We start from the raw sequence: 57,671 nt of genomic DNA, 5'->3' as shown, positions 1-57,671 counted from the left end.
GGCACGCTTCTACAACGAGGCCGCCGACGAACTCGCCGGAGTCACCCCGCGCTCCTGGTATGCGCGTGCGGGGGTCGGAGCGCGATTCCTGATCGTTCTCGAGGATATCGTTGGCGCCGGCGGTCGGCCGTACGCATTGGCCGACAGGTGCGACATCGGCCACGCGCAGGGACTGATCGACGTCTTTGCGACTTTGCATGCCCGATTTTGGGAGAGCCCGCGGTTGGTAGGGGATCTGTCGTGGGTTCGAACGTGGAGCACCCGGCCGGGATACGGCGTGTTGAAGATGTTCTACTCGCGAGGCCGCCGCGGGGCACTTCGCCGGGAGCGTCCCGAGGTAACGCCTGCCGTGCGGGCTGTCGCGGCGGCTCTCGACACGCATGCCGATGCCTATTACCGGGAGTTCGAGTCGGGGCCGTTGACCCTCTTGCACGGCGACTCGCATCTGGGCAACACCTTCGCTTGGGCTGACGGACGGTCCGGACTTCTTGACTGGCAAGTGGTTTGGCGGGGGCCGGGACTGCGGGAGGTGTCCTACTGGATGACCACCGGGCTGGAGCCGGAGATGCGTCGCGCTGCGGAGCGCGATCTCATCGAGCGATACCTGCAGGGTCTGCGTGCTTACGGAGTGAAGGACGTACCGGCCTTCGACACCGCGTTCGACTTGTACCGCCTTTTCGCCGCCGAAGCCTGGGATGCGACAGCGATGACGATCAATTGGCCGGGTCTGCAGGCACAGCAGAATTCCGTCGCTGCCTTCCGGCGGGCCTGCACGGCCGTCGAGGATCTCGACACCGCCGCGCTGATAAACCGGCTGTACCGTTAGCAGCCCGGCTCGATGCCGGACGTTGACTCTATGACAGTGAACTGTCATCTTTGGTTAGGACGTGCCGAAGGAGCTACCAAGTGACGGATCTGAAGTCCTCTAGCCGGACAGAGCCATCGGCCGTCGAGCCCCCGCAGATCAAGACGATTCGGCCAGTGCTGTTCTGGTCGAGTGTCGGCGCCGTGTGCGTCGTCGTTGCCGCCTACGTCTACGCGTCATGGATCATCGCGGGGAACGCATTACCGGTGGGTCCGGGTCCTGATCCGATCCCGGGCGGCACCCAGGTCGCGATCGCGGTCTTCCAGATTGTCTGCCCGCTACTCGCTCTGGTCGCCATCGGCTACGTCGTCCGCAAAAGCCTGCGCGAACGTCAACTCTGCGTCGAAGCCGCCATCGTGATCGGATCGGCGATCGCATGGTGGCACGACCCCCTGATCAACTGGTTTCAGCCGGTGCTGTTCTACAACGCCGGCCTGGTCAACTTCGGTAACTGGACGCAAAACATCCCCGGCTGGCTCAGCCCGGACGGTCGATTGATGGCCGAGCCGGTGCTGATGATCGGAATGATCTACATCTGGATGCCGCTGGCTATGGGCTCGATCGCCCGATGGACCATGGGGCGAGCGCGGCACCGGTGGCCGATGCTGGGGCCCGTCCGCACGTTCTGCACCGGTTGGCTTGCGGTGTACGTCATCGAGTTTCCGCTCGAGATCTTTGCGGTGCGCCACGGCCTGCTCGGCTATCCGGCGTCGATTCCCGGCGTCACGCTCTGGGCGGGTCAGACGATGCAGATACCGCTCTACGGACCCCTCCTGTGGTCGCTGGTGCTCAGCTCCAGCGGAGCGCTGATGTTCTTTCGCAACCGCGCCGGCCAGGTCCGGGTGGAGGCGGGTGTGGAGACGCTGCGGTGGGCCGGACCACGGGTCAGAGGACTGCTGAGGGCGCTCGCGGTGACCGGGTTTCTGCACGCGGTGGCAATAGGTGTGTACGACGTGCCGGTGAACCTCGCCGGCTTCTACGCCGGGCCTACCCAGACCTACCCCAGCTATCTGCGCACGCAGTTTTGCGGACCAGGCACACCTCGACACTGTCCCGACGGCACCCGTTTCGGCGATCGCTAGGTCGCGCTACTTCAGCACCGCGGGCAGAGCGGCGAACTCCTGGCGGATCAGGTCCTCGAGCGAGCGGCCCGGTGTCGACAACCACTGGTTGAGGGCCCGCTCGACCAGCAGCATGCCGACGGCCGCCAAGAGCCGGCATTCGGTGTCGGGTGCCGGCAATCGGCGTCGCTCGGCGATCACCTTGGCGACGGTCTCGGCGTTGGCCTCATGGTTTTTCCGCTCGCGGCCTAGCAGCACGAGCGACGACGCGACAGCGTCGTGGTACTGACCGATCCTTTTACGGATGCGCTTGAGGCCGGGCGCCAGCAACGCGAAGGAATTCGCCAACGCCTCGAAATCTGACACCTTGTCCGGTTGAGCGAGGTAGACACCGCTCACGGCGTCGATGAAGTCGTACTCGCCGAAGAAAAGCACCGACTCCTTGGTCGGGAAGTAGCGGAAGAAGGTTCTCGGCGAAACGCCCACGCTCTCGGCGATCTGGTCCGTGGTGGTCTCGTCGTAACCGTTGGTGCTGAACAGGTTCAGGGCCGAATTCAGCAGAGCATTGCGGATCCGGTCCGCATGCGCGTCCCGCGGTGATCGATCGCCCCGGGCCATCCGCCATCCCCTTTCAAGTCTGGGTGTCTCGACAGTACAACGACTCTGGGTGCCGGCACATCGTTGACACTCGTTGTGATACCAACGATACTTCCAATATATGACAGTGCACTGTCATAGTGAAATTTGAGCGCTAACCGGCGCGGGCAGAGAGGACCTGGTCTCAATGACCGAGCTCGGCATCACCGGAACGCTGAACATCAACGATCTGCCCTTCACGGAGGACCGCACGCGCGCGTGGCGGGAACTGCGGGAGGCCGGCGAGGCGGTGAGTTCTGGCGAAGAGGTCGTGCTCACCAGCGCCGAGGCCGTCGAGTTCGCGGCCAAGCGACCTGAGATCTTCTCATCGGCAAAAGCTTTCGACCGCCTGGGAAGCCCGGTCCCGCTGGTACCGATCGCGATAGATCCGCCGGATCACACCCGGTTCCGCCGAATGCTTGATCCGTTCTTCAGCCCCAAGAAGATGGCTGAGCGTGAGTCCGAATTACGCAGGCAGGCCGGGGAGTTGATTGACGCCATCGTCGCGCGCGGCGAGTGCGATGTGGTGCCCGATCTCGCCACACCGTTTCCTTCCCAGGTGTTTTTGACGCTGTTCGGGCTACCCATGGCGGACCGCGACCGGCTGGTGCAGTGGAAGGATGCGATTCTGCAATTCACCGATCCGAGTAGCACCGAGGCGACCCCGGAGGTGATGGCTCACGCGCTGGAACTGTTCACCTATCTAACCGAGCACATCGCCGAGCGGCGCGCCGATTCGACCGGCGACGACATGCTCACCCAGCTGATACAAGACACCGACGAGGGTGGCATGTCCGACAACGAGATCCTCGGCCTCTGTTTCATGTTCGTGCTGGCCGGGCTCGACACCGTCACCTCTGCGGTGGGGTTTTCTCTGGCCAGGCTCGCGGCCGACACCAAGATGCGCCGCCGTATCGCGAACGACTTCGGGCTCATTCCCGCGTTCATCGAGGATATGTTGCGCGTCGACGGACCTGTTCCTTTCGCACCACGTGTCACCACCGAGGAGGTCGAGGTGGCGGGCAGGGTCGTGCCGAAGGACACCACGGTCATGCTCAGTTATGGCAGCGCCGATCGTGATCCGCGGCGGTATCAGGAAGCCGATGAGGTTCATCTCGACAGCAAGGTTGTGCACTTCGCGTTCGGACGTGGACCGCACCGGTGTCTGGGTTCGCATCTGGCGCGTCTCGAACTCCGACTCATCCTCGAGGAATGGCACTCCCGCATACCCGAATACACTCTGGCTCAAGGCAAGCCGCCACAGATGCCGTGGCCGACTGGGACGATGTCGCTGCAATCGGTTCCGCTGAACATCAAGCCGTCATCGCGGGGTCAGTAAATCTGACGGTCGTGGCGCGAAGCCTCATCCGACCTTCGGGATGATTTCCTCAGCCACCCACTGCATGTGGTCGAGGTAGGCATTCAACCCGTCCAACGCGGGCGGGTTGACCCAGGTGTCCGTCACGCCACGCTCGGCCAGCATGTTGCAGTTGTCGATGACCTGCTGGGCGCTCTGGCCAAAATGGGCATTGGGGTCGTCGACGACGGCGTGCTCCTGACCGATCGACAGCACCGCAAGGCTGTAGAACAGGGAGAACGGCCGGTCGTCGAACCCGGGCTGCGAGCGTAGGTAGTCCATCTTGGCGGGCAGTTCGTCGGGCTTGGTCAGCCATGGCGCCCAGCCGTTGCCGAACCGAGCCGCGCGGCGCAGCACCGCGTCGGCGTCCCCACCCATCCACACTGTCGGGTGGGGTTTGGAGATTGGTTTGGGCCCGAATGCGATGTCGTCGAACTTGACGAAGTCGCCGTCGAAGCTTGGCGAATCGCTGTGCCACAACTCGAACATCGCCTCAAGACACTCGTCCGCTATACGGCCACGCTGGGAGAAGGGAACGCCGATCGCGTCATACTCCTCCTTGAGCCAACCGACACCGACAGTGGTCTGGGCCCGACCGCCACTGAGCCAATCGAACGTTGCGATCTGTTTCGCGGCGATGATCGGGTTGTGCAACGGCAAAATCGTGACCATCGACCCAATGGTGATCGTCGAAGTTGCGCCCGCGACGAAGGCCTGGGCAGTGGTGGCGTCAAAGTAGTGGTCCCCGGACAACTCCACATGACCCGTCGGGGTGAGGAAGTGTTCGGGCAGGAACACCATCGAATAGCCCAGCTGCTCGGCGCGTTGGGCAGCTCGCGCGATATCAGCGCCGGTGAGCTGGTGTTCCCACGGCTGCGTGATCGCTGCGACATGCATGCAGTTGGGTAGGTACACGGCGAATCTCATCTGGCACCTTCCGATTTCATGCCCGTTGGCGGAGCGTTGACTGAATGATCCGACGCCAGGCCGAGCGACTCGCTCATTATGACAGTCTACTGTCGCCCGTCAAGCACGGGGCTGCCGCGTCCGTAGATTCAAATCTGCTGACACAGCAGCTAGTCTGATGCGATACTCGTATGCGGATACGACAGCCTACTGTCAAGATATGCGAGCAGGAGAACCATGCATACCGGCCCCGCGGTGCCCTTAACCGATCCGATCCGGGGCAGGAGCGAACCTGATCGCCTCTGGACTCTGACGAACGTTGGCGAAGCGACGCCCGATATCCTCTCCCCGCTGTGCTGGTCACTGTGGGGGACCGGTGTCGAATTCGCTTCCCGCGGCGGCCTCTACGACTTCGGCGTGCTGGGGTCATCGGCACTTCGGGTACCCGACGACCCGAATCAGTGGAGCACCGCCTGCTTCTTTGGCAGACAAGCGATGAACGTCGATCGCGCCCGCGAACTCGCCGGATTGCTGCCCGGAATGACCGGTGACGACTTCGAACGCGACTTGTTGGGCGCAGTGCGGCCCGATGCGGCTCCGACCCGTAGCGACCCCCGCCGGTTGCCGGCAGTCGTCGTCAAGGCGCCGTTGGTGCAGGTGCGAGAGCGGTCTGCTCCGGTCCGTTTGCACCAACGCCAGATGAACTGGTGGCGGGCAACCGTGCTAAATGGACGATGGCCCGATCCGCGGACTCTGCTGACTGATTCGTCGCACCGGTTCAGTGCGGCGATGCGGGTACATGTCCGCACCCGGCTGATCCTCAATGTGTGTCGCGCACAGGTCGAATCGATCGCCGTCAAGGCGGGTCGTGGTGATCTGGTGCCCGCACTGTTGGCCGGGTACGGCGGCGTGATCGAAACCGAATTGGCCGATGACGTGTGGTCGTTGGGGCACCGACGGATTACGGTGGACGAGTTTCTTTCTCGGCACGGGTTCCATGGCCCCAATGAGGGCAATGTGATCGGGCATTCATGGCGGGAGGACCCAGAAGCGGTCCTGCGTGCTGCCGCCGCCCACAGCGGCAGGCCCGAGGCCGACCGCCCGGCGGTGCGCGCAGAACGTGCAGCATCGACGCGCCGGCACGCCGAGACCGATTTGCTCTCAACGCTTCCCCCGGCGAGACGCCTATTGGTGCGCCGGCTGCTGGCATTGACTGGGGCACAGGTGCGAGCCGTGGAACTGACCAAGGCCTCATTCCTGACCGCCGTTGATGGATGCCGCGCGGCCGCCGGCGGGTTCGGTGCTGAGTTGGTCGATGCCGGGACGCTGGATCGGATTGACGACGCCTGTTACCTGACTGTGGATGAACTGCTGGCTCCGCTTCCTGCGAACGTGCGCGATTTGGTGGAGTTTCGTCGAAGCCGGCGCGAGGAGTACCGGCGCCTTGAGGTGCCGTCGGTTTTCACCGGGATGCCCGAGGCTATCGAGATGTCGTGCGAACCGCCTCCAGCGGATGCCGTCGTTCACGGAACACCCGCAGGCCCAGGGGTCTTCGAAGGCACCGTAAGGGTGGTGGTCGATGCGGAATCTCACGACACCCTCGACGACGGCGAGGTACTGGTTTGCAAGTTCGTCGACCCTGGCTGGACCGCCTTGGTCTCGCTTGCGGGTGCCCTGGTAACCGACATGGGCAGTCCCGCCAGTCACGGGGCGATCGTCGCGCGCGAGCTCGGTATCACGTGCGTGGTCGGAACGGGGAACGGCACCAGGGCATTACGCAGCGGCGACGTCGTGAGGGTGGACGGGACCACCGGTGAGATCGTGGTGCTGGTCCGGTCTCGGGCCATGGTGGAGAAGTGAGCGTCGAGCCGGGCGCGCTCTCCTCGGGTCTGCCCGTGGCCAAGGAGCAAGTCGTGACCACTTGCCCGCCGGTGTCTTGCTGGACCGAAAATCTGCTGTTCACGCCCTACGACCCTGTGCACGACGTCGGCATGTGGCTGCATCTGGGCACCGTCGCCGACATGTGGGAGATGTGGGAGGACCGTGTCCTCATCGCGCTGCCCGCGGACCAGGGAGTCTTGTCCATGTGGGCGTATCACCGCACTGTGCCCGAGCGTCGGCCCGCAGGAGCCAGCCTGGCCTTCCGCTGTGAAGAGCCGTTCGTCAAGTGGCGCATCACTTTTGACGGATTCTGTCTGCGGTCTACCTATGACGCGATGCGCAGCGCTCCGTTGTCCGACGGGCCTAAGACCCACGTCCGGCTAGATCTGGAGGTGCACGGTGTGACCCCGGTGTGGGACGCCGAGGCCAGTCCGCTGACCGAGTCGGGCGCGGGAATGGCCGAACAGAGCTGGGCCAGAGAACACTACGAGCAGCTCACCCGTGTCGTCGGCGAGGTCACCGTAGGATCGGAGACGTTCCTGTTCGATGGTGGCGGCTGGCGCGATCATTCGCGTGGACCACGCGGTGCCGACACCCTCACCGACTGGGGCGGCCACGTCATCGCCGGGGGAGCCATGCCCAGCGGCCGCGCATTCGGTTTCTGCAGGTACTGGGCCCGAGATGGGCGTACCACGCTGCAGGGTGCTTACGCGGTAACCCACGGCTCACTGCGACACGTGGAACTGGAGGAGATCCCGCCACCGGCGATGTTGCAGCGCGACGGTGAGCAATTTAACTGCAAGCTCGACGGTCAACCGATCACGGGCACCATCTGCTCGTCGCTGTGGCTGTCGATGGCCGAGGGCCTGCCCTACGGGCTGGTGGATCCGGCGCGGGCCTACACCGTCAGCTGGGCCGAGCTGACGTGGGGCGGGGAGACCGGCTACGCCTACCTCGAGAGGTCGAGTCGCACCGCACCGCCGCGTCGTTGACTATGACAGTCGACTGTCATAATGTGGCAAAGGACCCTGGACGTCGAGAAAGGCGTGTGGCGTGGCTTCGAACCTGTTTATAGCTCTTACCAACCCGATCGAAGGCGAAGATGACGCCTTCAACAAGTGGTACGACGCCCAGCATGTGCCCGAGGTTCTCGATGTTCCCGGAGTCGTTGCGGCGCAACGCTACGACATCACCGAACTGAAGGTGCCCAACGATGAGGACCTGCCAGCTCAGTTACCGCCGCCGACGCACCGTTACATGGTGATCTACGAGTTGGACGACGACCCCGAGATCGTCATGGCGCAGTTCCTCAAGCGCGTGATGGCCGGCACGCTGTCATTGGGGGAGTGGCTCGATCTGACCACTGTTTCCCTCACCGGATGGGCGCCGCGCGGCGAACGTGTACTGGCGGAGCGCTAGTGGGCGAGTTGCTCGCGGGCATCCACGCCCAGCGTGCGTGTCGGCGTTTCGATCCGGACGGCAAGGTACCTGACTCCGATGTCGAGCAGATGCTGGCGGCCGCGGTACATGCGCCGAGCGCGGAGAACACCCAGCCTTGGACGTTCATCGTGGTCCGCGACGAGAGCAACCGTGCGCTGCTAGCGGCTTGGTGGACGGAGACGTGGAACGCGGGCGGCGGCGACTACGTCAGGTATAGCGTTGAGGACAAGGTATTGGTCGCCGACCTTGAATTCGGTTTCAGCAAGGGCGGCTTCGCCGCGGCGCCGGTCGTGGTGGTGGTGTGCGCCGATACCGATCGCGTGCCCGAGGTCTACGCACCGTCATCGATCTACCCGGCCGTGCAGAACATGCTGCTCGCCGCTGCCGACCTCGGCTATGGCTCGTGTCTGACTACCGGCCTGACCACCTTCGGTGTCGATCGCGTCCGCGAACTGCTGCAACTGCCCCAGAACCTGATCCCAATGGCGGCGGTCTACGTAGGCCCGCCCGCACGCAAGCTCTCGCCACCGCGCCGCCGCCCGGCGACATCGGTGACCCACCGCGAGCAGTTTGGCAACTCATGGTGAACATAACGGAGAACTGCCAATGCCCTTAGCGATAACCGAGGAGCATCGCGCGCTCGCCGACGTGGCGGGCGCGATGGTGGCCGGGCGCGCCGGCACCGTGAGTGCACGCCGGATCCTGCTCGACCGTGACAAAGGCGGTCGGTGGTGGTCTACCGACGGACTCTGGAAAGAGATGGTCTCCACCGGGTGGCTTGGCCTGCACATCGACGAACGGTTCGACGGTCAGGGTTACGGACTGCCTGAATTGACGATTGTGCTCGAGCAGCTCGGTCGCGCCGCGCTGGGAGGACCGTTTCTGCCCACCGTCGCAGTGTCCGCGGTGATCGCCGAAGTAGGGACCGACGGGCAGCGAGAGCGGTGGTTACCGCGGCTGGTGTCTGGTGACGTGATCGCGGGCATTGGCACCAAAGGCGATGTTGTTGTTCACGATTCGCAGGTCTCGGCCACCGGGGCGCCGGCACTGGCCGAGGCGGGCGCAGACCTGTTCCTGCTGCCCGCGGGTGACGACCTCGTTCTGGTGCAGGCCGGTGACGGCGTCAGTACACGATGCGTCGACTCGGTGGACCGGCTACTTGCACCGGTTGTCGTGGTCAGCCTGAGCTCCGTGCAGGTCGCCGACGTCTTCCCGGCCGCCGCCGGGGCAGCGGTGCGCATTCTTCGGCTGCTGGCCGCGGCCGAAGCCGTTGGCGGGCTGGGTGCGTGTACCGAGATGGCGACGGCCTACGCCGCCGGCCGCGAACAATTCGGCAGGCCTATTGGCTCTTTTCAGGCGGTCAAACACCACTGCGCGAACATGCTGGTGGATACCGAGCTGGCCGTCGCGGCTACCTGGGACGCCGCCCGCGCCGTTGGCGCGGAGGCTGAGCTGGCCGCGACGATGGCAGCCGGGCATGCGCTGACCGCCTATCAGCGGGTGGCGTTGCAGAACGTGCAGGTGCACGGCGGCATCGGCTACACCTGGGAGCACGACGCCCACCTCTACATCAGGCGGGCCACCGTGTTGCAGGCCTTCGTTGGTGACCAGGATGCTTTGCGGGACAAGGTTATCGCGCTGCAAGGCAGCGGAATGCGTCGGCGGCACTCGGTGGACCTACCCCAGGGCGCCGAGCAGTATCGCCAGGCCGCACTGGATTTCCGCTCTGAACTCGAGGCGTCCGACGCCGACGATCGCCAAAGGCTCTGGGCGCGCAGCGGTTACCTGCAACCGCATTGGCCCATCCCGTACGGGCGTGGTGCAGACAGCGTCGAGCAGTTGATCATCGAGGACGCCTTGGGCGGTTTGGACAAGCCGAGCCTCGGACTGGGTGAATGGGTGGTGCCGACGCTGCTCCAGCACGGCAGCAGCGAACAGATCGAGCGATTGATCTGGCCGAGCCTCGAGGGCGAGTTGCGGTGGTGCCAGCTGTTTAGCGAACCTGGCGCCGGCTCCGATGCGGCGGCGGTAGCCACGAAGGCCAGGCGCGTCGACGACGGCTGGGTGGTCAGCGGTCAGAAGGTATGGACCAGCGACGCGGTGAACTGCCAGCGCGGACTGGCCACTGTGCGCACCGATCCGAACGTGCGCAAGCACAAAGGCATTACGGCGATGATCATTGACCTCGCCGACCCGGCGGTGCGGATTCGCCCACTCACCGAGATCACCGGCGAGACGCTGTTCAACGAGGTGTTTTTCGACGACGTCTTCGTGCCCGATCGTGATGTGGTCGGCGCCGTCAACGACGGCTGGAGCGTGGCGATGGCGGCCTTCGGCAACGAGCGGGTGTCCATCGGCGGAGGCTCGGTCACCATGACCGCCGACACTTTGATCGATCTGCTGGCACGGCACCGGCCCGACGACAGTAGTGTCGCGCGCGAGGTCGGTGCACTGCTGATCGAGTCGTATACCTTGGCCACCCTGAATCTGCGGCAGGCGGCGCGGGCAGTCTTCGACGCCGGACCCGGAATCGAAGGCAACATCGCCAAGCTGTTCGGGGCCGAGCACGCCCAGCGCGTGGCCGAGTTGGGACTGCGTCTCGCGGGCCGCGCCATCTTGGTCGGCGAGGAACAACAGGTTGTGCACGATTATCTGTTCAGCCGGTGCCTGACGATCGCAGGCGGCACGTCGGAGATCGTCAGAAACCTGATCGCCGAGCGCATTCTGGGCCTGCCGCGCGATCCGGCGCCCAAGTAGATTGGAGAGCCAGATGACCTGTGCCGTCGTCGGGATCGGCCGTACCGAGTATTCCCGCAACTCCGGCCGCACGACCCGCGCCATGGCCGTGGCCGCCTGCCGCGACGCCATCGCCGATGCCGGACTAAAGCCGACCGATATCGACGGTATCTGCACTTTCATGGCCAATGACTCTGAGCAGCCGATCTTTGTCGGGTGGGCGTTGGGTATCGACGAACTAGCTTGGGCCAATGCCATGTACGGTGGCGGCAACCTGGTGGCCGACCAAATCGCCACCGCCGCTGCGGTGATTGAGGCCGGCATGTGCAAGGCCGTGCTGGTCTACCGGTCGCTCAACGGTCGCTCGGGTTACCGGTTCGGTCACGTCGAGGGGCCGATGCAGGTGCAGCACCACGACCAGTTCGACACGGCCTCCGGATTCATGGTGCCGCCGCAGTGGTTCGCGATGTGGGCCCGGCGTCACCAACATGAATTCGGTTCAACGAGCGAGGATTTAGGCCACATCGCAATCACCCAACGCAACCACGCGGGACCCAACGAGCACGCGCTGCGTCGCGAACCCCTCACTATGGATGACTATCTGGCCGCGCGCTGGATCAACGAGCCGTTCCGGGTACTGGATTGCACATCGGAGGTCGACGGCGCGGTAGCTGTGCTGATCGCCGGCGAAGACATCGCCCGCGACGCGAAGCAACCCCCGATGTGGCTCGTCGGGTCGTCGAACTCGCAGGGAGGCTCCGGCTGGACCGAATGGGACGACCCCACCGAGATGTACTCGCGCACAGCGGGACCGAAGATCTGGGAGAAGACAGGCCTGAGTCCCTTCGACATGGACGTGGCGTGCATGTACGACTGCTTCACCTACACCGTGATGGCCACCATGGAGGGATTCGGCTTCTGCGAAAAAGGCGAAGTGGGTAAATTCTTTTCGACCGGACGCGCCACCTACGGTGGTGACGTAGTGGTCAACCCGCACGGTGGGCTGTTGTCCGAAGGCTATATCCACGGCCTCAACCACCACTACGAGGCAGCGCTTCAATTGCGGCACGCAGCTGGCGTGCGGCAGGTCGACGACGCCCAACTGGCATTAGTGACCGCGGGCGGCGGGCCTTTCGGCGGTGCGAACATCTACAGCAGGGAGCATCCGTGACGAATCCTGCACTGGCGGCACCGGTTCCAGTGCCTGACCCCGATACGGCGCCTTACTGGGAGGGTCTGAAGGCCGGCAAGTTGATGCTGTGTCGCTGCGACGACACCGGCAAGTGGATCCACCCGCCGTTGGAACGGAGCCGCTACACCGGTGGCCCCGTACACTTCGAGGAAGTCAGCGGCGACGGCACGATCTTCAGCTACATTGTGGTGCGCCAGGCGCTCGTTCCCGGACGCGTGCCCCCTTACGTCGTCGGGCTCGTCGAACTCGTGGAGCAGCCGGGTCTGCGGATCAATGCGGTCATCGATGCGGATCCAGCCGATGTCCGAATCGGGCAACCGGTGCAGATGCGCATCGTCGACCTCGGTGACAGCGGTTATCGCATACCTGAATTCGTCATCAAGTAGAGGTAGGCGACCACTATGACAACTGGTCAAAAGCCCGCCGGCACGGTTAACAACCGGGGTTTGGCAGAAGGTACGCACCGGGCGGAACACATGGCGATGCATGTCGTTCCGCTGCATCGGTGTAGTTCGGAGCTAGGGGCCGAGGTAGGCGGCAAGGCGATAGGCCTTGGGGCGCTGACCAAACAAGGTCTGTCGGTTCCCCCAGGGTTTGTAATCACCGTGAGCGCCTACCGCGAGGCCGTTGCCGCCGCTGGAGTGGCGCCACGCATCGCCGAACTACTGACGACAACGGGTACCGACCGGGACCGGTCGGCGGCAATCACCGCGTTATTCGATCAAGTCGCCCTCCCGGAGCGCCTCGCTGTCCAGGTTGTGGAGGCTTACGCCCAGATCGGTGGCGGACCAGTGGCGGTACGGTCAAGCGCGATCGCCGAGGACACGGCCGAGGCGTCGTTTGCCGGTCAGCAAGATACCTATCTGTGGATCGAGGGTGAGCCCGCGCTGCTTGATGCCGTTGTCCGTTGTTGGGCAAGTCTGTATACAACGCGGGCGATCGGGTATCGCCGGCGGTTCAACGTGGCTTCCGATGATGTCGCGATGGCGGTGGTTGTTCAGCAAATGGTGCCGGCCGTGGCGGCGGGGGTGACGATGACGTTGGAGCCGGTGACGGGAGACCGTGACCAGATCTATATCGCGTCAGCCCTCGGCCTGGGTGAAGGCGTGGTCAACGGCGATGTGGAAACCGACAGCGCCTGGGTCGATAAGGCCGCCTTATGCGTGCGCAGGCGGGAGATTGCGCGCCAGACTCGCGCCCATCGGTACGAGTCCGGGGCGGTCAGGATTGTCGATCTCGCCCCCGGCGAGGGCGACGCACCCAGCCTCGATGACGACACGCTGCTACGGGTTGCGCGCCTCGCCCTACAAATTGAGCAGAACGCCGGGTACGCCGTGGACGTCGAGTGGGCCGTGGATGCCTCCGGTGAGGTTCATCTGCTGCAGGCCAGACCGGAGACGGTCTGGAATAACCAATAGCCCCAGCCCGAAGGATGGCGCGAGCCGAACGTCCTGCACCACTACGCCGGTGAGCGCTCGGCCGGCCCACCGATGTTGTGCGCCAACCCTACTCGTGCCTCATCGACCTGGTTCGCGGCGTCCGACCGACTTCTCGGAAACGGTGCCGTTCCTCAGCTCAGCAACTTACCGGTGTCGAGGTCCGAATAGGCCTCGGCGAAGCGGCCAAGCACAGCACGCACGATCTCGACGGAATACATCTGATCGGGCGTAATGGCCCACATGCAAAACCCCCACGCCGGACTCTGCCGATAGGCGGTCCACATCTGCTCGCGATCCGGCACGGATGAGACACCGGCATCGAGCAGTCGCCCGTGGTAGTTGTCGAGCAGTTCACGCTCGTGCTCGCGACGCGAAGCAGGCGGCAGCGCGCCGATCAATGCGTATCCGACGTCGTGGGACCACGAGCCCCGCCGCACCAACTGCCAGTCCAGTAGCCCCACTCGGCCGTCGGGGAGAACATATGTGTTGCGCGGGTGCGGGTCCCCGTGCAACAGCGTGATCGGATCGTGAGCCACGCGATCCTGCAGGGTCCAGAACGCTGCCTCCATACTGTCCATGTCGGCGCCGGTTGCGTTGAGAAGCTCCCGCTTATAGGGAATGTCGATGAACGCACGGATAATCGCGAATCCATTGGTGCGCAGGAATTCTGCGAACCCTCCGGTGACGGGATGCTGCAGCCACGCCAGGTCGCCGCGCCCATCGAGCCTCGGATTCGCCCAGAACGGGGCGTGCACACGGCTCAACGTCGCCAGCAGCTCGTCGACCTGCTCGACGGGCAGACCGGCCTCCGCGTCGGGCACCCGTGCTCCGCGCATCGTGATGTCTTCGCCGATCACCAGGAACTGGGACGGTCCGTCGAGATGTTCAGCGAAGTAGGTCGTCATGGTCTCGACGTCGAGGTCGTCACGAAGATTGCGATAGAACTTCGTCTCGTCATCCAACATAACCGTCCCGCCGCCGCCCTCCGATAGCGACTCGTCGACCGCGGCGGGAAGATCGTGCACCGTGCCAAGTTGTGTCTTGACGAAAAGCTTTGAAGGTAAGCCGGTGTCGTCATCGGCGTAGTCCACGTCGAGGTGGATGTGTGAGGTGGTCCCTTGCCAGGTGGTCCGGACCCGCACGTCGGTGACCGTCACCGCGGGCCGGTGGCGACGCAGCAGCGAGGTCAGAACGGCTGGTGTCAGGTCCGCGGGCGAGCGCAGCGTGACGGGCAAGGCTTGGCTGGTCATCTCACGTCCTCATCGACGGTTTGACAGTTGACTGTCACATTAGCAGCATCTGGCCCAGGGACGTGATCAGTTTTTGACCGGCCGAAACAACGGCAACCACACCCGGCTTTCTTCCTCGCCCGACAACGCGGTCCAGTCTTCGAAAAAAACTTCGACGGCCATCCCGACGCTGATCTCGTCCGGGGCAACGTCGACCACGTTCGAAATCAGCCGTGTATCGGGCTCCTCGGCAAGCTCGACCATCGCCACGATGTATGGCGGATCGAAACCCGGAATCCAGCTCTGGCGGTTGACGGTATACGCCGCGACGGCTGCCCGTCCGGAGACGGGCTCCGGTGCAACGTCTGTGCTTCGGCAACGCCAGCAGGCCGGCCCCGGCGGGTGAAAGAAGTGGCCGCAACCATGGCAGCGGGTGATCAGCAACTCGCCGTTGCGCCCTCCGGCCCAGAACGCATGCGACTCGGCGGTTGGGCTGGGCGCCAATCGCAACTGGGGGCGCTCGTAGGCGCCGTCAGTTGAACCGATCTCGACTGTCATGATCCGACCAACGATCGACCAATGACCAGCCGCTGAATCTGGTTGGTGCCTTCGAAGATCTGGGTGATTTTGGCTTCGCGCATGTAGCGCTCGACACGGTAATCCCTGGTGTAGCCATAGCCGCCGAAAACCTGCACGGCGTCGGTGGTGACCTTCATTGCGGCGTCGGTGGCAATGAGCTTTGCCACCGAGGCGTTGCGCGAGTAGGGCAGTCCGGCGTCACGGCGGCGCGCCGCGTCCAGGTACGTGGCGCGCGCAGAGTCGACCGCGGCTGCCATGTCGGCCAGCAGGAACGCCAGGCCTTGATGATCGACGATCTTGCGGCCGAAAGTCGTCCGTTGTTGGGAGTAGGAAACCGCCTCGTCGAGTGCGGCCTGCGCCAGCCCGACGGCCACCGCGGCGATGCCCAGGCGCCCGGAATCCAGTGCGCTGAACGCAATCTGGAGGCCCTCGCCCTCGGCGCCGATCCGCCGTTTGGCAGACACGAACGCATTGTCGTAGTGCGCTGTGGTGGTTGGGATGGCATGCAAGCCCATCTTCTCCTCGGGTTTGCCGAACGTAAGTCCGTCGGTGTCCTTTTCGACCAGGAAGCATGAAATGCCTTGTCCACCTTCACCCGTGCGGGCGAAGAGGCTGTAGAAGTCTGCTATGCCGCCATGGGTGATCCACGCCTTGGCGCCGTTGACGCGGTAACCGCCATCGACTGCGGCGGCCTTACAGGTCAGTGCGGCGGCGTCGGAACCGGCCTGCGGCTCGGACAAGCTGTAGGCACCGATCGTGTGACCACCCAGCATGATCGGCAGCCACCGCTGTCGTTGCTCGTCGGTGCCGTACGCGATCAACGGATGGCAGGCGAGCACGTGGACGCTGACAGCCACGGCGACTGCCGCCCACCGGGCGGCCAATTCCTCGAGAACCTGCAGGTATACCTCGTAGGGCTGGCCGCCACCGCCCCATTCCTGCGGGTGCGGCAGTGTCAGCAGCCCAGTCTCACCCAGAGTCGCGAAGACTCCCTCGGGATAGGCCTCGCTCTTCTCATGCTCGTCGACGATTGGATCAAGCACCTTGTCGGCGACCTCGGCGGCCAGTCGAACGAGTTCGCGTGCTTCTGGCGTCGGCAGCAGTCGTTCGATAGTCATGAATGGCTGTCCTGCCACTCGCAGCCCGTGAGCTCAGCCGAGATATCCCACAACCGTCGCGCGCTGTCCGCGTCGCGCGCCTTATCTCTGAGTTTGGTGGGCTTCGGTGTGCCCCACTGGTGCATCAGGCCGCGCGGCGCAATGTAGGTGCCGTTGGGCAATGTCGTGGTGATCGCCTGAATGGTCGAGCGGGCCCCGTCAGCTGGGCTCTGTGCGATGCGCGGCGAGAGCACTCGGCCCGCCCACTGCAATACTCCCGAGCCGTTACGCGTGATCCCGGTGTCGGTCATGCCGGGATCGGAGGCATAGGCGGTCTTGCCGCGGGCGACCAATTCCCGCACAAACAGCAGGTTCGCCAGCTTGGATTCCCCGTATGCCGACCATGGGTTGTAACGGCGATGGTGATAGTTGAGGTCATCGAAGTGCATGCGAGCGGTGGTGTAGTTGGTGCTGGCCACCGCCACGACCCGGTCGCGGATCCGGTCGCCGAGAAGGCACGTCAACGCGAAGTGGCCAAGATGATTAGTGCCCATGTGAGCCTCGAAGCCGTCCGCGGTTCGTGTCAACGGCAAGCCCAACACACCAGCGTTGTTCACCAACACGTCGACATAGTCGACGGTGTCGGCGAACTTACGCACGCTGGTGAGGTCGGCCAGGTCTAACTCGCGCACTTGGACGTCGCCGGGCATCGACGAAGCGGCCTCATACGCCTTCGTTGGGGTGCGGCAGGCGATCACCACTTCGTGGCCGGCGGCGGCCATCGCATGGGCGGTCGCCTTCCCGACGCCACTATTCCCGCCGGTGACAATGATCCGCACGCAGCCGGCCCTCCTTTGCGACGTTTCACGTAAACAGTAAACTATTTATCGTTTTGATCAAATGGCTAGGAGAGACGCGATGGCTTTCCGCCCGACGAGTCCGGTTCACCCACTCGGATGAAGTGGCTGGAGCGAATCTGCGCTGTCCACGAGCGCAGTGAACGTGCAGCGGTCATCGGCGAAGCGGGCTGTGTCACTGGGCGTGAACTGATCGGCATGAGCGTCACAGCTGCGGACCTGCTCGTCGATCTCGACGTTCAGCCAGGTCAGCCCATCCCTGGGTTGCTCACCACCAACGCCGATGCGCTGGCATTGCTGTTCGGCGGTGCCGCCGCCAATCGACCACTCGCTCCGCTCGGACCTAGGCAGACCGCTGCGGAGTTGGCCGAAACGGTGCGCCGGAGCCGCTCGCCCGTCCTTCTCGCCGACGCGGCGTTCGTCGAGACGGCTCGGCAGGTCGCCGACGCGGTTGGGATACGGGTGGTGTCAATATCTTCCCTGCCAGTGTCGAGGCGTCCGTTGCATCCGGAACCAGCTCCCACGGCAATCTACCTGCACACCGCGGGAACAACCGGGGTTCCCAAAATGGTCCCGCTCACCGAGCGAGTGCTCGGCGCCCGCGCCGAGCACGCTACGCCGCTTGATCGGAATCGGCCCCGACGATCGCTATGCCACCGGCTCACCGTTGCATCACATCGGGGGACTGGGCAACGTCCTGGTAGCGCTCACGGCCGGGGCAGCGGTTATCCCCACCAACAGGTTCTCCTTCGACTGGTGGCGCAACCTCAAGCAACTCCAGGCCACCCACTGCCTGCTCGTGCCGACGATGATCGAGATGTTGCTCAGCGAGCGGCTGCTCGACGCAGTTCCGCTTAAGACATTGATCTATGGTGCTTCGCCGATCACCGTCGAGACGTTGCGACGGGTCCTTGACGTGCTGCCAGACGTCGCCATGGTAAGTCTCTACGGCCAAACCGAGGGCAGCCCGATCACCAGCCTGAGCCCAGACGATCATCGATTGGCCGCGGTCAAAAATCCCGAGATCCTGTACAGCGTCGGTCGGCCGGTGAGCGGGCTCCGTCTGCGAATCGACGAGCCGGACCGAGCAGGAATTGGCGAAGTGTTCGCCGCCGCGGCGCACCTTTCCGCCCAGGCCGCCGATGGATGGTTGCACACCGGTGATCTGGGTGCGATGGATGCCGACGGTTATCTCCGTCTTTGCGGTCGTCGACACGACATGGTGGTTCGCGGTGGGGAAAACATCTATCCGCTCGAAGTCGAGAATGTGCTCAGCGCTCACCCCGCGGTTGCCGCGGTCGGCGTTGTGGGCGTGCCAGACCCGCGACTCGGAGAAACCTTGGCCGCGTTCATAGTTCCGACAGACTTGGCTCATCCCCCACGGCCCCAGGAGCTAGGGTCCTTCGCCCGGGTCAAGCTCGCCGGCTTCAAGATTCCGCAGTATTGGTATTCGGTCGCCGAGCTGCCGCTCAGTAGTGCCGGCAAGGTCGTTCGCGCCACACTTCGGGCGGCACATCTTGCGCGTCAGGACGATGCATCAACGTGAGTTATCTGTACACGCTGGACCAGGAGGAGGGGGCGTCGCATTCCCGAGGATTTGGCGAAGACGCAACCGTCGGAGCTCTACCCGTTGGCATTTCGCCGAAGGCAATCCCGACCAGCCCAGCTAGTAGCTGGTCTGGCTCGACTTCTATCGTGAGATCCCTGGACCTTATCCGTTATATAGTTTAACGTCTTGATCTATGCCCATAGCCGTGCGAAACTGGTCGGCTCAACAGGTGGACCGAGGGGCACATCTCATGGGCCTGATTGTGGCGACGCTGGCCATTTGGTTCGAGCCGCCAGCCATGAAGAGTCGGAAATCGCTGGTCGCTTTGATCGTCGGCGCAGTTTCCGTCGGCGGGTTTCTGTTAACGCCACCGCCGCGGGTACATGCCGCTCCCGCACCCGAGGTCGAGTACGTCTACGACGTGGTGGTGCGGCGGCATTACGGATTTCCTGACAACGACGCGCTCAGCTACGGCCACGGAATTTGCGATAAGGTCGGCCGGGGGGAGGGCTACGGGCAAGTCATGGGTGACGTCAAGAGTGATGTCACCCCCAACGACGAGTTCGCGGCTAATTATCTGGTCTCGTACGCGGTCAACTTGCTTTGTCCTGAGCTGATATGGCAGCTGCGGAACTCGGCGGCTGGCTACCAACCGCCGGACGGCGCAGCCGCGGCCGGTACCTATTACTGAGTCCGTCTTCTCGTACTGAGTCAGAGGGTTGGCTGTCCCGGCGCTCGACGTGACGTCGGGTGGTCGACACCTTGATTGTAAGGTCCTTCATGACTATTCGATCGCCGCCGTCCTCGGGTACTAATTCCGGTGACCGATCAACACCTTCCGCATCAAGCGCGACGCACCCGCATCCGAACCAGTGACGTCGCCGCAACGATCCGCTAGGTACGGAATTCGCTTCAAAGGTGTTTCCGCCATATCCCTCCAAGGATCGGCGTAATTTCGCCGCGCGCACGCGAAACAATATCCTGTGTTAGCAGCCAGTTAAACTGCTGCGCACCATCGGCTTTCGGTTACTACAGGCCGGGACGCGATCGAGGTGACGACAATCAGAGTTGTCGGGTGAGGTCTCGGACAGAAGTAGTGCGATTTGAGCGCTTCAAAAGGTCAACGTACAGCGTCAAATTCGCTTTGCCGCACGAAGACTGGTGGCACACTCTAAAAATGCAAGAACGACGGAAGCGAGGGCCAGGACGCCCGCTCGCCGTGAATGCCGATGAGACGCGGCTGCGGATCATGGAAGCTGCTTTTACAGTCTTCAGCGAACGCGGTTACGACGGCGCAACGTTCCAGGCCATCGCTGAACGCGCTGACTTGACCAGACCGGCCATCAATCACTACTTCTCGAGCAAGCGGGTGCTTTATCGCGAGGTGCTGAGGGCCGCCAACAAATCTATCCTCGAGGCCGTTATTAGTCGGGCAGAATGCGAGAACACGTTTGTGGCACGCCTGACCGCGTTAATCGACGGGGCGGGCAGAGCGAATTCCACGAATGCCGCCGGATCGGCATTCCTAATCACAGCCATACTTGAATCGCAACGTCATCCGGAATGGAAGAGCGTTGACAACGATTCCGTACGGATCACTCGGGAATTTCTTATGCGCGGTGTCAATGACGCGATCGAGCGCCACGAGGTCGCCGCGGATATCGATGCGCCGGCCTTGGTCGAGACGCTGATGGTCGTGCTTTGTGGGGTGGGCCTATATGCGGGTTATGTCCGTAGCCACCAGGTGACGTCGACCGTCATCGACATGGTCCAGCAACTTCTGGAAGGCGGGCTCTGGCGAACCAGCTGAGAAGATTACTGTCGTGCAGCCACCCACGCTTCCGCGCCAAGCAATGCGTGATGGACCAGTGCCACAGATCGCCGCGCTGACTTCGCTTAAGCCAACGGGGCATGTCCGTTGCTTGCGGTGGTCCTTCGATCGCACACATACATAGAAGGCAGCAAACACCGGCAGTGCCGGCGTAGTTGCGCCAAGACCGCCATGCGTGATTATTGCGCATGGCTCCGTCAACGAGCATGTGCTCAGCGGGCGGGTGACTTCAATCGGGCGTTCTGATTCAAGCGCCTGAACCGCGCGAATGGTGTGTTCGTATCCGTGCTGCAGCATCGAACCGGAGTATGTGGGTCTGCTGCCGCAGGGGGGCTGCAGGGACCACTCGGGGACCACACGTGGTGCGCGATGTTGAACGACCTGCGCATGCGTGAACGTCGCGTGCGGCGCATCGACGGCGAAAACCGAATGTGACCTGGGCAAACGCACTGCCGTAACTTCCTGGGGGTCAAGTGGTCGCAGGTTCAAATCCTGTCAGCCCGACCAGAGTTATTGCAGGTAGAAGCGGATTTTGCCGCTCAAGCCAGCGAATGCGGTTGATCCCTGATTGATCCGAGTGTCGGCCGGTCGGTTGCTAACCACAACCGAAATGGAGACACGAATGACCGACCTACCTACCCCCAACGAGCTGCTGAGCCACCTGCAGACATGCCGCGATCTGACCCGCCTGGCGCGCGAGCATGGGGCACTACCGGCCACCCGGGGGCTCACAGGCGCCCGCCTAGCCCGATGCCAAGAGTTGATTACCAAGCTGGCCGACGCCCAAGCCCACGCAGAGCGCCTAGCGTTCGTGGTTGAGGGCGATCTCCGGGCCGCCGAGGTGGACACCGCCGTTGCCCGCCACCCCGCAGGCGGTGCCCGATGACTCGCCGCGGCTGGGTGCTGTTCGCGGTCCTTTCAGGGCTGGCGGTGGGCTGGGTGGTGTTGCACGCCGATCCGGCCGCATTCAATTCCACTGTTGTCGGCTGGCCGCGTGTCCTGTTCGGCCGACTGGGCGAGTGGGTGGCCCGATGATCCTCGCAGCCATCGTCTTCGGAGTCTGGCTGGTCGTCTCGCTGGCGTCGGGGTCATTGGCCAGCCCAGCCGGGCGGCGCAGGATGCTCCGAGACGGCAGCATCCTGCTCGGCGTGCTGGCGGCGGTTGTCATCGTGATGACGCTCGCTACCGGGGCCGCCCACGCAGACCCGAGCCCACCGCCGGGGCCTGGCTTTGCTCAATGCGGGGATCAGCTCGTGCCGCTCGATCCACGGGTGTCGGTGCGCGAGCCGTGGGGCACGCTCATGTACGAGCAGTTCTTGCAAGCTATGTGCCCGCCGCCTACGGGCTGAGTCATTTGACTCACCAGAGAGAAACACCCGGCCGTGATGACCGGGTGTTTCTCTTTACGCAGGGACCAGCGCGTCCGTGCGTACGAAGCGGTCAATCGCGTCGTCGGAATCATCCACCACGACGCTGATGGTCATATAATCACCGCGAACACGGATCACCGTGCCCTCGATCACACGGGGGCCAAACTGGACACGTACGCGGTCTCCGGGGCGTGGCTGTCGTCTTTGCTTCACAGTCCTCTCCCTTCCCCCTACCACGGGTTCATTCCCGTTAAGTCCAACAAGTATGCACCTACCACCCTATCCATGCCGTCAGAAGCGCCGTTGAGGGAGCTGCGCCATCGGCGAAAGGTCGCCAGCGTGAGCCCGTGGTCACGGTCGGACGTGGCCAGCTTCTCCGTATCGCTATGCGCGATCCCGTTCCTGGCATCATTTAGGGCCTTCAGTGTTCTCTCCCACTTCGGACTCTTCACCGGGTAACGCGCCTTCAGTTCGTCGCCAATGTGGATGCCAAGGGTCGCAAAATCTGTAACCAGAGCGCTGAAGTCCGCATTCCCCTTGTCCAGGCGGCGATCCCTATTCGGCGGCCTGTTCGGCGAGATGGTTCGTTCCCTCACAAGTGCATCGAGCACCACCGGAACGACTTTGGCGTTACCTGGGACCGTCTGAAGGCTGTTAGCGATGTGGATTGCCGCGTCCTCATGCAGATCACGACAGAACCCTTGGAACTCTGCCGCCAGCGCCACAAAGAGCGCGCGATTCAAGTGCTTCGTGTCATATTTCCGTCCACTTTTGCGGCCCGTGATTCTGCCGTGGATGGAGTCCAGGCTGTCCAGCGCTTCGGCGCGCTCAACCCGCCACCTCTCCAAAGCGTCGGACACGACAAAATAGTAAAGGCTCGGCCTGCGATGAGGGGCGTTTTCGCCTTTAAGCGATTCGTTACGGCCTTCCGGCATGACGCATCATCTGCAAACGCTGGCGTGAATTCGCTTCGCTCATAAGCTCATTGACGTCCTTGACCGTTACGCTGTCGATGCGGACGCTGTAGTCAGGCGAATACGCACTCTGGCTCGGATCAGGGACCATCGTTTGGCTCCGCTTGGCCAGCGCACCGATGTTGTCCCACTGGGCCGCGTTGAGGATGGGTTCGGGCTGGTTGGATTTGTTGATCGCGAGGCCGCCGGGCATCAGCCATCCACCGTCATCGAAGACGTTGGGCATGTCCAGTGGTAAGAAGTCCAGCGGCCCAGGTGGATTCGAAGGCTTGGGTGCGGGAGCCGGTGCGGGCTGCTGCGGCGTCCCTGCAGTTGGCGGCATTGCCGCCTTCGGCATGGGACCAGCGTTAATGTCCGGTGTTTGTGGCGCAGTCTGATTCGGGCCAGACAAGCCAGGTACGCCAGTCGCGGCGGGCGTGAAGTCCCCAGTCCCCGGCTGAGCGATAGGCGTGGGAGCCCCGACCGGTTGCTGCCCAGGCATCTGTCCCGGCTGCACAGGCCCCGATGGATTCATGCCGGGCTGGTTGGCTGCCGCAGGGTTATCTTGCTGCTGCTGCGCTTTCTCGCCTGTGGTCACCGCGGCGGCCTGGCCGGGTAACTGCGGCATGAATTGCGTTGGGTCGGTTTGGAAGAACCGTGGCACGCCGAACGGCATGAGTATTTCGGTGGCAGCATCCCCGAGGATGCCGGCCATTTGAAAACCGTATTGCACACCGCGTTTGGCGGCCTGAGTACCAATGCCGATCAGGAACGACGACGCCGGGCCAGCTGCCTGGCCACCAGCCCCGAAAGACCCCGCCGTAGCCGCCGCTGAGACAGCCGTGGCCGCAGCGGAAGCGGCCTGGTCGATCAGTCCGTTGATGGCCTGGGCGCCCATCTGCAGCGCGCCCGAGTAAAAGCTTGAGCCCGCCACACCGCCGCCACCAGCACCGGCGGGGATGTATCCCTGCGTGCGAAGGTCTTTCCCGCCAGGACCGCCCATCGCGCCCAGTGCAGCTGGATCATCCACGGCCTGCTGGTCCTGGCCGCCGAGCAGCGCCGACAAGTCCATGCCCCCAGGTGGCGCCTGGGTACCCTTCAGCTGATCTTGGGTCAAAATCAGCTCAGGCTTGCCAGTCTCGTTGTGCGCGATAGTGATGCCGGGCGGAAGCAAACCACCATCGTCATACCAGCCGTGGCTGTCCCAGAAGGCTTTTGCGTTCGACGGCGTGCCGTACCTGTCCTTTATGTAGGCCATGCCCGCGTTGGCCTGCTGAGCCGGATCGGCGCTGTAGCCGCCCAGGGCGCCATACTTGTCGCCCTGGTGGCCAAGGAACTGAAATAGTCCATAGGCGCCGCTCTTGGGGTTGGTAGCGCCGGGGTTCCAGCTGCTCTCGCGACTCACAATCGAATCCAGCGCACTGAATTCCGATGCTGGGAAGCCGGCGGCCGTCATTGCATTGAACACCGCACCCTTGGGGCCAGTCAGCCCGCTTGGGGCAACTGGCTTCGCACCACTCTGCGGAGCCAGCGCGGCGAACGGGTCCGACGAGCCCTGAACGGCCGTATACCCTGGCTCCACGGCCGGCGCCGAACCAGGCAGCGGGATCGCGGACACGCCAGGCTTGCCTTGAACGGGTGACTGGAAGCCTTTTGTGGGGTCGGGGCCGTTCGTTACCGGCCCCAACGCCTCATTGATGATCCCGGTCGCCGGAACGAACGTGTTGAACCAATCATTGGCGTTGAAACCCTTTTTGCCTTGAATTTGGTCGAGCACACCACTGGCGCCTTCCGACCACCCCGGCATGGCCTGCAGCATCGCGAACGTGGCCGCCAGCGGTCCAGCTGCCGCCGAGATCACGGACAGGCCCCCCGCGATCTTGCCCGAATTGCCAGCCAAGGTGAGCAGACCCTCGGTCGTGCCCTCGATGCTGCCCTTGATGTCGGAGAACATAACCTGCAGCGGCTCGGCCTTCGTGGCGAGGTCCTGTACCGTTCTACCGGCGTCCGTTTGGCCCATCTTGGTCAAAGCGTCAGCGGCACTGGATAGCCCGCCAGCGATGTCCTTGTCCTTGAACGCATAAAAGGCGTCGCCAATGGCATGCGTGACGTCCAAGACCGGCTCGGCCTTGTCCCGAATGTCACGCAGCCAATCCCCGACAGCGGTGTCGCTGATCGCCTTGCCGATGGCTTTGCCACCCTCACCAGCAGCATGGACAAGCGCATCGTTTAGCGCCTTCCCGCCGTCCTGACCGGCCTTGCGGGCGCCGTCAAGGATGTCGTCCGTGATGGATTTGCTCGCCCGCTTGCCGCCGTCCGAAATCTCTTTCTCGACACTCTTACCGGCGTTCTTGGCTCCCCGCGTAACGGATTTCTCAAGGTCGTCGCCGGTCTGCTTGGCTTTGCCCCTGGCGTTGTCGAGTTCCTTGCCCAGGTCCTTGGTGGATTTGGTCGCCCGCTCGGCGCCCTTCGACAGATTCTTGTCGATGGTGTCGGCGGTCTTTTTGGACTGTTTTTCAACGTCGGCAAGTTCGTCATTGACGTTCTTCTTGACATTCGATTTTACAGTTAGCTCGATGTACCCGGACGCTAGCTTTGTGGCCACGATTCAATCTCCCTGTCTTTCAAAGCGTTTCGCAGCCGCGCGTTAGTTGAAAGTTGTTGTTGCTATTCATTTTTCACGTTCGCGTTTTTCGTTGGTATATAGATGCCACGGTCCCGGCTGGCCCGTGGCGGATTGCCTCAAAAAACCGGCCCCCAAATGCGCTGCGCAACAACACATCTCGTCTACAGCTCAACGAGCAATTTGATTGCGCTGCAACACTATTCATTTCGACAGCTCCGTAGTGTCGAAGAATGCGAGCGCAGGTGGTGGCTCGGCAAGCTCATTGGCTGGCACATAGTCGGGCACGTGCTTTCGAATCGCTGTCAGCCAGTCGGGTGACCTTGCTGCCATGTCCTGAGCTATAGCTTTGCGCTGCATCGGCTTTGGTGTGATGCGTCCACCGAGCACCGCATTACAGTAGGCACAAGCTCCGCGACAGTTGGTGCGAACCAAGGCCAGGTCGGGGCGCTCTAGGACGCTGATGATGTGATCGGCGGACGTGCTCTTACCCGTACATCCTGGCAATCCGATCTGGCAGAGTGGCTCCTCGCGGATCACCTGCTTGCGGAGCCGCTGCCATGCTGCGCTGTTCCGTGGATCGCCGCGAATGCCCATAACTATTGACCTCGCGCTAGGTCTGCCGGCGTGGTCGTGGTCTCGGACAGCTGTTCGGCCACATCGACTAGTTGGCGCGCGAATTCGAGAATTTCCCGCCTGCTTGCAAGGAACTTCAGTGGGCCAAACGCGATAATCGCGCGTTCTTTTTCGACCTTCCACGTGGTGGGCGCGACTTCCGAGTTAACAGTTCTCATTTAATCCCCGACCTGGTTGGGTTCGGCGCCGGGGGTGGCGCTCCGAGCCTGAACCGGGTTCCTAAAGTCCGGTCCGGGCTGTGTGCGCCAGACGCGTGCACCGTGTAGCACATAGGAGGTAGGCGCTACCCGAATAGCAGTGAGCCCGCGTCGCCCCGACGCCGAAGTCTTCACCGCGGGCTGTAGTTCCAGCGCCATTCGGCGCAGGGCTCGCACTGGCACCCGACCCTATGGCCGGTTATCGAGCGCATCAGGGCTTCAGGACGACCTGCGCGGGCCAAGGCGACGTTTAACGAATTGATGGCTGCGTCGGCTTCGATGGACACTTCGAGTGCGGACTTGCGCCGCTGTGACGCGTACACGTGTCAACGCCGACGCCGACGGGATGATGGGGACGGACCAATCTTTCGGAGCTGCATTTGGCCACTCATGAAGTCACTAGTGCGCTCGTCGGCCTCGGTCATGCTCTCGTCAAGCTCCGCGGGCGATTCCGGCTGCACCACAATCGCTATCGCCTTCTGGGCCATACTCAGGGCGTCAACACCCAGGCTTGCGCACCGCTGGCGATCTTTGGCGGCTCTGACACGCTCACGATAGGGGTTTCGCGGGTTCCCATCAAGACGTTGCCGTTCAGCTTCACGGACGGCCGCGATCCGTTCATCGCGTTCCGTCACGAGCTGGCGGACTACTGTTGCTGGGGCGCAACGTATTCCAGCCTCATCGCGAATGACGTTGCCGTTGAGTCGCCTCCGAAGGTCCTTGACTCCGCAGTCAAGCTCGGACGCAACCACGGCGAGCGGAATTAGCTTTGGTCTGGTACTTTCCGACAAGTTCGCTTCTGAATCTTCGCCTGAAATGGCGGCCGAACTGTCGTCTGCGCAGGTGCGCGAGAGAAAAGACATATTGGTGCTCCGTATTTATTCACGCCCGCCAGTGGCGGGTGATGTTGTGAGTCCAGGCGGTCAGCCCTCATTTGAGTAAACCATGCCAGTCAAACGTAGATTCCCTGTGTTCCCCGATGTTATTACGCTAGGTGAGTCATGATGACTCAGCCCCTCTAAGCGTTCCAGAAGGCAAGGCGGTGGGATTATGTCGACGCGGCCCTTTTCGTGGCTGTGCGTTGATCCTGGGCCTGCTTTTGATGGGCCTGCCAATGTCGGTAAAGCTGCTCGGCGCGTTCCTCAAGAGTGAGAACAACCGGCACGGGACGCGGCCGTGACTTCGCGCGGGTGATTTGACCACCGACGACAACTCCGGCGGGCCATTTCTGATCGGCGGCCCACTCTCGGCAGCGAGCCAGGGCTGAGCAGCTCGCGCACACAGCCAATGCCGCGGCCGGATCACTCTCAGCGGCATCGAAGATAGCGTGCTGGCCAACGCATGCCGCGCCTGGGAAATGTGGTGTTGAAAGTGCGCCAACCAGGTCGCTGATGTTCATCGGGTGATCGCGTGCCATGGATCAGCGGTCGTCATATCAATCCTCAGCATCGTTGTCGTCATCGAAGTGGTTGAGGTCATAATCAGTAAAGCCATAGTGGCAATCGATTTCCTTATATCCGGTTTTGGCTAAACCCCAATAACCGTTGCTTTCCTGTTCAATACGGCGGATTTCCGCAAGGTTGCCTTCCAGGGAATGTTTGCATTTCACTTGGTATTCCTCGTAGTCATCATTGTCAGTATTTTCCAAAAGAACGACTGGTAGTTCGTCGGGATCGATGAATATCCCATCGTCATCACACAACTGGCACGACGTACGCGCGGAGGGCGTGCCGTCAGGCGCGCTCGTAGCGGGGTAGTCGTTTCTAGGGTCTTTCGAGAACCTTTCAGGTTCTTTCAAGAACCTTTCTAAGAACTTATGGGTTTGGTCATTTTCGCTGGTCAGCTGGTCGGGCATGACAAGGGGTATTGCCGGATCTGACAACCCCCCCTTGTCAACGTTGACAAGGGGTATTGCCGGATTTGACAACCCCCCTCCCCGGATCTGACAAGGGGGGCTTGTCATCTGTTCACATTGCGACCCCCCGCGAGACCCCCCGCTGGCCCGCTCTGTTTCGTCGGCTGGCGCCTTGGATCGCGATTCTTCTTCCCATTCCACCTTGGATTTGTATGCCCGCTCGGCATCGAGCCAACTTCGTATTGCTTCATCTTCCGCCCAAAGCCATTTACGGCATTGGCGCTGATACTCGGATTCGGATGCTAGCCACATTTCTAGCCGTCGATCAGGCATGATCAGCGTGTAAATGTTGGCGCCACCGGTTTTATAGTCGATGCCCCAATAATTGTTGCCAGCGAGTTCGACAAATGCCCGGTTTACAGTGCTTAGCGATAGTCCACAGAGGTTGGCGATAGCTTTACGGGTGGCTTTGAAGTAGCCCTTGCGCCCGGCCAGTTTCAACGCAGTTCCAATACCGACAGTCTTTGCGGTAGCGGATATCTCAGTGTCGCCCAAGAGTGCGTAGAGCCACGCGAACTTCTGTTGATTGCCTTCGACGGCCGTCGATGCAATTTCTTCGTCGGTCATCGCACACCACAGCCCGGAAAACACCCGTGAATCGTGTGCATACGGGCGCACCCTGGACAGCGGTACGCGGGGTTTGTGGCGGGTGTCTTTGGCTGCGTAGCACGGGGTTTGTCGGATTTGTTTGTGGTAGACTTCATGGTATTCACCGGTCCCCCGGGGGTGTGCAGCCAACGTCACCCCTGGGGGTCTTTCTCTTCCAGTGCAGCCGGAACCAATTACGTTGCGGGAACGCTAATTAAGCGAGAGTTCGTATGTCTCCACCGCCACCACCGCCACATCGAGATCGGGGGCGCCGTCGAGTGCGGCGGTCAGTCGGTCCATGATTGCAGCCGAAATGCCGGCGTTGGGCAGCGGCCGGATTTGGTCCCTTGGGTAGCGGCGGCGGTGCTCGGCTAGAAGCTCGATTTGCCTGTGCGTCAGAACGTTCCGAAACGCAGTGATCACGGTCTCACCAGTGTCACCGTGACGGACCAGGTAGGCGTTGATCAGATCAGGTGAGTCGGATGACTCACTCACGGCTTACCGTCCGGAACAACGACATTCGCGCTCAGCATGGCGTTAATGTCATCTAGGTCGATACGAACGCTGCCGCCGATCTTGTAGGCGCGCAACTTGCCGCCTGAGATAAGCCGTCGCACAGTGCGTTTCGAGATACTCAACTCGCGCATCGTGTCATCGATGGTGACCTTCTGGCCCATTGCCCCTAACTCCCTTCGCGAATGGGTCCGCTGTAGGGAGTGTGACCGTTAATGCCGTTGCACGCCAACACGTGTCGTCGGGTGTGTACCGGCAGCAATTACGGTCAAATGGAGAGGGTCATGCGCACGCTGGCATACGACGGCATACGGGGTCGCACAGGAGGTAGCGCCTGAGCGCAGGCTAACGACTGTTAATTACGTCACAGCACCTTTGGCCAGCTCAGACAGCGCGGCGGCAACCTCGGCATCCCGGCCGGACACGAGGCCCTGATAGATCAAGCTTGCCCGCACGGTCGAATGCCCCAGGCGGGCCATGGATTCGGACAGGTTGGCGACCCGTGCGGTTTGCGTACCGGCGAAGTGCCGCAGATCGTGAATGGTGGGTCGGGGTTTCTTCACCCCATCGCGGCCGACCGTCGCAAGTGCGGGCCAGAAGTGCTTGGCGAACACAGAGTCATTCAGGTGACATCCACCGCGTAGGGCGGGGAAGACCAGGGCATCGGGTTTCTCGCCCACATAGGTTTCTAAGTGTTGTTCGATGTCCGCTCGTATGTGGGGTGGCACCACGACAGCACGGGACCGGCCGGACTTCGGCGTGTCGACGCGGCAGCCGGAGCCTTTCGGGCTTCCCGGCTCACGAGTGCCGCGATGCGTGACAGCACGGGCAACCACGATAATCTCGCATGCCTCGTCAATGTCGGCCCGCCGCAGTTCGGTGACTTCACCCCACCTGAGTCCGCACCAGGCCGCGATCAGCACGAGGCAGCGGAACTGCGGCGGCTTAATGGCGTCGGCAACAGTGGCCAGCTCGGGTACCGACAGAATGGCGGGCTCCCGCTTGCGGGGCGGGTTCATGGCCCTTTCGATCTGGCATGGGTTCGTGGTGATCAGGCCGTCCTTGACGGCGGTCGCGCAGACTGAGTGCAGCAGGCCGTAGGCGTGACTGTTGCGCCGCTTGTGCTCGGTCCCCAGTGAGGCATACCAGGCACGCACCACATCGGGGGTGAGGTTCTTGAGTGCCACTTTGCCGAGCGCGGTTTTATCGAAGTGCCGCGCTTTGGTCCGCTCATACTCAATCTGCGTGCTGCGCTTAATGTTTCGGTTCTTGATCCAGGTCTCGGTATATTCGCTAACCGTGATCGCTGTTGCCTTGCGTTGTGCGGCACGCCATTTCGGTGGTGTCCATAGATCCTGGTCGATAAGGCGCCGTTCGGTGGCTAGCCAGTGTTCGGCATCCATCTTGGTCGCGAACGTAGGGGAGTAATGGCGCTCTAGTTCAGGCGGCCAGACGTACGATGCGCCGTAGCGGCCGGAGCTGGTTTGCCGGACCCACCCCCAGCCTCGCCGGCCTGCCTTGCCTGCCATCTGGTTTGCTCTCCGGTTGATCTGCGATTGATCTGTAAGCCGATTCTGGCATTTGCTGGCACATATTGTCCAGCGCTGATACTCTCGATACTTGCTGGTAGATGGTGTTTTTGCAGCTAGCAGCGTACAACAGCAAACGACCGGCTGGCAAATTCAAATCCTGTCAGCCCGACCAAGCCTACGAATGGCGGCGGCGAACGCCTCGCCCGCGGCGGCCGCTCACCGTGATGAGAGCATGGGCCCGATGACAACCCACACCTGCATGGGCTGCGGGCTCAAAACCCGCTACTCCTACGGGCGCCACTGCGTGGGTTGCGGCCGACAGACCCGCCGCTCGTATTACGGCGAGTGGGCGGATCGGTATCAGCAGGCCGCGATCGCTTTTGCAGCGCCCGCGAGGATCGTCAGCATGGGCGAGAAGCATCCGACGGCCGCGTTGACGTTGGGGGTGCCCGGCTCGCTCATCGCCATGGCCGCTGTCGCCGCGTACCCGATGGTGTTCGTGCCGTTGCTGTTCCTGCTCGCCGTGGCTTTGGTGGCGTCCATCCGCTACGAGGAAGCCCGCAACCCCTCCAAGTAGGTTCTGCCCCGTCAGTCCTCACGGTCCGGCTCGGTGAGTTCCGGCGCGTTCTCGCGAGTCGCCATGCCGCCTTCGTGGCCGTGATCCGCGGGGCCGGGACGGCCGCCCTTCGGCTCGTCGTCATCCTTTTCCGAGTGCTTGCCCATCGCAATCTCCTTCGTCGACCGAAGGACTACCCGCAACGGCGCATTTGAAGACCTACCGCGCCTTCCGGAGGTCGGCGAGCGATTGCTTGAGCCCGCCGTCCATCCGGATCTGCACGGCGGCAACCGCCACCATGATCGCGGCGGTCACCAGGTGCACGACCGCGTCGGTGACGTTGTTGGGAAACGTGAACACGAACGCGACCCGATGCGAGAAGAACGCCCAAATGCCCGGCAGCGCACCGGCGATCGCGGCGAGCAGCAGATACAACACCGACCACGACTTGCGCATCGCGAAGACCAGGCCTGGAGCGAACAACGCAAGGCCGGCGACGGCATGCCACCCGTTGTAGTCCATTCCGAACAGCTGGACGGTCGGCGCGGTGGGCCCGATCGCGAAACTGGGATTCATGATGAAGCCGATCACCGCCTGAATGACGTGGAAAACACAAATGATCAGCAGCCCGACCTGGGCGAAACTCCACCTCACATGGCACCCCCTTGTGCGCGGCAAGATGCCCGAATACTACGCGTTGTAGTAGCACCCTGGCAATGGGGCCGCACCAAGCGGCTGAAGGTCAGTTCCGCCCGGGAATCTTCATCACGGTCCGTACGATGGGCAACAGCGACTTCTGCCAGAGGGTCGACGGAATGCCAAGCGGCGGATCAAGATTGAACACGCGTGCGGTCGCGATCGTCTGCGATTCGGTGTACTTCAACAGGCCCTCGGGACCGTGGCGGCGCCCGACGCCGGACTGGCCCATCCCGCCCATCGGTGCGCCGAGGCTGCCCCACGCGAACGCATAACCCTCGTTGACGTTCACCGTCCCCGACCGCAGCCGGGCGGCGATCTGCTGGCCCTCGGCGGAGGAACCCGCGAACACGCTGGCGTTGAGCCCGTACTCGGTGGCGTTGGCCTTCTCGACCGCCTCGTCGACGTCGGCCACCGGATAGATCGAGACGACCGGGCCGAACGTCTCGTTGGCCGCGCACTCCATCTCCGGCGTCACGTCGGTCAGCACCGTGGGCTCGTAGAACAGCGGCCCGAGGTCGGGGCGAGCCTTGCCGCCGGCGATCACCTTGGCGCCCTTGGCTTTCGCGTCGTCCACATGGTCGGTTACGGTGTCCAGCTGGCCGGCGGAGATCAGGCTTCCCATGTCGATCGAGAAGTCATACGCGGAGCCCAGCTTCATGTTGCGCACCGCGGCGCCGAACTTGCCGATGAAATCGTCGGCGATGTCTTTCTCGACGTAGATCCGCTCGATGGAGATGCACAGCTGGCCCGCGTTCGAAAAGCATGCGCGGGTGGCCGCCTTGGCCGCCTTGTCGAGGTTGGCGCCGCGCGTGACGATCATCGCGTTCTTGCCGCCGAGCTCGGCGGAGAAACCGATCAGCCGCCGGCCGGCGTGCTCCGCGAGCTGCCTGCCGGTGGCGGTCGAGCCGGTGAACATCAGGTAGTCGCAGTTGTCGATGATCGCGGTGCCGACCACCGAGCCCGGCCCGGGCACCACCGCGTAGAGCGCTCGCGGCAGGCCGGCGCGATACAAAAGCTCGGCGCACGCGAGCGCGCAATACGGGGTCTGGCTGTCCGGCTTGAGCACCACCGCGTTGCCGGCCAGCAGCGCGGGCACCGAGTCCGACGCCGTCAGGGTCATCGGATAGTTCCACGGCGAAATCACCCCGACCACGCCCTTGGGCTGGTAACCCACCGTGGTCTTGCCGATGCCCGGGAGCAGCGACTGCACCGTGCGCGGCTTCAGCAGGTCCGCGGAGACCCGCGCATAGTAATTCGCGTTGGCGACCAGGTCGACGATCTCCTCCTGTGCGGCCCATCGGGCCTTGCCCGCCTCGGCCTGCAGGAGATCCATCAGGAACTCGCGGTTCTCGACGACCAGGTCGCGATACCGGCTGATGACATCGACGCGCTCGCTGACCGGACGGTTCGCCCAGTCGGCCTGCGCCGCGCGCGCCTCGGCGAAGGCGGCTTCGACGTCTTCGGCCGTGCCGACGGGGATGGTGGTCAGCGGCTTGCCGGTGAAGACCTCGTCGATCGTCTTGGTCTGGCGTGCGGTGGCGTCCTTGATCGCGGCCAACTGGCGCAAGCGGTCGAAGACCTCGGCTGACGGTGCGGGCATATCGTGACCTCTCAAAAAGCGCAGGCGTCCAAAACACCAGACTATTGGCTCTGCGATGCCGGGGGCCTCCGGTGCCCGTGGGCTTGTTTTGAGCGGCTATCACCGAGTGGATAGACGCTGATGAGTCCGAAGGGTCTGAGAAGTCATGTAGCCTCAGGTGTCGACCAACCCACGAGCCGATCAGGCAGGTGCTCTCACACAGATGATACGGCCGTCCACCGGACCGGTAGGTCCCGGACGCGTCGCCGTGCCGCCCCAACCCGCGGGCCGGTTTTCTAGATCGAGAAGTTCGCCGCTTATCTGACCTCGCGTCGATCCTCGCCACTCGCGCGTAACCACCCACAAGATCGGACGTGACCCCTTTTGCCGCGGTTCGTAAACCCGCCCTGTCCGCATGTCTCCGCTCAGCCCGAATCTCACTGATTCCATGGCGATTACCGAAGTACCTGAATACGCCCACCTCAGCGATGAAGACGTCGAGAACCTCGCGGCCGCACTGGACACGATCCGTTGCGACGTCGAAGGTTCGCGCGGCACCAAGGACCGTGACTACATCCGTCGGGCCATCGCCTTTCAGCGATGCCTGGAGGTCGCGGCCAGACTGACTCTCATCGGCAGCAGATCGAAGGCCGGATGGGCTCTCGGAACCGCAGCGCTGGCTGCGGCCAAGTGCATCGAGAACATGGAACTCAGCCACAACATCAGCCACGGTCAGTGGGATTGGATGAACGATCCGGAAATCCATTCCAGTACCTGGGAATGGGACATGGTCGGTCCCTCGAAGCACTGGCAGTCCTCTCACAACCACCTGCACCACGTGTACACCAACGTCGTGGGCATGGACGACGACCTCGGATTCGGAGTCCTGCGGGTCACGCGCGATCAGGAGTGGGAGCCGAGCGCCCTGGCGCAACCGTTGCGCGCGGTGTTGCTGGCGCTGGCATTCGAATGGGGCGTCGCGCTGCATGGCCTGTACGCGGTGCGGGATCGCGAGACAACAGAGGCCGGTAGATCTGCCCACAAACGGGTGATGATCCGCAAGATGGCTCGCCAGGCAGCTAAGGATTACATCTTCTTTCCTGCGCTGGGCCGACGGCGATGGCGCCGCACGCTCGCCGCGAACGTGGTGGCCAACGGATTACGCAACGTGTGGGCGTACGCGGTCATCGTCTGCGGTCACTTCGCGGACGGAGCGGAAAAGTTCACCCCGTCGGTCTTGGAGAACGAGACGAAACCCGAATGGTATCTCCGGCAGATGCTCGGGACCGCCAACTTCCGAGCCGGTCCGGCGTTGGCGTTCATGAGCGGAAACCTCTGCTATCAAATCGAACACCACCTGTTTCCCGATCTACCGAGCAATCGTTACCCCGAGATCGCTCAACGGGTTCGCGCGCTGTGCGTCAGATACGACTTGCCCTACACCACCGGTCCGCTGCTCCGGCAGTACCTGCTCACCGTCCGCACGATCTGCAAATTGGCGCTGCCCGACCGATTTTTGTCCGCGACCGCCGACGACGCGCCAGAGACAGCGTCCGAGATTAGATTTCGGGACGCCGCGGGCCGGCCGCACGTAGCAATCGCGGACACTGACGTGAGGCGACGCGGGTTGGCGACGGCGATGCTCACCCGCAGTAGACGAGGCCAGCCGGGGGGCCGCACCGCCTAGCGCGCAGTGCGGACGCAATAAGGGGGCTTTTGAATTGGCGCCCCGCGTATCTCGACGGGCGCACGAGTCCAGCGGCCGAGACAACGGCATCACCGGCCCTTGGGCCGTGTGGAATGCGTTCAGTCCCAGGGGTTTTCGTGCTCCACCGCTAGAGGGCGGTCACTCCCACCGCTTGGGGGCCTTTGGGCCCCTGGGTGATTTCGAACTGGACGCGCTGATTCTCCTCGAGGCTGCGGAAGCCGCTTTCCTGGATCTCAGAATGGTGGACGAATACATCCTTTTCGCCGCCGTCGGGGGCGATGAATCCGAAGCCCTTGTCGCTGTTGAACCATTTCACGGTTCCCTGTGTCATACGAATTTCGCTTTCTTTCGGAGCGGATGAAATTAGCTACATCCGGGTCAACCGTAACACAATCCAGCGAAAAAGTAGCGGGGGTTAATTAGCGCACGCACGCTGGGGACCTGCGGCATCCGATCACGGATAAACGGGCGCTATCGAGGAAGATCGTCGCCTCAGCGCTTCTTGGTGACTAGCAGGGCTTCCGCCTGCGAGATCTCGGCGGCCTTGCCGCGCTTCGCCGCTCGTTTTTCTTTCAGGGATTTACCCGATTTCTTACCCATGGTTTGCCGGGGGGACTTATCAGACATCGCGGCCTTTTTGATTTGGGGACCTGGCAGGTCCCGATTTAGCGAGCATACACCCCTCCTGCGCACCCCGGTCCCGCTATCAAAGCGGCCACCAACTAAACCGACCTAAAATTCCAAGTCAAAATAATTCGGGCCGCCTGCAACGCGCATGGTCGGCGAAAATGCACCGTGAAGTCAGGTTAAACAGGGTCAGTCGAATCCGGCGCTGATGCGTGATGTGGCCGACATGGTCTACTCGCGGGCGTCCACTTTTTGCCCGCTGATCATGAGGTTCGCGACCGTCAAGGCGTTGTTCGGGCCGGCCGCGGTCATCATGACGGTGTGCGCATCGTTTTCGTCGGTGTGCGGTGAAACCACCAGGAGGGTGATTCTCTGGCGATTGAGCCCGAGCACCTCGACGGTGTGAACCGGCTGGCGGCGGTATCCGTCGAGCCGTACCGTCTGCGGGCCGAACGCCAATTTTGCTGGCGCCGTTGCCCATTCGGTGAGGTTGTAGATGACACGACCCACGGGACCAAGCCGAACCGATAGCACTGCCAGCAGATCTGGCAGCTCCGCCGTCAGGTCGTCACTATGCGGCCACCACGCTCCATCGACATACCCGCTGCGGGGCGACTTCGGTTTCAGGCGCAGGCGCGGTGTGTGTAGCGGCGGGGCATGCCGGCCCCCGGCAGTGGTGTGGTCGTCATGCGGCGCCATATTGACGCTCCCGTCTTGGCCGCGAAGTGGGCCAAATCATTCGAATCGACGATGACATGGCTTTGATTCGTCACGTTCGAGGTATCGCCGATGGTCTTACCCTACTCCGGTCGTGTCCGAACGCGAGCGCGAATCATGATTGCCACCGGCTTGCGACGCGGCTCTTGGCGTCGCCGTGGCGCAAACACGCCGTGGCGCAGCGGATTTCATCGAAAATGCGATGACACGGTGTTCGGGTTTGCGGCTGACCTCAGCGGATCGAAACCAGTTGGTCGATCGAGTCCCGGGGCAATTCGCCGTTCACCAGGGCGCTGACCACCAGCCGATCCAGCGTGATCGCGCCTTTGTGATTATCGAGGAAGGCCGTGTCGGCAGCGTCGCGACCGGTGGCGATGCGCACCAGCGTCTGTCGCGGCGCCAGCAGCGTCGCGTCGACCACCCGCCATTGCCCCTCGACGAAAGCTTCGGCGACCGCGTGGAAGTCCATCGGATTTACCCCGGGCGCGTAGACGGATACCAAGCGGGCCGGCACGCTGACCGCTCGCAGAAGTGCCACGACCAGATGCGCGTAGTCACGGCACACACCTTCGCCGGCGAGCAGGGTGTCCACCGCCCCGTCAATCGGATCGCTCGAGCCGGGTACGTAATTGAGTCTGGTGCCCACCCAGGAACTGACGTGCTCCAGCAGCGCCGTCGGATCGCGGTCATTGCCGAATTCTGTGGCGGCGAAACCATAGAACTTGTCGGCCTCGGCGTAACGGCTCGGCCGCAGGTACATCGACTGGTCGTATTCGGTCACCGGAGCCGGATCAGTGTGCCCCACGATCGTCGCGGCGTAGTCCACGCGCAGCGTGCCGACCTCCGCGTCGAACTTGTGGATGCGGTTGCCGTGCAGTCCGCTGACCTCCAAGGGCCGGATTTGCTCTCCGTTCAAGACGAAGCGCAGCGACTCGAAGACCTCAGCACGCGGGTGCGGCGCAACGGCAATCTGGAACTCCAGCGTCGTGGCCGCAGTGATTTCGACTTCAATCTCGGCGCCCACTTCTCGTCTCATAGCGAGATAGTGCGCCGGAGGGGCCCGGATCGCCAGCCGCGCGCCGGCGATCGTCGGTGGTTGAGCATTTTTACAAACGGGTAGTGGCATAAACAATGCGCAACCAGGGGCAGTTCGACGCGATCGCCCGAGAGATGGTCCAAGGGGTCTCGGGCGTCTGTTGCGTGCTGCTCGACCGCGACCTGCGGATCCGGGCGGCAAGCCGGGCCTACGAGCGCGTCGCGCTCCGGGAACACGGCGAGTTGTCCGGGCAATACCTGTTCGACGCATTCCCCGACAATCCCAAGGACCCGCAGGCGACGGGGACGTCGAACCTCGCGTCGTCCCTCGAGATCGCGATGCGCGCCGGCCACACCCATAAGATGCGGCTGCAGCGCTACGACATCCCCGATCCCGCCGCCCCCGACGAATTCCTGCCCAAGGTGTGGAGGCCGACCAACTCCCCGCTGCTCGACCATGGCGAGCTGGTGGGGGTGGTGCATTGCGTGAAGGAAGTCTCCGAGAGCAGCCAGCTCCTTGCCGAGGTGGCCCGCGAGGTCGAGCGCGGTGACTCCTGGGATCCGGCCGAGCTGCTGCACACGCTCGAGGCCGTTAGCGCCGTGGAAGCCAGTCTTTACGCTCAGCGCCAGGAGTCGCTGGCCCTCGAGAACAAGCAACTGATGCGCGCCATCGAGACCCGAGACGTGATCGGGCAGGCCAAGGGCGTGCTGATGGAACGATTCAATATCGACGCCGGTGGGGCGTTCGGCCTGTTGACCCGCCTCTCGCAGCAGACGAACACCCGGGTCGAGCAGATCGCCCGCACGCTGGTCGAGACGAAGCGCCCTCCGCGCTCGGCCTGAGCCGCCGGCACGGGGCGGACCGCGATCGGGGCTCAGACGATGTGCAGACCCTGGGCCAGCTGCGACACCCCAACCACCGTGAACAGGATGACCAAAATCTGCCGGTGGTAGGTCCGCACCCAGTCGTGCAGCACCCGGAGCAGGGATTGCGTCTTGGCCGGCGTGACCACATACCCGACGAGGATCACCTCGACGACGGCGTACATCAGGACGGTGAACGCGACGGCGGCTCCGAACTGTGCGGTGAGCGACGCACCCGAGGCCATGATGATCGCGACGATGAAGAGGACGCCGTCGACCGGCACCGAGATCAGCCCGATCACCCACGCGACCCACGACGACCCGCCCTCCCATGCGTCGTGGATGCGGCCGAGCAGGCGCCGGACGGGGGAGCCGTCGTCGCTCGAGACATCTTGGACCCGGGTCAGCAGCCGCGGCATGGCGATGGGCGCCGCGGAGGCTGACGACGGTGCCGGCGATCGGGCGTCGGGCGAGGGTTGCGCCACCCGCTGGCGCGTCACGAAGCGCACCGTCATCGCCGCCGCGATCGACAGCCCGATCACGCCGAGGCCGATTTGAACCTTTCCGAGGGTCGCGCCCGTAGAAGGGGAAGACGAACCGTGCGCGATGTGCCCGAACATGGGGGTGAAGTTCAGCAGCATCAGGGGGAGCAAGAGCTCGGGTACGCATACCGTCAGCCCGCCGATCCAGTAGGCGAGCAGACTCGGTCCCGGCCGTGGCCGCGAGATCATCAGCAGGGCGAGCCCGAGACGAACCGGGTTGAGCGCAGCCAGAATTCCCAAGCCCAGCACTGACCCCCACATGGCCGCAGCTCTACCCGCACCTGTCGGCGCTTAAACGCCGACGGGTCGCGACCGGATGGCGCCGCGGCGGAGCGCGGCCCGCCCGAAGCTATGAGCCCGCTGTGCGCCGAATCTTGATCTTGGTCAACGGATTCGGGCGAAGCCGACGAGCGGTGTGCAAGCGCGCCCGTGAGATCAATCACAAGGCCCCGGGGTTGCCGGTTGTCCGGTCCCGCCGGCCAAAACGGCCGGTTGAATCGTGCGCCAGACGTAGCCAGCCGTAGGCGCGCAGCTTCACGCCCGAAAGCAAACGCACACTTGGTCGAACGCCGCCGTGGCAATCCGATTCGCCACAGCTACGGCGAAGCTCGATGTGTCGACCTTGCTGGCGGGGCGCTAATCGCGGTTTAGCAAGCGTCCGTACGTTTTTGCACTGTGCGGCAAACGGACGGTGTCGCCGGGTATCAATTGGCTACTGAGAATCGTCGCGCCGCGAATAGGCTGTTAAGGCCATGATTCGGCCCGCAGCTGCGGCGGGTTTATCGGTTACGCCGCGGCCACGGCGCCGCGCGCCGAGCCGCCGGACGGGGCCAGAGGCAAATATTTTTCGTTCACGTAAGCGACGCCAGGAATGCCGGGCCGGCAAATTCATTATTTCCCTAGGTCGCTTGTGAAAAAGGACGGTATGGCACCCGTGTCGTGGCGATGTCAACGGTGCCGAGCGTCAAAGTTGTTTGCTGGGCAGCGAGACACGAGTGCAACAACGGCCGCTGTTAATGTCTTACGTGAGAACGTAATTCAAATGTTTCGAAACGAGCGGCCGGGGTACACCGCGGAGCGTGAATGGCAACATTGACGTTCGTGTGGCCTACCCGGGTAGGGGGTCTGCCATGGCCGTCATGGCTCAGTTGCCACCGCGTCCAAACTCACGGGCGCCGTTTTCGACCGCATCTGATCGAGCCTGACGGCTCAATCCTTAAGTGCCGCACGGTACTTCGTGTGGTGCGCAGCGCTTGGAGTTTCGTTTCGGTGTTAGGGGGTCCATCAATGCAGCTCAATCCGTTCGACGACGACGGCGGCAGTTTTTTCGTCCTGGTCAATAACGAAGAACAACACAGTCTTTGGCCAACTTTTACTACCGTTCCCGCCGGTTGGAGAGTAGTTTTTGGGCAAGCCGACCGCGCCGCATGCCTGCACTACATCGAAGAACACTGGCCCGATATCCGGGCGAAAAGCCTCCGCGACACGCCGACCCGCGCCGGTTTGTGATGTTTACACCGATGTCATATGAAGGACTTCGGTAGAGCTTGGGGGGTTCAGTGGAGCGTGGTGGTGACCGGGCACTCCCGGTAACACGAGGCCAGCTCGATATCTGGTTAGCACAACAGGCCGGCCATTTCGACGCGGCGTGGCAGCTGGGCGTGCTGGTCCGTATCGACGGGGCGATCGACCCCCGTCTGTTGCACCAAGCTATGCGACACGTGGTCAACGAGGCCGAGAGCCTGCGGGCCTCGTTCTTCGAGGCCGACGGCCAGGTCTTCCAGAAGGCCGTCGACTACGACGACGTCGACTTGGTCTTCTACGACCTGACGGAATCGCCGGATCCGGAGCGGGAAGTCCGCGAGACTGCGGCATCGATCCAGCGAACGCCGATGCCGCTCACCGGCCCGATGATCAAATTCGCTTTGTTCCGTACGGGTCCCGACGAGTACTACTGGTTCACCGTCTGCCATCACATCGCCATCGACGGCATGGGCATCGCGCTGACCGGACGACGTATCGCCGCCGTCTACTCCGCGCTGGCCGCCGGCAAGCCAGTTCCCCCCGCCTTCTTCGGCTCCCTGCATGACCTCGTCAGCGGCGAGCTGGAATACGAGGGGTCCGCCAAATTCCGTGAAGATCAAGAGTATTGGGTTGCGCACCGCCCCGCGGGGAGCGGGGCGGACTATCCGGCACCGGCGCTGAATGACGGGCGAGACCCGTATTCACCTTCTCCGCCAGTGCAACTGGATCAGTCCGTGGTCGGCAGGGTCAAAGAGTTGTCCAAGACGTTGGGCATCCGTCGGTCATCGGTACTCACCGCGGCCTGCGCGCTTCTGGTGCGGGGTTGGTGCGCCGACGGTTCCGACGAAGTCGTGCTCGACTTTCCGGTCAGCCGGCGCGTCGACCCGGAGTCGAAGACGCACCCCGGCATGCTCGCCGGCGTGGTGCCCCTGGTGCTGAAGGCCGCGCCGGACACCTCGTTCGCCGACTTTTGCCGGCATGTTGACCAGCGGTCTCGAGAGGCGTTGCGCCATCAGCAATTCCCGACGCGGACGCTGGACGGCGAAGGCGGCTTCAACGGCCCGCGGCAGGCGCCCAACCGGGTGGTCGTCAACTTCGTCCCCGCCCGCCTCACCCTCAGCCTCAACGGCATCCCGGCGACCGCGACCTACACCAGCTTCGGGCCGGTTGGCCACTTCGGACTCTTCTTCCTCGGATTCGGCGACCAGCAATTCCTGAGCACTGTCGGTACCGGGCAACCGTTTTCGAATTTCGACGTCGCGGACCTGGCCGAACGGCTGCAGCGTGTGCTGGCGACCATGGTCGCCGATCCGAGCCGGCGCCTGGCGTCGCTGGATGTGCTGCGGTCCGCGGAGCGCACACGCCTGGAAGAACTTGGTAATAAGGAGGTTTTGAACCTGCCGGCGAGCGCGCCCATGTCGGTGCCGGAACTGTTCGCCACCCAGGTGGCGCGCACGCCCGAGGCCGTGGCGCTGGTGTGTGAGGGCCGGTCGGTGACCTACCGGGAACTCGATGAGGCGTCCAACCGGCTGGCGCATCTATTGACCGGACTGGGCGCAGGCCCGGGACAGACTGTGGCGCTGATGTTTTCGCGGTCGCCTGAAGCCGTCGCGTCGATCCTGGCGGTCCTCAAGACCGGTGCGGCCTACCTGCCGATCGATCCGTCCTCGCCCGAGTCGCGGATCGGGTTCATGCTCGACGACGCCAAACCCGTTGCCGCGCTGAGCACCGTCGATCTGGCCGACCGCCTCGACGGCCACGCCGTGCCGGTCATCGATGTCAACGATTCGCGCATCGACGCCCAGCGCGCCGACGCCTTGCCGGCGCCCGGTCCGGACCACGTCGCCTACCTGATCTACACCTCGGGCACCACCGGTGTCCCCAAAGGCGTCGCGGTCACGCATCGCAACGTGACGCAGCTGTTGGGATCGCTGGACGCCGGCCTGCCGCCGTCGGGCGTGTGGTCGCAGTGCCACTCGTACGCGTTCGACGTCTCGGTGTGGGAGATCTTCGGCGCGCTGCTGCGCGGCGGGCGGCTGGTCGTGGTCCCCGAGGACGTCACGCGCTCACCCGACGAACTGCACGACGTGCTGGCCGGCGAGGACGTCAGCGTGTTGACCCAGACCCCGTCGGCCGTGGCGATGCTCTCGCCCGAGCGGCTTTCGGCGGCGTCGCTGGTGGTGGTGGGCGAGGCCTGCCCGGCCGAGGTGGTGGACCGCTGGGCGCCGGGCCGGGTGATGGTCAACGCCTACGGCCCGACCGAGACGACCATGTGCGTGGCGATCAGCGCGCCACTGACGAAGGGATCCGGGATCCCGCCGATCGGTTCCCCGGTGCCGGGTGCGGCGTTGTTCGTGCTCGACGGCTGGCTGCGCCCGGTGCCGCCGGGCGTCGTGGGGGAGTTGTATGTCGCCGGCGACGGGGTGACCAGCGGCTACGTCGGCCGGACCGGGCTGACCGCGTCACGATTCGTGGCCTGCCCGTTCGGTGGGGCGGGCGCGCGCATGTACCGCACCGGGGACCTGGCGTCCTGGGGCGATGACGGTCAACTGCAGTACCTCGGCCGCGCCGACGAACAGGTCAAAATCCGCGGCTACCGCATCGAACTCGGCGAAATCCAGGCCGCGCTGGCCGCGCTCGACGGCGTCGACCAGGCCGTGGTGATCGCCCGCGAGGACCGCCCCGGCGACAAACGCCTGGTCGGTTACGTCACCGGCATCGCCGACCCCGTCGAGGCGCGCGCCGCACTGGCCGAGCGGCTGCCGGGCTACATGGTGCCGGCCGCGGTGGTCGTCCTCGAGGCGCTCCCGCTGACGCCCAACGGCAAACTCGACACCCGCGCTCTGCCGACGCCCGAATACACGACGGGCGAGTACCGCGCCCCGGGCAACGCGGTCGAGGAGATCCTGGCCGGCATCTACGCCGAGGTGCTCGGCGTGCAGCGCGTCGGCGTCGACGAGTCCTTCTTCGAACTGGGCGGCGACAGCATCTTGTCGCTGCAAGTCGTGGCGCGGGCCCGCGCGGCGGGCCTGACCTGCCGGCCCCGAGACGTGTTCGTCGAGCAGACCGTCGCCCGGCTCGCCCGGGTGGCGGGGGTGAGCGACGGAGCGGCGCAGGCGGTCGACGAGGGCGTCGGGCCGGTGCCGCCCACCCCGATCATGCGGTGGCTAGAGGGCGCGGAGCAGGCCGGCCCGGTCGACCAGTTCAACCAGACCGTGATGGTGCAGGCCCCCGCGGGGGTGACCGCGGCCGACGTCTCAATGGTGTTGCAGGCCTTGGTTGATCGGCACGCCATGCTTCGGCTGCGGGTCGAGCGCGACGGCACCGGCGGCTGGTCGTTCCACATTCCCGAACCCGGGTCGGTGTGGGCGCAGGACTGCCTGCAGGCGGTGGACGCGCTGACCGACGACGCGCTGCTTGACGCCCGTTCGCGGTTGAACCCGTTCACCGGGGCGATGCTGAGCGCGTTGTGGGTCGAATCCACCGGCCGGCTGGCGGTGATCATCCACCACCTGGCCGTCGACGCGGTGTCGTGGTGGATCCTGTTGGAAGACCTCAACATTGCGTGGGCGCTGCACAGCGCCGGACAGCCGGTGGAGCTGCCGCCGGCGGGGACCTCGTTTGCCCGCTGGGCGACAATGCTGAACGAGCACGCGCGCCACCCCGACGTCGTCGGCCAGCTGAACGCCTGGAAGCGGGTGACGGAGGCGCCCGCCGCGCTGCCCGCGGCGCGCCCCAACGTGGACACCTACGCCAGCGCCGGGCGCTTGTCGGTCGAGCTGGACGCCGAGACGACCGCGATGCTGCTCGGCGAGGTGCCGACCGCGTTCCACGCCGGGATCCAGGACATTCTGTTGATCGCCTTCGGGCTGGCATGGGCGGAATTCCTGGGTGACACCGGCGCCCCGATCGGCATCGACGTCGAGGCTCACGGACGCCACGAGGAACTCGGCGCCGACATCGATCTGTCCCGCACCGTCGGATGGTTCACCACCAAGTACCCGGTGTCCCTGGCGGTGGCCGGGTTGCGCTGGGCGCAGGTGGTTTCCGGCGACACGGCGCTGGGGCCCATCATCAAAGACGCCAAGGAGCAGCTGCGCGCGCTGCCCGACCCACTGACCTACGGGCTGCTGCGCTACCTCAACTCCGACGTCGACCTCGCCGGGCCCGACCCCTCCATCGCCTTCAATTACCTGGGACGCCAAGGCGCAGCGCCCGATTCGGCGGGGGAGGGCTGGAGCATCAGCCAGGATGGGCTGTCGTTGATCGGCGCCGCCGCGGCGGTGCCCATGCCGCTGATGCACACCGTCGAACTCAATGCCGGCACCATCGACACCGGCGCCGGGCCGCACCTGCACGCCGAATGGACTTGGGCGCCATCGGTTCTCGACGCCACGCAGATCACCCGGTTGAGCCGGCTGTGGTTCGAGGCGCTGTCCGGGGTCTGCGCACACGTCCGCAACGGCGGCGGGGGGCTGACCCCGTCGGACATCGCCCCGGCCCGTTTGAGCCAACAGCAGATCGACGAGCTGGCGCGCCGGCACCACATCGCCGACATCTTGCCGCTGACGCCGCTGCAGCAGGGGCTGCTGTTCCACTCCAGCACCGCGCAGGGCGGCGACGACATGTACGCGGTTCAACTGGATTTCACGCTGACCGGGCCGCTCGACCCCGACCGGCTGCGCGACGCGGTGCACACCGTCGTCAAGCGGCACCCCCACCTGGCGGCCCTGTTCTGCGAACAGTTCGACGAGCCGGTGCAGATCATCCCCGCCGATCCCGTGGTCGAGTGGCGGTACCTCGAGCTCGACGACGGCGGCGCCGGGGAGGCCGACGCCGACGCGCGAATCGAGCGCCTGTGCGCGGCCGAACGCGCCGCGGTGTGCGACCTCGCCGGGCAGGCGGCGTTCCGGGCCGCGTTGATCCGCACCGCGGACCGGCGATTCCGGTTCGTGCTGACCAATCACCACATCCTGCTCGACGGCTGGTCGCTCCCCATCCTGCTGCGCGAGATCTTCGCCAGCTACTACGGGCAGCGCCTGCCCGCCGCCGGCTCCTACCGGGCCTTCCTCACCTGGCTGGCCGATCGCGACCTCGACGCCTCCCGCGAGGCCTGGGCAGAGCTGTTGTCCGGCTTGCAAACTCCCACCCTGGTCGCGCCCGAAGACCGATTGGGGCAGGGGCGCCGCGGCTTTGAGAAGTCTCGCGTGTCCGCGCAGACCACCCGGGCCCTCGGCGAGCTGGCGCGCTCGCACCACACCACGCTGAGCACCGTGCTGCAGGCCGCGTGGGCGTTGGTGCTGACCTCGCTCACGGGTCAGCACGACGTCGTCTTCGGCACCCCGCGGTCGCGGGTCGGCCAGCTCGAGGTCGACGACGCGGAGTCGATGGTCGGGCTGCTGATCAACACGGTGCCGGTGCGCGCCAACATCACCGCGACGACCACCACCGCCGATCTGCTGGCGCAGCTGCAGAACAGTCACAACGACGCGCTCGAGCACCAGCACCTGGCGCTCAGCGAGATCCACCGCGTCACCGGCCACGACCAGCTTTTCGACACGCTGTTCGTCTACGAGAACTACCCGATCGACAGCGGCATGACCCTGGGCGACGACGGCCTGGCCATCGCCGCGTTCACCAACCGCGAGTACAACCACTATCCGCTGACGGTGGAGGCCCTGCCCGGCCGCGAACTCGGCCTGCACATCGAATTCGACGCCGACGTGTTCGACGCCGCTGACATCGCGTCACTCGTCGAGCGCCTGCAGCGGGTGTTGGTGGCGATGACCGCCGACCCCGCCCGGCGGCTGTCATCGATGGACCTGCTGGACCGCGACGAGCGCGACCTGGTGCTGTCGAGGATGTCCGGGGCCGGCGTTGGGGCGCCGGTGGGCGTGGCGCCGGAGCTGCTCGCCGCGGCGGTGGCGGCGGGCCCGGACGCGCCCGCCGTGATCGACGGCGCGCGGGCGTTGTCGTATCGCGAACTCGACGAGTGGTCAACGCGGTTGGCGCGCAAGCTGATCGACGCAGGGGTCGGCCCGGAGCGCGCCGTCGGTGTGGCGATCGGCCGGTGCGCGGAGCTGGTGGTGGCGTGGTGGGCGGTCGTCAAGGCCGGTGGCATCTATGCCCCGGTGGATCTGGACCATCCGGTCGAGCGCATCGCCTCGGTGCTCGACGCCGTCGACGCGGTGTGCGTGTTGACGTGCGGCACCGACGACGTCGCGGGCGCCGGGACGCGCCCGATCGTGCGTCTCGACGGTCTCGACCTGTCAGCGTGCTCGGCGCAGGAGATCACCGACGCCGACCGGCTCTCGCCGCTGCGGGCGGGCGACACCGCCTACCTGATCTTCACGTCGGGATCGACCGGCGTCCCCAAGGGCGTCGCGGTGGGCCACAGCGGCATGCTGGGCTGGGCCGCCGCTCAGCGCGAGCTGTTCGGTCTGGGCTCGGACGCGCGGGTGCTGATGGTCGCCTCGCCGACCTTCGACGCCTCGGTCGGAGAACTGTTGCTGGCGGCGGGATCTGGCGCCGCCCTGGTGGTGGCGCCGCCGCAGGTGTATGCCGGTGAGGCGCTGACCGCCTTGCTGCACGACCAGCGGGTCAGCGCGGCCATCCTGACGCCCACCGTGATCTCGACGCTGGACCGCGCCCGGCTGGATCGCCTGGACACGCTGGTCGCCGTCGGGGAGGCCTGCCTGCCCGAGCTGGTGGACGCCTGGGCGCCGGGCCGCCAGATGTTCAACGGTTACGGCCCGAGCGAGACCACCATCTGGGTCACCTGCGCGCGGCTGTCGGCGGGCGAACCCGTTCGCATCGGCGCCCCCATCTCCGGCGTGTGCGCGCGCGTGCTCGACGCGTGGCTCAACCCCGTCCCGGTAGGCGTGGTGGGCGAGCTGTACCTGAGCGGGCCGGCCCTGGGGCACGGCTATCTGGGCCGGGTGGAGTTGACCGCAGAACGGTTCGTCGCCAACCCCTTTGGCGCGCCCGGAACAAGGATGTATCGCACCGGCGACCTGGTGCGCTGGATGTCCGACGGGACGCTGGATTACCTGGGCCGCGCCGACAACCAGATCAAACTGCGCGGACAGCGCATCGAACTGGGCGAAATCGAAAACACCCTGCTGGCCTGCCCGCAGGTGACCCAGGCCGCCGTCACCGTCGCGGACACCGCGACCGGCTCGCACCTGGTCGCCTACGTGACGCTCGATCACAACGCCACCACCGACCGGGATCTGCAGCAGGACGCCGAAGATGTCCAGGAGTGGCAGCACCTCTACGACGACCTGTACGGCGCCGACCTCGCGGCCAACTTCGGCGAGGATTTCCGCGGCTGGAACAGCAGCTACACCGGCGAACCGATCCCGCTCGAAGAGATGGTCGAATGGCGTTCCGCCACAGTCGATCGCATCAAGTCCCTGCGGCCCCGGCGGGTGCTGGAGATCGGCGCGGGCTCGGGGTTGCTGCTCTCACAGATCGCCCCGCACTGCGACCAGTATGTCGCCACCGACTTCTCGGCCGTCGCGATCGACAACCTGGCGCGCGCGATGGAGCGGCTGCAGCTGCCGTGGCGCGACCGCGTGGAACTGCTGACCCAACCCGCCCACGTCACCGACGGGCTGCCGCAGGGTCACTTCGACACCATCATTCTCAACTCGGTCGTCCAGTACTTCCCCAACGCGGGATATCTGGCCCAGGTCATCGACAAGGCCATGGAGCTGTTGGCGCCCGGCGGAGCGGTCTTCATCGGGGACATCCGCAACCACACCCTGCAGGGCGCGTTCCAGACCGCGATCGCGCTGGCCCGCGGCGACGCCGCCGACGCGGCCGAGATCCGTCAGCGCGTCCGCCACGCCATGCTCGGCGAGACCGAATTGCTTTTGGCGCCGGAGTTTTTCACCTCCTGGGCGCGCTCGCGCCCGGAAGCCGTCGGGATCGACATCCGCGTCAAACGTGGAATGGCCGACAACGAACTCAACCGGCACCGCTACGACGTCGCCATCCACAAGGCTCCCGCGGCCGTGCGCTCGGTGGCCGACGAGCCCACGCTGACGTGGGCGCAGTGCGACGGGCTGCGCGGCCTGCGCGAGACCCTGACGTCGCGGCGTCCCCCAGCCGTCCGCATCACCGACATCCCGCGCGCCGGACTGATCACCGACGTCGCTGTCGAGGCCGCGCTGGCGCAGGGATTGCCCCTGGCCGACGCGCTGGCCCAGGCCGACCCCGATCCGGACGTCACCGTCGCCGAAGAGTTGCACCGCCTCGGTGAGCGCGCCGGATATGGCGTCGCCGTCAGCTGGGGCGCCCAACCCGGTACTCTCAGTGCGGTTTTCATCGCCTCCGCCGACCAGGCCGTCCCGGCGCTGACCGATCTCTACCTGGCGCCCGACGGGGCCCGGCGGCGCACCATCCACGCCAACGACCCCCGGACCAACACCAAGGTCGGCGAGGTGCGCGAGCGGTTGAGCGCCTGGCTGCCGGAATACATGGTGCCGACACACATTGTGGCGCTGGAAGAATTCCCGATGACGACCTCGGGCAAGCTCGACCGCAAGGCCCTGCCCGCCCCGGACTACCAGGACGCCGATCGGTACCGCGCCCCGGCCACCGCCGTCGAGGAGATCCTGGTCGGCATCTACGCCCAGGTGCTCGGCCTGGAACGTGTGGGTGTCGACGACTCGTTCTTCGACCTGGGTGGGGATTCGCTGTCGGCGATGCGCCTGATCGCCGCGGTCAACACCAGTTTCAATTCCGACCTCGGGGTGCGGGCCGTGTTCGAGGCACCCACCGTCGCCGAGTTGGCCCTTCTCACCAGTGGGGACGCCGACCGTCCCGACCCGCTGGTCGCGGGGGAACGCCCGGCGGTGATCCCGCTGTCCTTCGCGCAGACCCGGCTGTGGTTCATCGACCAGTTCCAGGGCGCCTCGCCGATGTACAACATCACCGTGGCGCTGCGGCTGCGCGGGCACCTCGACGCCGACGCGCTGGCCGCGGCACTGGCCGACGTCGTGGGCCGCCACGAAACCCTGCGCACGGTGTTCGCCTCGGCCGACGGAATCCCGCAGCAGGTGGTGGTTCCCGCCGAACGCATCGGGTTCGCCTGCGACGTCATCGACGCGCGTGGGTGGCCGCAGGACCGGCTGCGGGAGAGCATGGAGACGGCCGCCCGGTACACCTTCGACCTGTCGCACGAAAGCCCCCTGCACACCGAGCTTTTCACCGTCAGCGACGACGAACACATGCTGGTGGTCGCGGTGCACCACATCGCCGCCGACGGGTGGTCGATCACCCCGTTCGCGCGCGACCTCGGAATCGCCTACGCGAGCCGCTGTGCGGGGCAGGCCCCCGACTGGACGCCCCTGGCGGTGCAATACGTCGACTACACGCTGTGGCAGCGCGCACATCTCGGGGACGTGGACGACCGCGACAGCCGCATCGCCGCCCAACTGGATTACTGGGCGGACGCGCTGGCCGGGCTGCCCGAACGCCTGCAGCTGCCCACCGATCGGCCCTACCCGCAGGTCGCCGACCACCGCGGCGCCCGGCTGGCGGTGGACTGGCCGGCCGAGCTACAGCAACAGGTCCGCCGGGTCGCGCGCGAGCACAACGCCACCAGCTTCATGGTGATCCAGGCCGCCTTCGCCGCGCTGCTCGCCAAGATCAGCGCCAGTACCGATGTGGCCGTGGGTTTCCCGATCGCCGGGCGTCCCGAACCCGCCCTCGACGACCTGATCGGCTTCTTCGTCAACACCCTGGTGCTGCGGGTCGACCTCGGAGAACTGGGCGGGGACCCGACCTTCGCCGAGCTGCTGGGCCAGGTGCGCCGGCGCAGCCTGGCCGCGTTCGAACACCAGGACGTGCCATTCGAACTGCTGGTGGAGCGGCTCAACCCCACCCGCAGCATGGCCCATCACCCGCTCGTTCAGGTGCTGCTGGGCTGGGAGAACTTCCCGGGGGAGGTCACCGCCCCCGCCGCCGGGCTGGCGCTGGGAGACCTGCGGGTCACCCCAATGCCGTTGCACACCAACACCGCTCGCATGGACCTGACGTTCTCACTGGCCGAACGCTTCACCGAGTCCGGCCAGCGCGCCGGGATCGCCGTGACTGCCGAATACCGCACCGACGTCTACAACGCGGACACCGTCGAGGCGATGATCGACCGGCTGCAGCGGCTGCTGGCCGCGGTGACCGCCGACCCCCAGCGGCGCGTGTCGTCGGTGGATCTGCTCGACACCGCCGAGCACGCCCGGCTGGCGCAGTGGGGCAACCAAGCGGTGCTGTCCGAGCGGATGGAGCCGGTGACCGTTGCGGGCTTGTTCGCCGCGCAGGCGGCGCGCACCCCGGACGCGGTGGCGCTGACGTTCGAAGACCGGTCCATGACCTACCGCGAGCTCGACGAGGCCGCCAACCGGCTGGCACACCTGCTGGTCGACCGCGGCGCCGGCCCGGGTGCGTTTGTGGCGCTGCTGTTTTCGCGGTCGGCCGAGGCGATCGTGGCGATCCTGGCGGTGCTCAAGTCCGGCGCGGCGTATCTGCCGATCGATCCCGCCCTGCCGGCGGCCCGGGTGGAGTTCATGGTCACCGACGCCGCCCCGATGGCCGCGGTCACCACCGCCGACCTTGCCGACAGGTTCGACGGCTTCGACCTGATCGTCGTCGACGTGGCCGACCCCGCGGTGGCGGCCCAGCCGAGCACCCCGCCGCCCGCGCCGGCGCCCACCGATCTGGCCCACGTCATCTACACCTCGGGCACCACCGGTGTGCCCAAAGGTGTTGCGGTGACTCAACACAACGTCGCGCAGTTGTTCGACGACCTGCGGCTCGGTTTCGCCTTGTCGGCCGAGCAGGTGTGGACCCAATTCCACTCCTATGCGTTCGACTTCTCGGTGTGGGAGATCTGGGGCGCGCTCCTGCATGGCGGGCGCCTCGTCGTCGTACCGGGCGGGGTGGCCCGCTCACCCGAGGAGTTCCACGCCCTGCTGGTGCGCGAGGGCGTCACGGTGCTGACCCAGACCCCCTCGGCGGTGGGGCTGCTGCCCACCGACGGCCTAGACGGCACGGCGTTGGTGATCGGCGCCGAGCCCTGCCCGCCGGAGCTGGTGGACCGCTGGGCGCCGGGTCGGGTGATGGTCAACGTGTACGGCCCGACCGAGACCACGATGTGGGCGTGCAAGAGCGCCCCGCTGCAGGCGGGTTCGGGCTTCCCGCCGATCGGCTCCCCGGTGACGCGTGCGGCGTTCTTCGTGCTCGACGAGTGGTTGCGCCCGGTGCCCGCCGGGGTGGTCGGGGAGCTGTACCTGGCCGGCGAAGGTGTCGGCGTCGGCTATTGGCGGCGCCCCGGGCTGACCGCGTCGCGGTTCATGGCCTGCCCGTTCGGCGAACCCGGCACCCGCATGTACCGCACCGGCGACCTGGTCTGCTGGGGCCGCTCCGGATCCGGGGAGGGCCAACTGCGCTACCTGGGCCGCGCCGACGAACAGGTCAAGGTCCGCGGCTACCGCATCGAGCTCGGCGAGATCCAGGCCGCGCTGTCCGCGCTCGACGGGGTCGAGCAGGCGGTCGTCGTCGCCCGCGAGGACCGGCCCGGCGACAAACGCCTGGTGGGTTACATCACCGGGACCGCGGAGCCGGCCCGCGCACGCGCCGCGGTGGCGGAGCGCCTCCCCGCCTACATGGTCCCCGCGGCGGTGGTGGTGCTTGACGCGCTGCCGATGACGGTCAACGGCAAGCTCGACGCCCGCGCCCTGCCCGCCCCGGACTACCAGGGCGGCAACGGATATCGCGCCCCGAGCACCGCCATCGAGGAGATCCTGGCCGGCATCTACGCCGGAGTCCTCGGCGTCGAACGCGTCGGCGTCGACGACTCGTTCTTCGACCTCGGCGGCGACTCGCTGTCCACCATGCGCCTGATCACCGCGATCAACACCACGCTGGAAACCGAGCTACCGGTGCGCGTCGTCTTCGAGGCGCCCACCGTTGCGCAGCTGGCGCCCCGCATCGCGGAGAGCTCGGGCCGGCTGGAACCGCTGGTGGCGGCGGAGCGGCCGGCGATCATCCCGTTGTCCTTCGCGCAGAACCGGCTGTGGTTCATCGACCAATTCCAAGGCCCCTCACCGCTGTACAACATGGCGGCGGCCCTGCGGCTGCGCGGGCGGCTCGACGCGCACGCGCTCGGCGCCGCGCTGGCCGACGTGGTGAGCCGTCATGAGAGCCTGCGCACCCTGTTCCCGTCGCACGAAGGCACGCCCCGGCAGGAGGTCGTGCCCGCCGAGCGCGCCGAATTCGGCTGGGAGGTCGTCGATGCCACCGCGTGGCCGGCGAGCCGGCTGGACGACGCCGTCAAGGCGGTAACTCGCCACGCCTTCGATCTGGCGGCCGAAATCCCGATTCGGGCACGGCTTTTCACCATCACCGAGGACGAGCACCTGCTCGTGATCGCGGTACACCACATCGCCGCGGACGGCATGTCGCTGACGCCGCTGGGCGCCGACCTGAGCCTGGCCTACACCAGCCGGTCCGCCGGGCGCGCGCCCGACTGGGCCGACCTGCCGGTGCAGTACATCGACTACACGCTGTGGCAGCGCGCCCAACTCGGCGACCTCGACGACGGCGACAGCCGCATCGGCGCTCAACTGGCGTACTGGGAGCGCGCCCTGGCCGGCATGCCCGAGCGGCTCGAGCTGCCCACCGATCGCCCCTACCCGACGGTGGCCGATCAGCGCGGCGACAGCGTGGTGGTCGACTGGCCGGCCGAGCTGCAGCAGCAGGTGCGCCGGGTGGCCCGCGAGCACAACGCGACCAGCTTCATGGTGGTGCAGGCCGCCCTGGCCGTGCTGCTGTCGAAGGTCAGCGCGAGTTCCGATGTGGCGGTGGGCTTCCCGATCGCCGGGCGGCGCGACCCCGCGCTCGATCAACTGGTGGGCTTCTTCGTCAACACCCTGGTCCTCCGCGTCGACCTGGCCGGCGATCCCAGCTTCGCCGAACTGCTGGACCGGGTCCAGGCCCAGAGCCTGGCCGCGTTCGAACATCAGGACGTGCCGTTCGAGGTGCTGGTCGAGCGGGTCAACCCCACCCGGAGCCTGACCCATCACCCGCTGGTGCAGGTGATGCTGGCCTGGCAGAACTTCGCCGGCCACGACGACCCCGCCGCCGGCCTGGCGCTGGGTGACCTCGAGGTGACCTCCGTGCCCGTCGAGGACCAGTCGGCCCGCATGGACCTGGTGTTCTCCCTGGCCGAACGGTGGACCAAGCGCGGGGAGGCCGCCGGCATCGGCGGACGGGTGGAATTCCGCACCGACGTGTTCGACGCCACGACCATCGAGGCGCTGATCGGCCGCCTGCAGCGGGTCCTGACCGCGATGACCGCCGAACCCGCCCACCCGCTGTCGTCGGTGGATCTGCTCGACGAGGCCGAGCACGCCCGCCTGAAAGAGCTTGGCAACCACGCGGTTTTGACCCGGCCGGCCGGCGACGCGCCGGCGTCGATTCCGGAGCTGTTCGCCGCGCAGGCCGCGCGGGCCCCGGAATCCGTGGCGCTGGTGTGCGGCGACCTGTCGGTGACCTACCGGGAACTCGACGAGGCGTCCAACCGGTTGGCGCACTGCCTGGCGTCCGCGGGCGCGGGCCCGGGACGGGTTGTGGCGCTGCTGTTTTCGCGGTCCGCCGAAGCCGGCGCGTCGATCCTGGCCGTGCTCAAAACGGGAGCGGCCTACCTGCCGATCGACCCCTCCTCGCCGGACGCGCGCATCGAGTTCATGCTCGGCGACGCGAAACCGGTCGCCGCGGTCACCACCGCCGACCTGGCCGAGCGGCTCGACGGTCGCGGCGTGACGATCATCGACGTCGACGATCCCCGCGTCGACACCCTGCCCGACACGGCCCTGCCGGCGCCGGGGCCGGACCACCTCGCCTACCTGATCTACACCTCGGGCACCACCGGTGTGCCCAAAGGCGTTGCCATCACTCACCGCAACGTCACCCAGCTGCTGGGATCCCTGGACGCGGGCCTGCCGGCCGCGGGGGTCTGGTCGCAATGTCACTCGCTGGCGTTCGACGTCTCGGTGTGGGAGATCTTCGGCGCGCTGCTGCGCGGCGGGCGGCTGGTGGTCGTCCCCGAGGCGGTGGCGGCGTCCCCGCACGACCTGCACGACGTCCTGGTCGCCCAGCAGGTCAGCGTATTGACCCAGACCCCGTCGGCGGTGGCCATGCTCTCGCGGGAGGGGCTGGACTCCGTGTCGCTGGTGATGGCCGGGGAGGCCTGCCCGGCCGAGGTCGTCGACCAGTGGGCGCCCGGGCGGGTGATGGTCAACGCCTACGGCCCGACCGAGACCACGATGTGCGTGACCATCAGCGCGCCGCTGGCGGCCGGGACGGGGCCGGTTCCCATCGGGTCGCCGGTCCCCGGGGCGGCGCTGTTCGTGCTCGACGACGCGTTGCGGCCGGTGCCGCCCGGCGTCGTCGGCGAGCTGTACGTCGCCGGATCCGGTGTCGCCGCAGGGTATGTCGGCCGGCCCGGCCTGACCGCGTCGCGGTTCGTCGCCTGCCCCTTCGGTGGGGCCGGAACCCGCATGTACCGGACCGGCGACCTGGTCCGCTGGGAACCCTCGGGGTCCGGTGTGGGCCAACTGCTCTGCCTCGGCCGCGCCGACGAACAGGTCAAGATCCGCGGCTACCGCATCGAGCTCGGCGAAATTCAGTCCGCCCTGGCCGGATTCGACGGCGTCGCACAGGCAGTCGTCGTCGCGCGCGAAGACCGTCCCGGTGACAAGCGGCTCGTCGGCTACGTCACCGGCAGCGCCGACCCCACCCAGCTGCGCGCCGCGCTGGGCGAACGGCTGCCCGCCTTCATGGTGCCCTCCGCGGTGGTGACGCTCGACGCGATTCCGTTGACCCCCAACGGCAAACTCGACGTGCGCGCCCTGCCCGCACCGGAATACACGGCCGGTCGGTACCGCGCGCCGGAAACGCCCACCGAGGAAATCCTGGCCGGCGTCTACGCCGGAGTCCTCGGCGTCGAGCGGGTCGGGGTCGACGACTCCTTCTTCGACCTGGGCGGCGACAGCATCTCCGCGATGCGCCTGGTCGCCGCGATCAACGCCAGCCTCGAAACCGGCCTGCCGGTGCGCGCCGTGTTCGAGGCGCCTACCATCGCCCAGCTGGCCCCCCGGGTCGGTGAGGGCGGCAGCGGGCTGGAGCCGTTGACGGCCGCCGAGCGGCCGGCGGTCATCCCGTTGTCGTTCGCGCAGAACCGATTGTGGTTCCTGGACCAATTGCAAGGGCCCTCACCGGTGTACAACATGGCGGCGGCGCTGCGGCTGGACGGGCCGCTCGATGCGGACGCCCTGGGTGCGGCACTGGGCGACGTGGTGGTCCGTCACGAGAGCCTGCGCACGGTGTTCGTCGCGCCCGAGGGACTACCGCAGCAGGTGGTGATCCCCGCCGACAAGGCAGACTTCGGGTGGGAGGTCGTCGACGCCGGCACCTGGTCGGCGGACCAGCTGGACGAGGCGATCGGCGCCACCGCCCGCTACACCTTCGACCTGTCGGCCCAAATCCCCTTGCGGGCGGAGCTTTTCCGCATCCGCGACGACCGGCACGTGCTGGTCGCCGTCGTGCACCACATCGCCGCCGACGGCATGTCCCTCACCCCGCTGGTGCGTGACCTGGGCGTGGCGTATGCCGCCAGGTGCGACGGGCGCGGCCCCGACTGGTCGCCGCTGTCGGTGCAATACGTCGACTACACGCTGTGGCAGCGTGCGCAGTTCGGCGATCTCGACGACGGCGACAGCCGCATCGCCGACCAACTGGCGTACTGGGAAGAGGCCCTGGCCGGAATGCCGGAGCGGCTGCCGCTGCCCACCGACAGGCCGTACCCGCTGGTGGCCGACCAGCGCGGCGCCACGGTGGAGATCGACTGGTCGGCCGAGCTGCAACAGCGGGTCGCCGACGTGGCGCGCCGACACAACGCCACCAGCTTCATGGTGGTCCAGACCGCCCTGATGGTGCTGCTGTCGAAGATCAGCGCGAGTTCCGATGTGGCGGTGGGTTTCCCGATCGCCGGCCGCCGCGACCCCGCGCTCGACGAGCTGGTGGGGTTCTTCGTCAACACACTCGTATTGAGGGTCGATCTGGAAAATCTGGGCGGCGATCCCACCTTCGCCGAGCTGCTGTCCCAGGTGCGCCACCGCAGCCTGGCCGCCTACGAGCACCAGGACGTGCCCTTCGAGGTGCTGGTCGAGCGGCTCAATCCCGCCCGCAGCCTGAGCCATCACCCGCTGGTGCAGGTGATGCTGGCCTGGCAGAACTTCGCCGGGCAGGAGGGCGGGCCCGCCGCGGGGCTGGCCCTCGGCGATGTCGACGTCACGCCCATCCCGGTCGACACCCACACCGCCCGAATGGATTTGACGTTCTCGATGGGCGAGCGCTGGAGCGATGCGGGTGAACCCGCCGGAATCGGCGGCACCGTGGAATTCCGCACCGACGTCTTCGACGCGGACAGCATCGCGGCACTCATCGGCCGGTTGCAGCGCGTGCTGCTCGCGATGACCGCCGACCCCGCGCAGGCGTTGTCGGCGGTGGACCTGCTCGACGACGCCGAACACGCCCGACTGGACGCCCTCGGCAACCGCGCGGCGCTGACCGGACCGGCCACCGGGACGGACTCGATCCCGGCGCTGTTCGCCGCCCAGGCGGCCCGCACCCCGGACACCGCCGCGCTGGTATGCGACGGCCACTCGATGACCTACCGCGAGCTCGACGAGGCGTCGAACCGGCTCGCACACCTGCTCGCCGCCCGCGGTGCGGGCCCGGGACAGGCTGTGGCGCTGCTGTTTTCGCGCTCG

44 protein-coding genes and 1 pseudogene (2 of these 45 running past the window's edge) are annotated in these 57,671 nt (G+C 65.3%); 23 read left to right on the top strand and 22 right to left on the bottom strand.

Annotation, left to right across the window (positions count from 1 at the left end; all coding sequences use genetic code 11):
• Together OCQ_RS13645 and OCQ_RS13640 are read left to right on the top strand one after the other, a co-directional pair.
• Positions 1 to 826 carry the 3' portion of a phosphotransferase gene (locus OCQ_RS13645; protein WP_014384900.1) on the top strand. Its footprint begins 356 nt before the window's first position, so only the last 826 of its 1,182 coding nucleotides appear in the window; its start codon lies beyond the left edge, outside the window; the stop codon is at positions 824 to 826.
• Positions 827 to 906: 80 nt separating this feature from the next.
• Entirely contained in the window at positions 907 to 1,947 is a 1,041-nt protein-coding gene (locus OCQ_RS13640) for a spirocyclase AveC family protein (protein ID WP_014384899.1), read from the top strand.
• Positions 1,948 to 1,953: 6 nt separating this feature from the next.
• On the opposite strand, the gene OCQ_RS13635 is transcribed toward OCQ_RS13640, so the two are convergent.
• Positions 1,954 to 2,544, bottom strand: a complete 591-nt coding sequence (locus tag OCQ_RS13635) for a TetR family transcriptional regulator (protein ID WP_014384898.1) — start codon at positions 2,542 to 2,544, stop codon at positions 1,954 to 1,956.
• Between the two features lie 166 nt (positions 2,545 to 2,710).
• Here OCQ_RS13635 and OCQ_RS13630 point away from each other — a divergent pair, with 166 nt between their 5' ends.
• Positions 2,711 to 3,901 (top strand): cytochrome P450, encoded by a 1,191-nt coding sequence (locus OCQ_RS13630; protein ID WP_014384897.1) that lies wholly within the window; start codon positions 2,711 to 2,713, stop codon positions 3,899 to 3,901.
• 24 nt (positions 3,902 to 3,925) lie between these two features.
• On the opposite strand, the gene OCQ_RS13625 is transcribed toward OCQ_RS13630, so the two are convergent.
• Positions 3,926 to 4,846, bottom strand: coding sequence for a TIGR03619 family F420-dependent LLM class oxidoreductase (locus tag OCQ_RS13625; protein WP_041784995.1), 921 nt, complete (start codon positions 4,844 to 4,846; stop codon positions 3,926 to 3,928).
• Positions 4,847 to 5,062: 216 nt separating this feature from the next.
• On the opposite strand from OCQ_RS13625, the gene OCQ_RS13620 reads away from it, so the two are divergent.
• The 8 genes from OCQ_RS13620 (at position 5,063) to OCQ_RS13585 (ending at position 13,492) form a co-directional block, all read left to right on the top strand.
• On the top strand, positions 5,063 to 6,685 hold the full coding sequence (locus tag OCQ_RS13620) for a PEP-utilizing enzyme (protein ID WP_014384895.1): 1,623 nt from the start codon (positions 5,063 to 5,065) through the stop codon (positions 6,683 to 6,685).
• The gene (locus OCQ_RS13615; RefSeq protein WP_014384894.1) at positions 6,682 to 7,698 is read left to right on the top strand and encodes a hypothetical protein; all 1,017 of its coding nucleotides are present in this window, start codon (positions 6,682 to 6,684) and stop codon (positions 7,696 to 7,698) included. Before OCQ_RS13620 ends, OCQ_RS13615 begins: the two co-directional genes overlap by 4 nt.
• Positions 7,699 to 7,759: 61 nt before the next feature.
• Complete coding sequence (locus OCQ_RS13610) at positions 7,760 to 8,125, top strand: DUF4286 family protein (RefSeq protein ID WP_014384893.1); 366 nt, start codon at positions 7,760 to 7,762, stop codon at positions 8,123 to 8,125.
• Positions 8,125 to 8,733: a nitroreductase gene (locus tag OCQ_RS13605; RefSeq protein ID WP_014384892.1), complete on the top strand. Its 609-nt coding sequence runs from the start codon at positions 8,125 to 8,127 to the stop codon at positions 8,731 to 8,733. Before OCQ_RS13610 ends, OCQ_RS13605 begins: the two co-directional genes overlap by 1 nt.
• 19 nt (positions 8,734 to 8,752) lie before the next feature.
• Positions 8,753 to 10,903, top strand: coding sequence for an acyl-CoA dehydrogenase (locus tag OCQ_RS13600; protein WP_014384891.1), 2,151 nt, complete (start codon positions 8,753 to 8,755; stop codon positions 10,901 to 10,903).
• 13 nt (positions 10,904 to 10,916) lie between these two features.
• Positions 10,917 to 12,053 (top strand): thiolase C-terminal domain-containing protein, encoded by a 1,137-nt coding sequence (locus tag OCQ_RS13595; RefSeq protein ID WP_014384890.1) that lies wholly within the window; start codon positions 10,917 to 10,919, stop codon positions 12,051 to 12,053.
• Positions 12,050 to 12,460 (top strand): Zn-ribbon domain-containing OB-fold protein, encoded by a 411-nt coding sequence (locus OCQ_RS13590; protein ID WP_041784994.1) that lies wholly within the window; start codon positions 12,050 to 12,052, stop codon positions 12,458 to 12,460. The genes OCQ_RS13595 and OCQ_RS13590 overlap by 4 nt, the downstream gene beginning before the upstream one ends.
• A gap of 15 nt (positions 12,461 to 12,475) precedes the next feature.
• Positions 12,476 to 13,492, top strand: coding sequence for a PEP/pyruvate-binding domain-containing protein (locus OCQ_RS13585; protein WP_080588018.1), 1,017 nt, complete (start codon positions 12,476 to 12,478; stop codon positions 13,490 to 13,492).
• 152 nt (positions 13,493 to 13,644) lie between these two features.
• Here the strand turns inward: OCQ_RS13585 and OCQ_RS13580 are convergent, their stop codons facing one another.
• The 4 genes from OCQ_RS13580 to OCQ_RS13565 all read right to left on the bottom strand — a co-directional run bounded on the left by OCQ_RS13580 (position 13,645) and on the right by OCQ_RS13565 (position 17,257).
• A complete protein-coding gene (locus OCQ_RS13580; protein ID WP_014384887.1) occupies positions 13,645 to 14,763 on the bottom strand; it encodes a phosphotransferase in 1,119 nt (372 codons plus the stop codon).
• A 66-nt stretch (positions 14,764 to 14,829) separates the two neighbouring features.
• Positions 14,830 to 15,186: a Zn-ribbon domain-containing OB-fold protein gene (locus tag OCQ_RS13575; protein WP_407937421.1), complete on the bottom strand. Its 357-nt coding sequence runs from the start codon at positions 15,184 to 15,186 to the stop codon at positions 14,830 to 14,832.
• A 110-nt stretch (positions 15,187 to 15,296) separates the two neighbouring features.
• Complete coding sequence (locus OCQ_RS13570; protein ID WP_014384885.1) at positions 15,297 to 16,439, bottom strand: acyl-CoA dehydrogenase family protein; 1,143 nt, start codon at positions 16,437 to 16,439, stop codon at positions 15,297 to 15,299.
• Positions 16,436 to 17,257 carry an SDR family NAD(P)-dependent oxidoreductase gene (locus OCQ_RS13565; protein WP_014384884.1) on the bottom strand — a complete coding sequence of 274 codons (822 nt, stop codon included), beginning with the start codon at positions 17,255 to 17,257 and terminating at the stop codon, positions 16,436 to 16,438. The genes OCQ_RS13570 and OCQ_RS13565 overlap by 4 nt, the downstream gene beginning before the upstream one ends.
• A gap of 117 nt (positions 17,258 to 17,374) precedes the next feature.
• Here OCQ_RS13565 and OCQ_RS27220 point away from each other — a divergent pair.
• From OCQ_RS27220 to OCQ_RS13540, 6 genes and pseudogenes are all read left to right on the top strand, one after another.
• Positions 17,375 to 17,827, top strand: a pseudogene (locus OCQ_RS27220) (AMP-binding protein); the annotation flags it as partial.
• A 70-nt stretch (positions 17,828 to 17,897) separates the two neighbouring features.
• Positions 17,898 to 18,821, top strand: a complete 924-nt coding sequence (locus OCQ_RS27215) for a class I adenylate-forming enzyme family protein (protein ID WP_014384883.1) — start codon at positions 17,898 to 17,900, stop codon at positions 18,819 to 18,821.
• A gap of 253 nt (positions 18,822 to 19,074) precedes the next feature.
• On the top strand, positions 19,075 to 19,515 hold the full coding sequence (locus tag OCQ_RS13555) for a DUF732 domain-containing protein (RefSeq protein ID WP_014384882.1): 441 nt from the start codon (positions 19,075 to 19,077) through the stop codon (positions 19,513 to 19,515).
• A 486-nt stretch (positions 19,516 to 20,001) separates the two neighbouring features.
• Positions 20,002 to 20,634: a TetR/AcrR family transcriptional regulator gene (locus OCQ_RS13550; RefSeq protein ID WP_041784992.1), complete on the top strand. Its 633-nt coding sequence runs from the start codon at positions 20,002 to 20,004 to the stop codon at positions 20,632 to 20,634.
• A gap of 903 nt (positions 20,635 to 21,537) precedes the next feature.
• Positions 21,538 to 21,690 carry a hypothetical protein gene (locus tag OCQ_RS26800; protein WP_014384880.1) on the top strand — a complete coding sequence of 51 codons (153 nt, stop codon included), beginning with the start codon at positions 21,538 to 21,540 and terminating at the stop codon, positions 21,688 to 21,690.
• Complete coding sequence (locus OCQ_RS13540; protein WP_014384879.1) at positions 21,687 to 22,004, top strand: hypothetical protein; 318 nt, start codon at positions 21,687 to 21,689, stop codon at positions 22,002 to 22,004. Before OCQ_RS26800 ends, OCQ_RS13540 begins: the two co-directional genes overlap by 4 nt.
• A 251-nt stretch (positions 22,005 to 22,255) precedes the next feature.
• On the opposite strand, the gene OCQ_RS13535 is transcribed toward OCQ_RS13540, so the two are convergent.
• From OCQ_RS13535 to OCQ_RS26580, 3 genes are all read right to left on the bottom strand, one after another.
• Positions 22,256 to 22,885: a hypothetical protein gene (locus OCQ_RS13535; protein WP_041784991.1), complete on the bottom strand. Its 630-nt coding sequence runs from the start codon at positions 22,883 to 22,885 to the stop codon at positions 22,256 to 22,258.
• A 58-nt stretch (positions 22,886 to 22,943) separates the two neighbouring features.
• Positions 22,944 to 25,583: an aggregation-promoting factor C-terminal-like domain-containing protein gene (locus OCQ_RS13530; protein ID WP_014384877.1), complete on the bottom strand. Its 2,640-nt coding sequence runs from the start codon at positions 25,581 to 25,583 to the stop codon at positions 22,944 to 22,946.
• A gap of 222 nt (positions 25,584 to 25,805) precedes the next feature.
• A complete protein-coding gene (locus tag OCQ_RS26580; RefSeq protein WP_139826534.1) occupies positions 25,806 to 26,198 on the bottom strand; it encodes an HNH endonuclease in 393 nt (130 codons plus the stop codon).
• Between the two features lie 616 nt (positions 26,199 to 26,814).
• Between OCQ_RS26580 and OCQ_RS25645 the strand changes: the two genes are divergently transcribed.
• Positions 26,815 to 27,201: a hypothetical protein gene (locus OCQ_RS25645; protein WP_051019738.1), complete on the top strand. Its 387-nt coding sequence runs from the start codon at positions 26,815 to 26,817 to the stop codon at positions 27,199 to 27,201.
• A gap of 281 nt (positions 27,202 to 27,482) precedes the next feature.
• Here OCQ_RS25645 and OCQ_RS26575 read toward each other — a convergent pair whose 3' ends face one another.
• From OCQ_RS26575 to OCQ_RS13505, 5 genes are all read right to left on the bottom strand, one after another.
• Positions 27,483 to 27,833, bottom strand: a complete 351-nt coding sequence (locus tag OCQ_RS26575; protein ID WP_139826535.1) for a WhiB family transcriptional regulator — start codon at positions 27,831 to 27,833, stop codon at positions 27,483 to 27,485.
• A gap of 36 nt (positions 27,834 to 27,869) precedes the next feature.
• Complete coding sequence (locus OCQ_RS26570; protein WP_139826536.1) at positions 27,870 to 28,916, bottom strand: helix-turn-helix domain-containing protein; 1,047 nt, start codon at positions 28,914 to 28,916, stop codon at positions 27,870 to 27,872.
• A 231-nt stretch (positions 28,917 to 29,147) separates the two neighbouring features.
• Positions 29,148 to 29,432, bottom strand: a complete 285-nt coding sequence (locus OCQ_RS13515) for a hypothetical protein (protein WP_014384873.1) — start codon at positions 29,430 to 29,432, stop codon at positions 29,148 to 29,150.
• Complete coding sequence (locus tag OCQ_RS13510) at positions 29,429 to 29,614, bottom strand: helix-turn-helix domain-containing protein (protein WP_014384872.1); 186 nt, start codon at positions 29,612 to 29,614, stop codon at positions 29,429 to 29,431. Before OCQ_RS13510 ends, OCQ_RS13515 begins: the two co-directional genes overlap by 4 nt.
• 195 nt (positions 29,615 to 29,809) lie before the next feature.
• On the bottom strand, positions 29,810 to 30,853 hold the full coding sequence (locus tag OCQ_RS13505; protein ID WP_014384871.1) for a tyrosine-type recombinase/integrase: 1,044 nt from the start codon (positions 30,851 to 30,853) through the stop codon (positions 29,810 to 29,812).
• 310 nt (positions 30,854 to 31,163) lie between these two features.
• Between OCQ_RS13505 and OCQ_RS13500 the strand changes: the two genes are divergently transcribed.
• Positions 31,164 to 31,559 (top strand): hypothetical protein, encoded by a 396-nt coding sequence (locus OCQ_RS13500; RefSeq protein ID WP_014384870.1) that lies wholly within the window; start codon positions 31,164 to 31,166, stop codon positions 31,557 to 31,559.
• An 11-nt stretch (positions 31,560 to 31,570) separates the two neighbouring features.
• On the opposite strand, the gene OCQ_RS27210 is transcribed toward OCQ_RS13500, so the two are convergent.
• The 3 genes from OCQ_RS27210 to OCQ_RS13490 form a co-directional block, all read right to left on the bottom strand.
• Positions 31,571 to 31,705, bottom strand: a complete 135-nt coding sequence (locus OCQ_RS27210) for a hypothetical protein (RefSeq protein ID WP_008257331.1) — start codon at positions 31,703 to 31,705, stop codon at positions 31,571 to 31,573.
• Positions 31,706 to 31,757: 52 nt separating this feature from the next.
• Positions 31,758 to 32,192: a DUF4383 domain-containing protein gene (locus OCQ_RS13495; protein ID WP_014380285.1), complete on the bottom strand. Its 435-nt coding sequence runs from the start codon at positions 32,190 to 32,192 to the stop codon at positions 31,758 to 31,760.
• 88 nt (positions 32,193 to 32,280) lie between these two features.
• A complete protein-coding gene (locus tag OCQ_RS13490) occupies positions 32,281 to 33,837 on the bottom strand; it encodes a succinic semialdehyde dehydrogenase (protein ID WP_014382721.1) in 1,557 nt (518 codons plus the stop codon).
• Between the two features lie 427 nt (positions 33,838 to 34,264).
• On the opposite strand from OCQ_RS13490, the gene OCQ_RS13485 reads away from it, so the two are divergent.
• Positions 34,265 to 35,503, top strand: coding sequence for a fatty acid desaturase family protein (locus tag OCQ_RS13485; RefSeq protein WP_014384869.1), 1,239 nt, complete (start codon positions 34,265 to 34,267; stop codon positions 35,501 to 35,503).
• Positions 35,504 to 35,651: 148 nt separating this feature from the next.
• Here OCQ_RS13485 and OCQ_RS13480 read toward each other — a convergent pair whose 3' ends face one another.
• The 4 genes from OCQ_RS13480 to OCQ_RS13470 all read right to left on the bottom strand — a co-directional run bounded on the left by OCQ_RS13480 (position 35,652) and on the right by OCQ_RS13470 (position 37,892).
• Complete coding sequence (locus OCQ_RS13480; protein ID WP_009954002.1) at positions 35,652 to 35,855, bottom strand: cold-shock protein; 204 nt, start codon at positions 35,853 to 35,855, stop codon at positions 35,652 to 35,654.
• A gap of 161 nt (positions 35,856 to 36,016) precedes the next feature.
• Entirely contained in the window at positions 36,017 to 36,151 is a 135-nt protein-coding gene (locus OCQ_RS27205; protein ID WP_014380282.1) for a hypothetical protein, read from the bottom strand.
• A 231-nt stretch (positions 36,152 to 36,382) separates the two neighbouring features.
• The gene (locus tag OCQ_RS27075) at positions 36,383 to 36,850 is read right to left on the bottom strand and encodes a DUF5994 family protein (protein WP_225332129.1); all 468 of its coding nucleotides are present in this window, start codon (positions 36,848 to 36,850) and stop codon (positions 36,383 to 36,385) included.
• A gap of 250 nt (positions 36,851 to 37,100) precedes the next feature.
• Positions 37,101 to 37,892: a transglutaminase-like domain-containing protein gene (locus OCQ_RS13470; RefSeq protein WP_009953999.1), complete on the bottom strand. Its 792-nt coding sequence runs from the start codon at positions 37,890 to 37,892 to the stop codon at positions 37,101 to 37,103.
• A 107-nt stretch (positions 37,893 to 37,999) separates the two neighbouring features.
• Between OCQ_RS13470 and OCQ_RS13465 the strand changes: the two genes are divergently transcribed.
• Positions 38,000 to 38,746 (top strand): ANTAR domain-containing protein, encoded by a 747-nt coding sequence (locus tag OCQ_RS13465; RefSeq protein ID WP_014380280.1) that lies wholly within the window; start codon positions 38,000 to 38,002, stop codon positions 38,744 to 38,746.
• A 32-nt stretch (positions 38,747 to 38,778) separates the two neighbouring features.
• Here the strand turns inward: OCQ_RS13465 and OCQ_RS13460 are convergent, their stop codons facing one another.
• Positions 38,779 to 39,570, bottom strand: coding sequence for a GAP family protein (locus OCQ_RS13460; protein WP_029384534.1), 792 nt, complete (start codon positions 39,568 to 39,570; stop codon positions 38,779 to 38,781).
• Positions 39,571 to 40,596: 1,026 nt separating this feature from the next.
• Here OCQ_RS13460 and OCQ_RS26080 point away from each other — a divergent pair.
• Positions 40,597 to 40,818: an MbtH family protein gene (locus OCQ_RS26080; protein ID WP_008257310.1), complete on the top strand. Its 222-nt coding sequence runs from the start codon at positions 40,597 to 40,599 to the stop codon at positions 40,816 to 40,818.
• 50 nt (positions 40,819 to 40,868) lie between these two features.
• On the top strand, positions 40,869 to 57,671 hold the 5' portion of the coding sequence (locus OCQ_RS13455) for a non-ribosomal peptide synthase/polyketide synthase (protein WP_041784987.1). The gene runs 14,448 nt beyond the window's last position; only the first 16,803 of its 31,251 coding nucleotides appear in the window; it begins with the start codon at positions 40,869 to 40,871; its stop codon lies off the right edge, out of view.

Source organism: Mycobacterium paraintracellulare, from assembly GCF_000276825.1.
GTDB classification, from domain to species: Bacteria; Actinomycetota; Actinomycetes; order Mycobacteriales; family Mycobacteriaceae; genus Mycobacterium; species Mycobacterium intracellulare.
Note: the sequence above shows the minus strand (reverse complement) of the source record. Positions and strands in the feature narration are given on the sequence as shown.

What these genes read in the sequence shown, in the direction of transcription:
- OCQ_RS27210 (WP_008257331.1), bottom strand. Translation starts at nt 31,705, where the DNA reads ATGGGCAAGCACTCGGAAAAGGATGACGACGAGCCGAAGGGCGGCCGT.
- OCQ_RS13490 (WP_014382721.1), bottom strand. Translation starts at nt 33,837, where the DNA reads ATGCCCGCACCGTCAGCCGAGGTCTTCGACCGCTTGCGCCAGTTGGCC.
- OCQ_RS13620 (WP_014384895.1), top strand. Translation starts at nt 5,063, where the DNA reads ATGCATACCGGCCCCGCGGTGCCCTTAACCGATCCGATCCGGGGCAGG.
- OCQ_RS13585 (WP_080588018.1), top strand. Translation starts at nt 12,476, where the DNA reads ATGACAACTGGTCAAAAGCCCGCCGGCACGGTTAACAACCGGGGTTTG.
- OCQ_RS13460 (WP_029384534.1), bottom strand. Translation starts at nt 39,570, where the DNA reads ATGTGGGGGTCAGTGCTGGGCTTGGGAATTCTGGCTGCGCTCAACCCG.
- OCQ_RS26800 (WP_014384880.1), top strand. Translation starts at nt 21,538, where the DNA reads ATGACTCGCCGCGGCTGGGTGCTGTTCGCGGTCCTTTCAGGGCTGGCG.
- OCQ_RS26080 (WP_008257310.1), top strand. Translation starts at nt 40,597, where the DNA reads ATGCAGCTCAATCCGTTCGACGACGACGGCGGCAGTTTTTTCGTCCTG.
- OCQ_RS13555 (WP_014384882.1), top strand. Translation starts at nt 19,075, where the DNA reads ATGGGCCTGATTGTGGCGACGCTGGCCATTTGGTTCGAGCCGCCAGCC.
- OCQ_RS27075 (WP_225332129.1), bottom strand. Translation starts at nt 36,850, where the DNA reads ATGGCGCCGCATGACGACCACACCACTGCCGGGGGCCGGCATGCCCCG.
- OCQ_RS13635 (WP_014384898.1), bottom strand. Translation starts at nt 2,544, where the DNA reads ATGGCCCGGGGCGATCGATCACCGCGGGACGCGCATGCGGACCGGATC.
- OCQ_RS13570 (WP_014384885.1), bottom strand. Translation starts at nt 16,439, where the DNA reads ATGACTATCGAACGACTGCTGCCGACGCCAGAAGCACGCGAACTCGTT.
- OCQ_RS13630 (WP_014384897.1), top strand. Translation starts at nt 2,711, where the DNA reads ATGACCGAGCTCGGCATCACCGGAACGCTGAACATCAACGATCTGCCC.
- OCQ_RS27205 (WP_014380282.1), bottom strand. Translation starts at nt 36,151, where the DNA reads ATGTCTGATAAGTCCCCCCGGCAAACCATGGGTAAGAAATCGGGTAAA.
- OCQ_RS13595 (WP_014384890.1), top strand. Translation starts at nt 10,917, where the DNA reads ATGACCTGTGCCGTCGTCGGGATCGGCCGTACCGAGTATTCCCGCAAC.
- OCQ_RS13500 (WP_014384870.1), top strand. Translation starts at nt 31,164, where the DNA reads ATGGCGGCGGCGAACGCCTCGCCCGCGGCGGCCGCTCACCGTGATGAG.
- OCQ_RS26575 (WP_139826535.1), bottom strand. Translation starts at nt 27,833, where the DNA reads ATGAACATCAGCGACCTGGTTGGCGCACTTTCAACACCACATTTCCCA.
- OCQ_RS13465 (WP_014380280.1), top strand. Translation starts at nt 38,000, where the DNA reads ATGCGCAACCAGGGGCAGTTCGACGCGATCGCCCGAGAGATGGTCCAA.
- OCQ_RS13480 (WP_009954002.1), bottom strand. Translation starts at nt 35,855, where the DNA reads ATGACACAGGGAACCGTGAAATGGTTCAACAGCGACAAGGGCTTCGGA.
- OCQ_RS13600 (WP_014384891.1), top strand. Translation starts at nt 8,753, where the DNA reads ATGCCCTTAGCGATAACCGAGGAGCATCGCGCGCTCGCCGACGTGGCG.
- OCQ_RS13550 (WP_041784992.1), top strand. Translation starts at nt 20,002, where the DNA reads ATGCAAGAACGACGGAAGCGAGGGCCAGGACGCCCGCTCGCCGTGAAT.
- OCQ_RS13510 (WP_014384872.1), bottom strand. Translation starts at nt 29,614, where the DNA reads ATGGGCCAGAAGGTCACCATCGATGACACGATGCGCGAGTTGAGTATC.
- OCQ_RS26580 (WP_139826534.1), bottom strand. Translation starts at nt 26,198, where the DNA reads ATGGGCATTCGCGGCGATCCACGGAACAGCGCAGCATGGCAGCGGCTC.
- OCQ_RS13505 (WP_014384871.1), bottom strand. Translation starts at nt 30,853, where the DNA reads ATGGATGCCGAACACTGGCTAGCCACCGAACGGCGCCTTATCGACCAG.
- OCQ_RS13625 (WP_041784995.1), bottom strand. Translation starts at nt 4,846, where the DNA reads ATGAGATTCGCCGTGTACCTACCCAACTGCATGCATGTCGCAGCGATC.
- OCQ_RS13580 (WP_014384887.1), bottom strand. Translation starts at nt 14,763, where the DNA reads ATGACCAGCCAAGCCTTGCCCGTCACGCTGCGCTCGCCCGCGGACCTG.
- OCQ_RS26570 (WP_139826536.1), bottom strand. Translation starts at nt 28,916, where the DNA reads ATGACCGACGAAGAAATTGCATCGACGGCCGTCGAAGGCAATCAACAG.
- OCQ_RS13540 (WP_014384879.1), top strand. Translation starts at nt 21,687, where the DNA reads ATGATCCTCGCAGCCATCGTCTTCGGAGTCTGGCTGGTCGTCTCGCTG.
- OCQ_RS13485 (WP_014384869.1), top strand. Translation starts at nt 34,265, where the DNA reads ATGGCGATTACCGAAGTACCTGAATACGCCCACCTCAGCGATGAAGAC.